The organism is Bradyrhizobium paxllaeri (assembly GCF_001693515.2).
GTDB lineage: Bacteria > Pseudomonadota > Alphaproteobacteria > Rhizobiales > Xanthobacteraceae > Bradyrhizobium > Bradyrhizobium paxllaeri.
This window is the reverse complement of record NZ_CP042968.1, coordinates 3803822-3860006: the sequence shown is the minus strand read 5'-3', so window position 1 is coordinate 3860006 and position 56185 is coordinate 3803822. Positions and strand designations below refer to the sequence as shown.

Here is a 56185-nt window from a genome sequence, read left to right as displayed (position 1 = left end):
GCCCCCGATCAACAGGCCCTGCTCTACATCACACTGGCATTCAGTCTGGTGCTGTCGTTCCTGTTGTGGCCTCGCAGCAAGAATGCGACGCTCGGTGGCGTACCATGGGAAGATCTCGCTCTGGCCGGTCTTTCGCTCGCCTGCATTGGCTACATGTTCGCGAACTACGACTACATCGTGAACCGTTTTCCCACCGCCGATTCCCTGACCCGGATGGATATGGCGGTGGGAATAACCGCTACCCTGCTGGTTCTGGAGGCGACGCGACGCACGATCGGCGCGTCGCTGCCGATCGTGGCAATCGTCTTCCTCCTCTACGGCTTCGCCGGCCCCTGGCTGTACGGCTGGCTTTACCACAGAGGCCTCAGTCTCGAGCTCACCATCGACCAGACCTTTTTCACCACCGAGGGCATTTTCGGGGTGCCGATGACGGTGGCCGCGACCTACGTCATTCTTTTCATCATCTTCGGCACGTTCCTCGAAAAATCGGGAGCGGGCCAGTTCTTCATGAACTTCGCAAACGCGATCGCCGGCGGCGCGCGCGGCGGTCCCGGCAAGGTCTCGGTCGTCTCCTCCAGCCTGTTCGGTACGATCTCCGGCTCCGCCGTCGCCAATGTCATGGTCGACGGCTGGCTGACCATTCCAATGATGAAGAAGACCGGCTTCAAGCCGGAGGCGGCGGCGGCCATCGAGGCGGTGGCCTCCACAGGCGGACAGATCATGCCGCCGATCATGGGCGCGGCGGCTTTCGTCATGGCCGAGTTCCAGGGCGTGAGCTACACGCAGGTGATGATCGCTGCGACGATACCCGCGTTCTTCTACTATGGGGCGCTGTTTGCTGCGATCCACTTCAACGCCGTGCGCTCGGGGCTCAAGGGCTTGCCGCGCGAGGAACTGCCCGTCCTTGGCCATATCATGCTGCGCCAGGGGCATTTGTTCCTGCCGGTCATCGTGCTTCTGGCGCTGCTTCTGTTCGGCTTCACGCCGACCTATGGCGCGATCATCGCCACGTTCGCGCTGGTCGCGATCTCCTGGATTCGTCCTTCAACCGGATTGGGTTGGCGCGCGTGCCTTGAGGGCCTGCGCGACGGGGCCGTGCAGACCGTGCCGGTAGCGATGGCCTGTGCATCTGCCGGCATCGTGATTGGCATCGTGCTGCAAACAGGGCTCGCGCTGCGGTTCACGGCCTTTCTCATCGACTTCACCTACGGCTCCCTGCTGCCTGCGCTGCTCATCACGATGATCGCCGGCGTCGTTCTCGGCATGGGCATGCCGACCACTCCCGCCTACATCATGCAAGCGGCACTGCTCGTACCCGCGATCATGAAGCTTGGCGTGGAGCCCATGGCGGCGCACATGTTCGCGTTCTACTTCTCGTGCCTGTCGGCAGTGACGCCCCCGGTGGCATTGGCCGTGTATGCTGCCGCCTCCATCGGCGGGGCCGGCCTGTGGGCCTCAGGCGTGCAGGCGGTGAAATTCGCTGCCGCCGGCTTCATCGTGCCGTTCTTCTTCATCTACAACCCGGCGCTGCTGTTCGAGGGCCCATGGCCCGAAATTCTTCGCGCGGTGGTGACCGGCACGATCGGCGTGATTGCGCTCGCAGCCAGTCTCGAAGGCTACTTCCTGCGCACCGCTAAGTGGTTCGAGCGGGCGCTTTTCTTCGTGGCGGCCATGCTGCTGATCGACCCAAATGCCATCACCGACGTCATCGGCTTAGGCCTGCTCGCCATCGGCCTGTTGGTACAGAAGGTGTGGACGATGCGAGCAAGGATAGCGCCGGAAACCAGCACATGACCCGCACACAATTCGCTGCGCTGACCGTTATCGCCGCAGCTCTCCTCCTTGGCACGGTAGTATTCGGTGTTTTGCGGATATATGCCTAGGGCCAAATCGGCCGCCCTCGCCACACACGATGCCCTATGCACGGAGCAGGAACCGGTTCTGACATCATTGGGCCAGGTACCCTTGATCGGCTGCGCCTCCTGATCTAAAAGGCCGGGCATCACGGCCCCGGTGGGGCCGTGATCGTTTGATTGGGGGCGATACGAACTGGTATTTTGATACCTGATCGCCCCTTGGATCCCTAACTAGTTGGTAAAGGCGGCATTTTTTGCTGACCTCTATCTAACCGCTCGAAAGGAGCGGGACAGCTGATGATCACGATTGTCCTCATTGGTCTTGCGGCCGGCTGCGCGTCGGCGCTGATGTTCGCCTCGATCATCTCGGGCGCGCTGATCTCATTGCTGCTGTTCTATCTGGCGCCGCTGCCGCTGATGGTGGTGGCGCTCGGATGGGGTCCGCTTGCGGCGACGATCGGCGGCATCGCCGCGGCGGCAGGCCTCGGCGCGATTTTCGGCCTGGCCTATTGCATCGCCTTTGCGATCACCGTGGCCGTGCCGGCCTGGTGGCTCGGCCATCTCGCTTTGCTGGGACGGCCGCTGCCTGCCGCCGCCGAAGATGGTTCGGCGCCCGCTGCGGTTCAGCTCGAATGGTATCCGGTCGGCCGTATCCTGCTCTGGATCGCCGGCTTTGCCGCGCTGACCACGATCGCGGCCATGCTGACGCTTGGTGGCGACGCCCAGGCCATCCAGGGCGTGCTGCGCCGGGGTCTGATGCGAATTCTCGCGCCGCGAGGGTCCACGCCGTCGGCGGATATCGAGCGCTGGGTAACCGCTCTCGCCATCATCGCTCCCGCCGCCGCAACGATCGTCGCCATGATGACGCTGACGCTCAATCTCTGGCTTGCCGGAAAAGTCACGGCGACCTCGGGCCGGCTGCAGCGGCCGTGGCCTGACCTGAAGAGCGCGGAATTGCCGCCGATGACGCTGGTGGCGCTGTCGGTCGCGCTGGCTTTTTGTTTCATCGGCGGGCTCGCCGCGATGTTCGCACAGATCGCGACCACCGCACTGATGATGGCCTATGGCCTCACCGGCTTTGCCGTGCTGCACACGCTGACGCTGGCGCTCAAAAGCCGCGTCTTCTGGCTCTGCAGTGCCTACGCGATTGTTATCGTATTCGGCTGGCCCGTTCTCGCGATGATCGCGCTCGGGCTTGCCGACGCCATCTTCGGACTTCGCCAGCGCTATCTGCGCGGCAAACCTCCACCCCTGCCCGCATCCTGAAACTGCAACATCCACCTAATCGAATACGAACATCAAAGGAGAACGAAAATGGAAGTCATCCTGCTGGAACGCGTCGCCAAGCTCGGTCAGATGGGCGAAGTCGTCAAAGTACGCGACGGCTACGCCCGCAACTTTCTGCTCAAGCGCGGCAAGGCGCTGCGCGCCACCGCCGACAACCGCGCCAAGTTCGACGGCATGAAGGCCGAGCTCGAGGCCAACAACCTCAAGGCCAAGGGCGAAGCAACCAAGGTCGCGGAGAAGATCGACGGCCGCAACGTGGTCGTGCTGCGTCAAGCCTCCGAGACCGGCCAATTGTTCGGCTCGGTGAGCGTGCGCGACATTATCGCCTCGTTCGAAGCCGACGGCGTCACCATCAGCCGCAGTCAGGTTCTGCTCGACGCCCCGATCAAGACCATCGGCAAGCATGAGATCGCCATCGCCGTGCATCCGGAAGTCGAAGTCAATGTCAGCGTCACCGTGGCGCGCAGCGCCGACGAAGCCGAGCGCATCAACCGCGGCGAGGACATCTCGACCCGTCAGGAAGACCAGGACGCCGCCGCCGAGGCGCTTGCCGCCGCCGGCGAGTTCTTCGATCCGGAAGCCCAGCACGACGACGAGGCGCCGGCGCCGGCTTCGACCGAGAAGTAACGCGCGTATCTGTCTCTATGACGACTTCAAGCCCGGCCTCATCAGGCCGGGCTTGGGATTCTGGCGGTAGCCCTCTCGTCCAGCATCGCTATCGAGGCGAGCGCGGTCGCGGTGTGCTTCTCGATACCATCGGTTACGCAGAACACGTCGGCCGCAACCACGGCCACCTGACGTCCGGGCTTGATCACGCGTGCGCGGCAGATCAAGCGCTCGCCTGTCGCCGGCGACAGCAGGTTCAGCTTGTATTCGGCCGTCAGCGCCGATTGGCCGCGCGATGCCGCTGCCGCAATCGTGGTGGCGTTGTCGACGAGAAAGGCTGTCACGCCGCCGTGGAACAGGCCGTTCTGCTGCAGCAGCTCCGGCCGACGGTCGACCTCGAGCGTACACGTGCCGCGGGTCAGCTCGGACAGTTCGGCCCCGATATGGCTCATAAAACCCTGACGGCCGACATTGTCGCGGATCCGGGTCGCGATCGGGGCGAAGTCGGGATCGTTGTTCGCATTCATCTGGCTTCTCCCGGTTGTTGGACCCTCTCGGGCGCGACCACCGCGCGGATGGCGCAGGCGATCAGCATTTCGGCCTGCTCTCTCGGATCGGCGCGGTCACGGCCCGACAGCCATGCGCGGCAAAATATCTGCGCCGGTCCGATGATCTGGCTGAAGAACACCGACGACGTCATCGGCAATAATTCGCCGCGCTCGACCAGCGGTGCGCGCCATCGCTCGACGGCTTCCACCAGACGCAAATTCTGTACGCGCTGCGCGCCGCGGATCTCCTCGGTCCACTCGCTGCGGGAAATCTCGAACAGATACCGCGCTTCGCGCCTGGCGCTGACGACCCATTCGAGATGCGCTCGGATCAGGCGCACCACGCCTTCCCGCGCGCCACAGCGCTCATCGACTGCGGCAATGACGGCTGCGTGGTAGCGGGCGAGAATTTCCAGAAAGAGCGTGCCGGCCAGCTCCTTCTTCGAGCCGAAGAAGTGGAAAAAGCTGCCGTTGGACGCCCGGGCGCGGGCTCTGATGGCAGCCACGGTGGCGCCCTCGAAGCCGTCACGGTCGAACACCGCCAATCCCGCTTCCAGCAGATCCTCGCGTGCCGTGCTCATCGCCGTCGATCCCAACTAGGTCAACACTCTAGAGTGTTACTCTAGCGACGGTCAAGCGACGTGACCGACCGCCATTCGGCATTTGGAATTTTTATCGTGAGATGGGCGGCATAGGCGGGCCGGCAGGCTCGACCGGCGGTGCGGCGGGGGCCGCAGCGGTCGCCGGCGGAGGGGCCGCGGGCTCTGGCGTGGCCGCGGGCGTGCTTGTGGCCGGATCGGGCGCGGTGACTGCCGATGCTGGCGGCGCAGGTGTAATCGGAGGCACCGGATCGGGCCGCAGCGGATTCGGCTCGCTGCCGACGCTCTCCTTGGGAGCATCGACCTTGGCGGTGTCGGATTTGCTCTCCCGTGCCGATCCTTCCGGCTCGCCTACGGGCTTCGCCGCCTCGCTGACCGGCTTGTCGCCTTCGCTCTTGATCGCGTCAGTCTTGCCGGGATCGGTGGCGGCGGTTTCGGCCTTGGCGGCGTCCCTGGACGCATCCTCCTTTGCGGCGTCGCCCTGGATCGCCTGCTCGGCTTTCGGCGGCTCCTCAACCGGAGGCCTGCCGCGCCGGCCCTGCTTCTGCTTGCCGCCGGATTTGCTGTCGGTTGCCGCCCGTACCGGGGCCTCGCCATCTGCAGGTTTGGCCGCCTCGGGCGGCGTTTGTGGCCGCGCGGCCCGCTTGGCGTCGCGGCCGGGACGCGCGCCCTCGCCTTGCGGTGCGGTTCCGTCGGCCTCCGGCCGGGAAGTCTCCTGGGCCGGCGGCTGCCGGCGGCCGAAGCTGAATCGGTCGGGCTGATCGGTCCTGCCGTCCTGCTTGGCGTCCTTCTGCCTAGCGTCCTTCTTTGCCTGATCCTTGCTCTGGTACCGAGGGTCGGCAGCGCCGTTGGATATCAGGTAGGAGGACAGCACCGAGGCCATGTTGGTGCCGGTCGTATAATGCTGGCGCAGAAAGCCCGGCAACGACGAAGCCGACACGTTCTTCAAGAGGCCACGTGGGCTCTTGTGGCAGGCATTGCAGGTGCTCGAGAAGATCTGGCCCGGACTCTTGCCGGCGTCGAGATTTTCCGCCTGCGCCACGCCTGCCGTGAAGCAGCCGATCAGGAGCATCACCGTCGCTGAACTGAGCGCTCGGCTCAACATTCCCTGCTTCTCCAGAGGTAGAATCACCCTTGCGACGCACCACGTCGCCAGCGGCGGGGTCACCTTTTAGACGATTATGACGCGAATGGAAGCGCGCTCATTGCGCATCTTCGTGAGTGTGGCATTTGGGAATATCCGCTTTGACTCCAACACACTAGCGCCATGGCATCATCATACTTATCATAATCTTGATCCACCTTTGGAACTAATGTTCCCACGGTGCGTCGGTTTAACGGGCGTTGGCTCCATTGGTGTATCGATGGACCGGTTGTTGCGTTATTTTCTGGGCCAGTTCATTCGTCGCGGCACGATGGCGTTTACGTCCGCGAGTGGGGCCAGATTTACCTGCGGGGACGGAACCGGCCGTCCGGTATCGGCGCGCTTCCTGAGCGAGCGAACACAACGCCGGATCCTGCTCAATCCCGAACTGGCGCTGGGCGAAGCCTATATGGACGGCACGTTCGTGGTCGAGAACGGCTCGATCGCGGACGCGCTGGAGATCCTGCTCGGCCAGCCGGAAATGCTGCCGCGCTGGGCCAGGCTGCAGTGGTGGCTGCGCTATTTCGGCAGGCACATCAGACAATTCAATTGGCGCGGCCGGGCGAAAAACAACGTCGCCCATCACTACGATCTCGACGGCCGGCTCTATTCCCTCTTCCTGGATGCCGACAGGCAATATAGTTGCGCCTATTTCGAAACGCCGGATACCACGCTCGACGATGCCCAACTCGCCAAGAAGCGTCACCTTGCCGCCAAGCTTCTGATCGGACGCGGCAATCGCGTGCTCGACATCGGCTCGGGCTGGGGCGGTCTTGGCCTCTATCTCGCCGAGATGACCGGCGCCGATGTCACCGGCATCACGCTATCGTCGGAGCAGCTGCAGGCCTCGAATGCCAGCGCCGCCGAGAGGAACCTGATGGGGTCGGCGAGATTCCTGCTGAGCGACTACCGCGACATTGCCGGTCCGTTCGACCGGATCGTGTCGGTCGGCATGTTCGAGCATGTCGGCATCGATTTCTATGAAACCTTTTTCCGGCGCTGCGCCGAACTTCTCAGCGACGACGGCGTCATGGTGCTGCATTCGATCGGCCGGTCGACAGGACCCGATGTCTCGAGCCCGTGGATTACGAAATACATCTTCCCCGGCGGCTATATCCCCGCCCTTTCCGAAGTCATCCCCGCGATCGAGAAGGCGGGCCTTCTGGTCTGCGACATGGAAATCCTTCGGCTTCACTACGCCGAAACGCTAAAGGCCTGGCGCGACCGCTTCATGGCGCGGCGTGAAGAGGCGGTACGTCTTTACGACGAGCGGTTTGCCCGCATGTGGGAATTCTATCTGGCGGCTTCCGAGATGTCGTTCCGGAAGCAGAACCTGATGAATTTCCAGATCCAGCTGACCAAGCGCCAGGGGATCGTGCCGATCACCCGAGATTACATGACCCGGGAAGAAGCGAGGTTGCGCGGGATAGAACGCAGAAGGAGGCCGCGCCTGCGGTTGGCGGGCGAATAGGCCGCCGCGAATGCTGGCGTCAGTTCCGCAGGCTGTAAGCCGAAACGTAAGGCGTGCGAGGAAGAGCCGGACGGGCGAGCTGGGCTCGCAGCGCAGCAAGCAACTGGCCGTCGCAGGGCTCGGCACGGCGTTCCGGGCGCGAAATCTCTTCCATGGTGTCGATCAGCATCGACAGCCACGCGCGCTGGGCGCTTGCCGATCGCCATCCCTGGAGTTGCTGACCCATCGCCTGTCCCTTTGGTTCGTTACAACTGGCAACTCGAAAATCGCCGGCACGTTCCCGATTTCGTAACCAATCCATTCTGCCGCGAAGAAAATCACATCCGATGTGATCTACTTCACAGAGTCCCTTGGCGGTCCGTCGTACATCTGGCGCCATGAGCCAGCAGTCCTACCCAGCTCCGTTCGAGTCCGACATCCGGATCGACTACGCCTTGATCGCAATCGGCGTGGTCGCCGCCCTGTTCGCGTTCCTCTACCTGATGCTGGTTTGATCAACGCTTAAGGTCGCGGCTCAAAAAAGTCGCCTGCGTCGGAATATGTCGGTCCAGGTGACGACAAGGTTCAGGCTCTCCTAAGATTTTATCTGGCATTTTCGCGGAAGCCGCTCCGCCTGCGCCCGATTTCGGCCGAAACCCCGTCAAGCTTCGCACCGACCACACGTCGGATTCATCCACATTTTTGAAGAACGGTGCATAGCGGCGAGCTTTTGCTTCCGCTTTGCCCAGGACGGGCGCTTTATCGCGGCCCCTCTTGCGGAAACGCTGGCAACGCCGGAAACCAACTGCATAACCTGACGCCATGGCTCCGACTGATTCGAACGTTCTCAAGCTTGCTCCCGACGCGGGAACTCCCGCCTTCCGGAGCGCGCCGCACAATATCGAGGCGGAACAGAGCCTGCTGGGCGCCATCCTGGTCAATAACGACGCGTTCTACCGGGTTTCCGACTTTCTGGAATCGAAGCACTTCTTCGAGCCGATCCACCAGGCCATTTTCGAGACCGCCGGCAGCCTGATCAGGATGGGCAAGGTCGCGACGCCCGTGACGTTGAAAACCTTCCTGCCGGCCGACACCGATATCGGCGGCATGACGGTTGGCCAATACCTCGCGCGGCTGGCGGCGGAAGCCACCACGATCATCAACGCGCAGGATTACGGCCGCACGGTCTACGACATGTCGCTACGCCGCGACCTGATCCGGATCGGCGAGGACATGGTCAATGTCGCCTTCGACGCGCCGGTGGATTTTGCCCCGCGTGCGCAGATCGAGGACGCCGAGCGCCAACTCTACGAACTCGCTGAATCCGGCCGCTATGACGGCGGCTTCCAGCGCTTTGCGCAGGCGCTGACCACTGCCGTCGACATGGCGGCCAAGGCCTTCCAGCGCGACGGAAGCCTGTCGGGCGTTGCCACCGGCCTGCGCGACCTCGACACCAAGATGGGCGGCCTGCAGGCGTCCGACTTGATCATCCTCGCGGGCCGCCCCGGCATGGGCAAGACGTCGCTCGCCACCAACATCGCCTACAACATCGCCAGGGCGCATCGATCCGAAGTTCAGGCCGACGGCACGATGAAGACCGTCAATGGCGGCATCGTCGGCTTCTTCTCCTGCGAAATGTCCGGCGAGCAGCTCGCCACCCGTATTCTGGCCGAACAGACGAGCATTTCCTCCAGCATGATCCGCCGCGGCGGCATCAGCGAGGCCGACTTCGAGAAGATCCGCGATTACTCGATCGAATTGCAGTCACTGCCGCTCTATGTCGACGAAACCGGCGGCCTTTCGATTTCCGCACTGACCGCACGGGCGCGGCGGCTGAAACGGCAGAAGGGCCTCGACCTCATCGTGATCGACTACATCCAGCTGCTGCAGGGCTCGGGCAAGCGCTCGGACAACCGCGTGCAGGAAGTGACTGAAATCACCACCGGCCTGAAGGCACTTGCCAAGGAGCTCAACGTTCCCATCATCGCGCTGTCGCAGCTTTCGCGTCAGGTCGAAAACCGCGACGACAAGCGCCCGCAACTGGCCGACCTGCGTGAATCCGGTTCGATCGAGCAGGACGCCGACGTCGTGATCTTTGTGTATCGTGAGGAATATTACCTCCAGAACAAGGAGCCGCGCATCGGTACCCCCGAATACGAGAAGTGGCAGCTCGACATGTCGCTGGTGCACGGCAAGGCCGAAATCATCATCGCCAAGCAGCGCCATGGCCCGACCGGAACGGTGGACGTGCAGTTCGAGGGCCAGTTCACCCGGTTCAGCGATCTTGCGCATGACAGCAGTCTGCCCGATCGCAGCTATGAGCACTGAGTGCAGCAGTTGAACCGCAGCGTTCCGCCGCGTAAAACTGTGGCATGAACGTCGCTCCTGATCCCAAATCCATCCCGCAGGGCACCCTGCTCTCGCCCGAGGCGGGCCAAGCCGCGGCGCCCGCGACCGCAACCGGCGTGCTGACGGTCGATCTCGACGCCATCGTTGCCAACTGGCGCAAGCTCGAGAAGACGGCGGTACCGGCCGAATGCGCCGGTGTCGTCAAGGCGGACGGCTATGGCTGCGGCGCCGAGCAGGTGGCGCGCGCCCTCTCCAACGCCGGCTGCAAGACGTTTTTCGTCGCTACCCTCGATGAGGCCCGCGCGGTCCGCGCCGCGGTGCCGACCACGGCTGCGATCTATGTGCTTGGCGGCTTCTTCCAGAACACCGGCGACGCCTACGCCAAGATCGACTGCAAGCCGGTGATCGGCGACCTCAACGAGCTCGCCGAATGGGACGTGTTCTGCCGCCGCTCCGGCTGGTCGGGCGGCTCCGCTATCCATATCGATACCGGCATGAACCGGCTTGGCATGACCGTGACCGAGGCGCAGGGCATCGTCCCGCGCATCAATGCCGGGGACCACGGCATCACGCTCGTGATGAGCCACCTCGCCTCGGCGGAACTGCTCAACAATCCCGCCAATGCTAGGCAGCTCACGGCCTTCCGCGAGATCGCGAGCCTGTTCTCGGGCGTCCCGGCGTCGCTGGCGAATTCGTCCGGCATCTTTCTCGGCGCCCAGTTCCAGTTCGACATCGTGCGGCCGGGCTGTGCCCTCTACGGCATCAATCCGACACCGGAAGCCGACAACCCGATGCAGCCAGTCGTCGAGTTGAAGGCGCGCATCGTGCAGATTCGCAACATCGAGCGCGGGGATACCGTCGGCTATGGCGGCACCTGGACGGCGCGGCGTCCGACCCGAATAGCGATCGTCGCCGCGGGCTATGCCGACGGCTATTTCCGTGCTGCCAGCTCCAATGACGGCACCCGTGGCGCCGAGGTGGTGGTCGCGGGCAGGCGCTGCCCGATCGCGGGGCGGATTTCGATGGACCTGACGGCGGTCGACATCACCGATCTCGACAGGAACGCGGTGCGGCGCGGCCATATGGTGACGTTGATCGGCGAAGGCATCACGGTCGACGAACTCGCCCATCACTTCGGCACCATCGGCTACGAAGTGCTGACCAGCCTCGGCAGGCGTTACGCGCGAATCTACAAGGGCGGCAATGCCACTGGAGAGCCCCCGGCTCCGCCTCCAGCGGAGCCGGCTGCCGCATCCACCTAGTTATTGTTCTCTGTGTTGCTTCGCGGCGTGGTTGCCCTGTCCTACTGTTTCTTCCGGCTAGCCAACACTTGCCTGCAAGCATCGCTGAGTTGGTGCTGCTGCTTGTTCAGGCATGCGACGACACGGCCCCCACCGGGCGGCGTACCGGCGCAATATTTGTCATAGTCCGTCTTGCAGGCGCCGCGCGGGTCGGTGGTTTGAGCAACTGCAGATCCGGAGCATCCGATGGCGAGCACGAGAATGGCGAAGCGTAGTTTCGACATGGAGTCTCCAGGTGTCAGACGAAGCACAGTGATGCCAGCTAGCTCTACATGAAGATCGCGACCTTCAACATTAATAATGTCAACCGCCGCTTGCCGAACCTGTTGCGCTGGCTGCGCGCAGCAAAACCCGACGTCGTCGCCTTGCAGGAACTGAAATCGACCGATGCCGAGTTCCCGATTCAAGCGATCGAGAAGGCTGGCTATGGCGCGGTGTGGCGCGGACAGAAGACCTGGAACGGCGTTGCCATCCTGGCGCGCAACGCCGAGCCGGTACTGACGCGCACCGCCGTGCCCGGCGATCGCGACGATGACGAGGCCCGCTACATCGAGGCCGCAATTGGCGGCATCCTCGTCACCAGCATCTATCTGCCGAACGGCAATCCGCAGCCTGGACCCAAGTTCGACTACAAGCTCGACTGGTTCAAACGGCTGCGGTCGCATGCCGCAAAACTGCTCAAGCAGGATATCCCCGTGGTGCTGGCCGGCGACTACAATGTCGCGCCGACCGCATCAGATATCTATCCGACAAAGTCATGGGACAAGGACGCACTGATCCAGCCCAAGAGCCGTGCGGCGTTCAAGGCGCTGGTGGACCAGGGCTGGACGGACGCGATCCGGACCCTGCACCCGTCGAAACCGATGTTCACGTTCTGGGACTACAAGCGCAACCGCTGGCCGCGCGACGCCGGACTGCGGCTCGATCATCTGCTGCTCAGCCCCGCCATCGCGCCGCGCCTGATCAAAGCCGGCGTCGATCGCAAGATGCGCGGCGAGGAAGGCGCCAGCGACCACGCGCCGGCCTGGATCGTGCTCGGATAGAGCCGCGGCATCCGCCTAGGGCGCGACGGGCCGTTTGTTCGCACAAGCAGGCCGGACTTGTTATGCTTTCCGCAAGCTTCGAAAAAGAATCAAAAAAGAGACGGGGGAACGCGCGTGGAAATCTCGAGAACGATCGCAGCAATAGCCGCGCTTTTTTGTGTGCTCGTAAACGTTGGCGCAGCCGCCGACGACGATTACCCGTCCCGGCCGATCACGCTGACACATGGGTTTGGCGCCGGCGGCAATGCGGATGCGATCGCCCGTATCGTCGCCGACGGCCTTTCCCGGCGGCTCGGCAAACCCGTCATCGTCGAAGCCCGCCCGGGCGCCGGCGGCAACATTGCATCCGACCGCGCCGCCAAAGCCGCACCGGACGGCTATACGCTCATCATGCTGACGGGCGGCCACGCGGTCTCGGCGGCGATGTACAAGACGCTGCCGTTCGAGCCGGTCGAGGATTTCCAGATGATCTCGACGGTGGTGTTCTTTCCCTTCGTCGTCGCCGTCAAATCAAGCCACCGGTTTCAGACGCTTGCCGATCTGATTGCGGAGGCGAAAGCGAAACCGGACACGCTGACCTACAGCTCGGTCGGTGTCGGATCGACCCAGCATCTGGTCGGCGAATTGCTGTCGTCGATGGCCGGCATCAAGATGATCCACGTGCCCTACAAGGGCGGCGGCGGTCCCATCAACGATCTCCTCGGCGGCCAGATCGACATCCTGATCGACACGCTGACGATCACGGCCCCGCAACTCACTGCTGGAACGATACGAGGCCTCGGCGTGACCAGCGAAAAGCCGTGGTTTTCCATTCCCGCCGTGCCGCCGATCGCCGCAACCGTGCCGGACTATGCGGTCCGGTCCTGGCTCGGCATCGCTACAGCCAGGAACGTGCCTCAACCCGTCGTCGAGAAACTCAATCGCGAATTGCGCGCCGTGCTCGATATGCCTGACATCAGGGACAAGCTCCAGGCGATGGGCAACGAGGTCCGCAGCGGTTCGCCGGACGACATGCGCAGCATGGTCGCATCGGAGATATCCCGCTGGAAGCGGGTGATCGATAGCGCGGCGATTCCGAGACAATGATCCGCGCGCAGCAGATCAGCCCTTGCGCGTGTGGCCCCACGCCGCGTCCCAGTCTTCGCCCGCGGCATCGATGACGCGGCCGTCGGCCTCGAAGAATTTGTTCGGCACCTGGAAGATCGCGAGCATCAGCCCGCCTTGCGGGCACCAGGCGACGTGGCGGCTGCCCTCCTCGCGCCAGATGAATTCGCCGGCCTTGCATTCGATGCCCTGCGCCGGACCTTCCTTGTCGACGAGCGAACCCTCGAGCACGTAGGTCTGCTCGATGTTGACGTGTTCATGGTCGGGCAACACCGCGCCCGGCGCGAACCGCATCAGCGCCGTCATCAGGCCGGTCTTGCGATCGAACAGCAGCGTCTTGGCTTCGCAACCGGGAAAGCGGGTCTTCTGCCATTCCATGCTGTCGGGGCGGACCAGATGGGAATGCGTGTCTGCGGTCTGCGCGCCCTTCGGCGTCACGGCGTCCATGGCGATCCTCCGTTTGCTTGTTTTGACGCGATCCTAGCAGCTTTGCCTTTCGCCGCCAGCCGGCAGGTGTGCGCTGCGGCGACGCTGTCTTGCTCACACCCGCCACCGGTTATAGGATCGCCATATCCTGCCGCTCGCGCGGATCAAGGCTGAACATGGCAGCGCTGCAACAATCGCTCATCTGCAAGGGTTGCTGGGAGCAGATGCATGTGCCGGTGCCGCTTCGCGGCGTAGCCTCGGCGCCTTTTCGTGCGTTCGGCATTCGTCCGAGCCGGATGAATCCCAATACCTGCACCATCTGCGAGCTGATGTTCACGAAGGTGATGCGGGCCCGCAAGATCACCATCGACGCGACCATCATGTTTGCCGACCTGCGCGGCTACACCAGCCTGTCGCAGTCGCAATCGGCTGATGCGGTTTCCGGACTGCTCGACGCATTCTACGATGAATGCGCCAACGCGATCTGGGAGCACGAGGGACTGCTCAACAAGACCATCGGCGACGCCGTGATGGCGGTCTTCAATTTTCCCTTGAAGCGGCAGGAGCATGCCAGAAACGCCGTGCTCGCCGCGCGCGACATCCAGGCCAACTGGCGCGATCGGCGCGAGAGCCTTGTCCGGGCGCACGACCTCTCTTCCAGCGATCTCGGGATCGGCATCGGCATCCATACGGGCGAACTCAGCTTCGGCGAGTTCGGTCGCTCGCATCGCGACCTGACGGCGATCGGCACCGTCGTCAACACCGCCTCCCGGGCCCAGTCGGTTGCCGAAGCCGACCAGATCCTGGTGACCAAGGCGGTGTTTGACCGCGCCCAACCAGATTTGAAGAACAGTCATTCGAAGGCATTCCAGCTCAAGGGGTTCAACGCGCCGGTTGAGCTCTACGCTGCCTAGCGCAACCGGTGCGAGGCCGCTCTCACCAAAGATTTTTGCCATCAATCACCGTCACCGTTACCGCGTCGAGATCGAAATCATCGAACAGGTGCGAATTGACGGCGACCTTGGGATTGTCGAAGTCCGGCTTGCCGCTCGGCGATTCCGAATAGGTGCCGCAGCCGCAACTGGCGCAGAAATGATGTTTGACGGTGCGGCTGCCCCACAATAGGTCGCAACATTTTCCGGCGGCGATGTCAGGCGGAACTGGGCCGGGGTGTAGTAGGCCCACAACGCGCCGCGCTTGGAACACAGCGAGCAGGTGCAGCGTGTCACCTCCACCGGCGGCTCGTTCACCTCGAATTGTGTCTGGCCGCAATGGCAGCTTCCCTTGATCGGCACGATCGGCTCCTTTCCCTGTATCGCCTAGACGTCGTAACCTGATCCTGCTGCCACCATGGTGTCAGCAGCAGAGAAACGTGAAAGACAGCAACTTTGGGCTTCCTTTTTGTCCTTATTGTCGGGCTCATCGCCGGCACCATCTCGGGCATCGTCGGCACCGGCTCGTCGATCATGCTGATGCCGGTACTGGTCTATCAATACGGGCCCAAGGAAGCGGTGCCGATCATGGCGGTGGCGGCCGTGATGGCGAATTTCTCGCGCATCCTCGCCTGGTGGCGCGAGGTCGACTGGCGCGCCTGTCTTGCCTACTCGGTCACGGGGATTCCGGCCGCCGCGCTTGGCGCGCGAACGCTACTCGTGCTGCCCTCGCACGCCGTCGATATCACGATCGGCGTGTTTCTCATCGCGATGGTGCCGGTGCGGCACTGGCTCGCCCGGCACCAGCTTAAAGCACGCCTCTGGCACCTTGCGGTCGGTGGCGCCATCATCGGCTATCTCACCGGCATCGTGGCATCGACCGGCCCGCTCAGCGTGCCGCTGTTTCTGTTCTACGGGTTGACCAAGGGCGCCTTCCTCGCCACCGAAGCCGCAAGCTCGCTCGGCCTCTACTTAAGCAAGTCGGTCACGTTCGAACGTTTCGGCGCGCTGACGCCAGATATTGCGCTGAAAGGTCTGATCGCCGGCTCCTCGCTCATGTTTGGCGCCTTCATCGCCAAGCGCTTCGTGCTGCATCTTCAGCCCGACGTCTTCAGGTTGTTGATGGACGGCATCATGCTGGCCGCCGGTCTCACGCTGCTGTGGACCGCATTTTCGTAAAGATTCGGCGCTGACAGCCTGAACCATTCGCCAGCAATGGCCGACCAAGTGACGCGTGTCACATCCATTCGGCAAGGCCGAACGCTGGAACGGCGGGCTGCCGACAACGATGGTGCCGGGCTCGGCCGTGCCGTTCGTGTCGGTGAAATAGAGATCGACCATGCGGACAGCCCTCACAATCGCGCTCGCGAGCATTCTTGCCGTGCTCGCGGCGCAAACATCCTCGCGCGCCGCGCAGACATTTGATGGGCTGTGGGCCACAAGCCGGAAAGATTGCCGCGACAAGGATGGGCCTGACAGCAAGACGTTCATCGACCTCGAGAACGTGATCAAAGGCAAGCCGGCGCCGCTCGTCGATCAATATGAAAATCATTGCCGGGTCGACCGCAAGGCGCCAGCCGGCGACGGATTGGTGCTGTCGACGACCTGTTTCGAATTCTGGGACGACTACAACAAGGGCGCGAACGGTCGGAAAGTGACGATCAGGCTGTCACCCGGTCCAAACGACACGCTCAAAATCGACGGCAAGCCCTATCTGCTTTGCAAGCGCAAGAGCGACCTCCCCAAGAACCGGTAATCATTGGGATTCGCCGATCCCGTCCGGATCCATGCCGCGCGGGCAACTGATGTTCAAATTTGCTCGACGGCCTGACTACCGCAACGTTTATCGGATATGACGCCGTGGATCGGTGGCCGCGCCTTCTCAGACGTGCCACTCTGATCGACGAGACCGTGCAAGTTGCACGGCTCGATTCTCGACGGGGAGAATGCGTCTTGAGCGTGATGGTGGAAACGGCTGATGCCCCCTATCCGGGCGACCAGCGAACCGGACGAAACGAAGCCCGGCAAGACACCCTGAAATTCGCGGAAGCCGCCCTTACCGACAGCAAGCGCGAGGGCCTGCTGCTTGCCGTCCGCGCCCGTTGGGTCGCGCTGGCGGTCACGGCCCTGACCTTGCCGATCATCAACCCGAACTGGGACGTGATCTACTACGTCGTGATGCTGGGCTTCTTTGCCCTGATCGGGTGGGCTCAGCTCAAGGTCGGCAAGGTCGGCCGTTCGCCGCTCGAGGTTTTCCTGATCATCTGCGACCTCGCGCTGCTGACCTTCCTCACCGTCGTCCCCAATCCGTGGAGCGACCTTAACTGGCCGATCGGAATGCAATTCCGGTTCGACAGTTTCATCTATTTCTTCATCTTCCTTTCGACCGCCACCCTCGCCTATTCGTGGCGGACCGTCGTCGCGATGGGCGGGTGGACCGCTGCCCTGTGGGCTCTTGCCGTCGGCTGGGCCTACCTGCAGCCGGAAAGCCATGCCGCGCTGTCGGCACGCGTCAAGGAAGCCATTGGCGCCGATATTCGCATGTTCGAGATTCTCGATCCCTCCTCGATCGGCTTCGGCGCCCGGTTCCAGCAAGTCACCGTATTCATCATCGTGGCCGCAATCCTGGCGCTGGCGGTACGCCGTTCGAATGCGCTCCTGATCAGCCACGCCGGGCTCGAACGTGAGCGCGCCAACCTCGCGCGTTATTTCTCTCCCAACGTCGTCAACGAACTGTCCGGCAATGACGAGCCGCTCACGCGGGTTCGCACCCAGGACGTCGCAGTGCTGTTTGCCGATATCGTGGGCTTCACCGCCTACGCCGATGGGCGAGACCCGAACGACGTCATCGAGACGCTGCGGCAATTCCATGAACGGATGGAAAGAGAAGTATTCCAGCACGGCGGAACGCTCGACAAGTACCTCGGCGACGGCCTGATGGCGACGTTCGGCACGCCATTTGCCGGCGATTCCGACGCACTGAACGCGTTGCGTTGCGCGAGGGGCATGATCGCCTCGATCGCCGAGTTGAACAGAGAACGGCAGAATCGCAACGAGCCGCCGATCCAGGTCAGCGTCGGATTGCACTACGGACAGGTCGTGCTGGGCGATATCGGCCTCAACCGGCTCGAATTCGCCGTGATCGGCACCACCGTGAATGCAGCGAGCCGCCTCGAGGCGCTGACCCGCGAATTCGGCTGCGCCATCGTCGTCAGCGACGCGCTGATCCAGCAGGCCCGCACCGAAACCAACCCGTCGAGCGCCGACTTCGCGTTGCTGGTCGAGCAGCCGGCGCAGAGCATTCGTGGACTTGAGCAGCCGGTTGGCATCTGGACGTGTGCGGGCGCCGCTTCCTGATGTTCCCCACGCGTGCGATGGATGTATCGGCACTCATCACGCCACACGGCGTCTTTCCGTGCTAAGTAGTGCCGCCCGTTCCACCGAGTCTGCTATTCCCCATCATGGCCAAATCCACCCTCTCCTTTGTCTGCCAGAACTGCGGCGCGGCGTATAATCGCTGGCAGGGCAAGTGCGAGTCCTGCGGCGAGTGGAACACGCTGGCCGAAGAGGACACGTCTGGTAGCGTGCCGGTGTCGATCCGTTCGAAGCGCAGGGGCCGGACGTTTGCGCTGGAATCGCTGACCGGCAAGAGCAACGACGCCCCTCGCCTGTCCTCCGGCATGACGGAGCTCGATCGCGTCACCGGCGGCGGCTTTGTCCGCGGCTCCGTCCTTCTGGTCGGCGGCGACCCCGGCATCGGCAAGTCGACGCTGCTGACGCAGGCCACCAGCATGCTGGCGCGCGCCGGGCATCGTGCAGTCTACATATCGGGTGAAGAGGCCGTGGCGCAGGTGCGGCTGCGCGCGGAGCGGCTGGGGCTGGCGGATGCGCCGGTGCAGCTGGCCGCCGAGACCTCGGTCGAGGATATCGTCTCGACCCTGTCGGAAGGCGCGGTGCCGCGCCTGATCGTGATCGATTCCATCCAGACCATGTGGACCGATACGGTGGAATCGGCGCCGGGAACGGTGACACAGGTCCGCGCCTCGGCGCAGGCGCTCATTCGATTCGCCAAGAAATCCGGTGCGGCGATCATCCTGGTCGGGCACGTCACCAAGGACGGCCAGATCGCAGGCCCCCGCGTGGTCGAGCACATGGTCGACGCAGTGTTGTCGTTCGAGGGCGAAGGCTCGCAACATTTCCGCATTTTGCGCGCGATGAAGAATCGTTTCGGGCCGACTGACGAGATCGGGGTGTTCGAGATGACAGGCTTGGGCCTGCGCGAGGTCTCCAACCCCTCCGAATTGTTCCTTTCTGAACGCGATCTGGGCAGTCCGGGCACGGCGGTTTTTGCCGGAATCGAAGGCACCCGCCCCGTTCTGGTGGAATTACAAGCCTTGGTGGCGCCGACCACGCTGGGCACGCCCCGGCGGGCCGTGGTGGGCTGGGACCCGAGCCGGCTGTCGATGGTGCTGGCGGTGCTGGAGGCCCATTGCGGGGTCAAATTGTCCGGCTACGACGTCTATCTGAACGTGGCGGGCGGCCTGCGGATCCAGGAGCCTGCGGCCGACCTCGCGGCGGCAGCCGCCCTGGTGTCGTCGTTGGTAAACGCGCCGTTACCGACGGATGCGGTCTATTTCGGCGAGATTTCGCTCTCCGGCGCGGTCCGGCCGGTGGCGCAAACCTCGGCGCGTCTGAAAGAGGCCGCCAAACTGGGATTTGGACGCGCCGTTCTGCCCGAATCGGCCCGCGGCGAGATCGGCAGCGACGGCGGCCTGGCGCTAAACAGCGTCGGCGGACTGACCAGCCTGGTTGCCGAAATCGCGGCGCGCGGCACGCCGAGAGGCAACCGGGACGCCAGTCGCGAGGGTGTGACGGAGAAAAATGCCACACCGTCGCGATTCCGTCGTGAAAACAGCTAAAGCGGCGTGACGCGCCCCGCCCTCGCCGCTATACAACGCGCGCGAAAGGCGGACCGGGATGGCACGATATCCGGCCTTGCGGGATGCGCCGTCTGCCCCTCTCTTGGGGGAGTTCTGACCCGCCGATTCGCTGCTTTGAGAACTGACGAGCGGACCTGACCAGCCGATGCCCGTAACGATACTCGATCTCGTCCTGCTCGGAGTGATGCTGATTTCGGGGCTGCTCGCCATGGTGCGCGGCTTCATGCGCGAAATCCTGTCGATCGCGGCCTGGGGCGCGGCGGCGCTGGTGACACTCTATGCGTTCACGAAGCTGATGCCATCCGCCAGGGCCTATTTTGGCAGCGAAACGATCGCGGCCGTGGTGGTGGTGGCGGGCACTTTCATCGGCACCCTGATCGTGGTCTCCGTGATCACGGTGCGAATCTCCGACATGATCCTGGATTCCCGGATCGGCGCGCTGGATCGCACGCTCGGCTTCCTGTTCGGCCTCGGCCGCGGCCTCCTGATCGTGGTAGTCGCTTTCCTGTTCTTTAGCTGGCTGGTCCCGGACAAGCAGCGGCCGGACTGGATCACCGGTGCGAAGTCCCGGGTGGTGCTGCAGGGAACCGGGGATTGGTTAATGTCGCTCTTGCCTGACGACCCCGAGAACACCATCTTAAAACGATTCAAGAAGAATAAACCGGAAGACGACCAAACTGACGCCGACCAGGCAGCCCCTGCGTCTGGCGATGGCTACAGTAAACCTGCCCGCGACAGCCTTAAAAAGCTGATCGAGAAACCCGCGGGCCGCTAATTCTGGCCAAGATAGAGAGGCGATGGACGCGATGCAAAACCCTTCCGATCCCGCCGGCCAACTCGATCTGAATCCCGGTATCGAGTTGCAGGACGATCTCGAAGGCGACACGCTACGCGAGGAATGCGGCGTGTTCGGCATTTTCGGCCACCCTGAGGCTGCCGCCATCACGGCACTCGGACTACACGCTCTCCAGCATCGCGGCCAGGAAGCCGCCGGCATCGTCTCATTCGACGGCAGCCGCTTCCATTCCGAACGTCGGCTCGGTCTCGTCGGCGACACCTTCTCCCGCCGTGAGGTGATCGAGCGCCTGCCCGGCATTATGGCCGTCGGCCATGTCCGCTATTCCACGACCGGCGGCACCATCCTGCGCAACGTCCAGCCGCTGTTTGCCGAGCTCAGCGCCGGCGGCTTCGCGGTCGGCCACAACGGCAACCTCACCAACGGCCTGACGCTGCGCCGCGAGCTGGTGAAGGGCGGCGCCATGATGCAGTCGACCACGGACACCGAGGTCATCCTGCATCTGGTCGCGCAATCCAAGCGCAGCCGTTTCATCGACCGCTTCATCGAGTCGCTGCGCGCGATCGAAGGCGCTTACGCGCTGGTCGCGCTGACGAACAAGAAGCTGATCGGTGCGCGCGATCCGCTCGGCATTCGGCCGCTGGTGCTGGGCGATCTCGACGGCCGTCCGATCCTGACCTCGGAAACCTGTGCGCTCGACATGATCGGCGCCAAATATGTCCGCGACGTCGAGCCCGGCGAGATCATCGTGTTCGACGAGACCGGCGCGCACAGCCACAAGCCGTTCCCGCCGAAGCCGCCGCGGCCCTGCATCTTCGAATACATCTATTTCGCGCGGCCGGATTCCATCGTCGGCGGCCGTTCGGTCTACGACGTCCGAAAAGCCTTCGGCGCGCAGCTCGCGCGCGAAAGCCATCCCGATGTCGACGTCGTGGTGCCGGTGCCGGATTCCGGCGTGCCCGCAGCCGTCGGCTACAGCCAGTTTTCCGGCGTGCCGTTCGAACTCGGCATCATCCGCAACCACTATGTCGGCCGCACCTTCATCCAGCCGACCCAGAGCGTTCGCGAACTCGGCGTGCGCATGAAGCATTCGGCCAACCGCGCCGCGATCGAAGGCAAGCGCATCATCCTGATCGACGATTCGCTGGTGCGCGGCACCACGTCCAAGAAGATCGTCCGCATGATGCGCGACGCGGGCGCCCGCGAGGTGCATTTCCGGCTCGCTTCGCCCCCGATCCTCTATCCCGATTATTACGGCATCGACCTGCCGGACCGCGGCGGCCTGCTCGCCGCGACCCACTCGCTGGAGGAAATGCGCGAGATCATCGGCGCGGATTCACTGGCGTTCCTGTCGATCGACGGCATGTATCGCGCCATGGGCGAACCGGGCCGCGATCCCGCCAATCCGAAATTCTCGGACCACTGCTTCACCGGCACCTACCCGACCCACCTCACCGACCAGACCCAGGTCGAGCCGCAGCCCCGGCAATTGTCGCTGCTGGCGGAAGCGAGCTGACGCGAAGCGTCATTCCGGGGCGATGCGAAGCATCGAACCCGGAATCTCGAGATAATAAAACTCCAGTTTCTAAGCTCCAGATTCCGGGTCTGGCCCTTCGGGCCATCCCGGAATGACGATGCTTTTCTTGCCCTCGGGCTTGTCCCGGCCATCCACGTCTGTAATACCCCGCCGCAAAGACGTGGATGCTCGGAACAAGTCCAGGCATGACGAAAGTGGCACATCATGACCAAACCCCTCGCCTCCCGCATCGCGCTCGTCACGGGTGCCTCACGCGGCATTGGCTATGCGACGGCCCGCGCGCTCGCCCGTGCCGGCGCGCACATCGTTGCCATCGCACGCACGCAAGGCGGCCTTGAGGAACTCGACGACGAGATCCGCAAGGACGGTGGCAGCGCCACGCTGGTGCCGCTCAACCTCACCGACTTCGACGGCATCGCGCGGCTCGGCGCAGCGCTGCATGAGCGTCACGGCAAGCTCGACATTCTCATCGGCAACGCCGGTATCGCCGGTCCGTCCTCGCCGCTCGGGCATATCGAGCTGAAGCCGTGGAACGACGTCATCGCAGTGAACGTCACCGCGAACTTCCAGCTCATCCGCTGCATGGATCCGCTGCTCAGAGTCTCGGACGCCGGCCGCGCCGTGTTCGTCACTTCGGGCGCCGCCAGCAAGGCCAACGCATACCAGGGCCCCTACGCCGCCTCGAAGGCCGCACTGGATACGCTGGTGCGCTCCTGGGCCAACGAGACCGTGAGCACAAAACTGCGCGTCAACCTGTTCAGCCCCGGCCCGATCCGCACCCGCATGCGCGCCAGCATCTTTCCCGGCGAAGATCCGATGACATTGGACACGCCGGAACAGGCCGCGGAATTCATCGTGCCGATGTGCGCGCCGGAGTGGAGCGAGACGGGCAAGCTCTACGACTACAAGACGCGGACACTGATGAGCTTCCGCGCGCCGGAGTAAGCTTTCGCAAGCTCCTCGCCGTCATTGCGAGCTCCGCTCGCAACGACGGCGTTCAACCGTTGACACCCATTCCTCCCCACGATTGACTGCCATCCCAAGCGGGATAACCCGCCAAGAAAAACCATCGGGAGGCACTCATGACGCCGACGCGTAATCGCGCCCGCCAAAATCTCTCCAGAGCTATTTCCGCCTGCTTCACCGCCGCAATGCTGATTGCAGCGCCCGCACCGTCGCACGCCGGCGATATCCCGACCTTTGCGGTCGATGCGTCCTGGCCAAAACCGCTGCCGAACAACTGGATCCTGGGCCAGGTCGGCGGCATCACCGTCGATGCGCAGGGTCATATCTGGGTCATTCATCGTCCGCGTTCGCTGACCGACGACGAAAAGGGCGCGGCGCTGACCCCGCCCCGCTCAAAGTGCTGCGTCTCGGCGCCGCCGGTGCTGGAGTTCGACGCCGACGGCAATCTCTTGCGCTCCTGGGGCGGCCCCGGCGAAGGCTATGAATGGGTCGGCCGCGAGCATGGCATCGAAGTGGACGAGAAAGGTTTCGTGTGGGTTGGCGGCAATGCCGACAACGACAATGCGATCCTGAAATTCACATCCGACGGCAAGTTCGTGATGCAGATCGGTAAGATCGCGCCGAGCAAGGGCAGCGCCGATACCACGCAACTCGGCAAGCCCGCGGAGACCGCGGTCGACAAGGACGCCAACGAAATCTTCGTCGCCGACGGTTACGGCAATCGCCGCGTCATCGTGTTCGACGCCACGTCAGGCGCCTACAAGCGGCACTGGGGCGCCTACGGCAAACCACCGAGCGACGAGAAACAGCCGCCCTACGATCCCAACGGACCGGCCCCGCAGCAATTCGCCAACCCCGTGCATTGCGTGAAACTCGCCAACGATGGGTTGCTCTACGTCTGCGACCGCATGAACAACCGTATTCAGGTTTTCAGGAAAGATGGAACCTTCGTTAAGGAATGGTTTTACGAAAAGAACACGCGCGGCAACGGTGCCGTGTGGGATATCGCGATCTGGCCCGACCCGAAGCAGACCTATCTGCTGAGCGCCGACGGCGAGAACAATGAAGTCCGGGTGCTCAAACGGGACGATGGTACCGTAGTCGGCAGTTTTGGCCGCAGCGGCCGCAATGCCGGGCAGTTCCACTGGGTTCACGCCATGGCCGTGGATGCCAAGGGCAATGTCTATACAGCCGAGGTCGATACCGGGAAGCGGATCCAGAAATTCAAACTGACCTCGGACGCGCTACGATAGGTGCATTGCCCGCGCTTTCGAGAAAGACTATCGCAAACTGCTGGCAGGTTCCGAAAAGAGAGCCGGCGAACAACCATTTCAGGAGGAATATACAATGACAACCAGAATTGCGCGGCGCTTGGCCGCCTCCGTGGCGCTTGCCGCCCTTACCCTCGCGACGCCAGCACTGGCCCAGGACAAGACCGTAAAGATCGGCGTGCTCAACGACATGTCGAGCCTCTATGCCGACATCGGCGGCCCCAATTCGGTGGCTGCGGTCAAGATGGCGGTCGAGGATTCCGGTCTCACCAAGAAGGGCTGGAAGATCGACGTCGTCAGCGGCGACCATCAGAACAAGCCCGATATCGGCGTCAACATCGCGCGGCAATGGATCGACGCCGACAAGGTGGACGCGGTCGCGGATACGCCGAACTCGGGCGTTGCACTCGCCGTGAGCAATCTGGTGAAGGAAAAGAACTCGGTGCTGCTCAACTCGGGCGCAGCCACCGCCGACCTCACAGGCAAGGCCTGCAATCCCAACACCATCTCCTTCACCTATGACACCTACATGCTCGCCAACGGCACCGGCAAGGCGCTGACCAAGGCCGGCGGCGACACCTGGTTCTTCCTCACCGCCGACTACGCCTTCGGCCATGCGCTGGAGCGCGACACCGGCAATGTCGTCACCCAGACCGGCGGCAAGGTGTTGGGCGCCGTCAGGCATCCGCTCAACACCTCGGACTTCTCCTCCTTCCTGCTGCAGGCGCAGTCCTCGAAGGCCAAGGTCATCGGCCTTGCCAATGCCGGCGGCGACACCACCAACTCGATCAAGCAGGCAGCCGAATTCGGCATCGTCCAGGGCGGTCAGAAACTCGCCGCGCTGCTGCTCTTCATCAACGACGTGCATGCGCTCGGCCTGAAGACCGCGCAGGGCCTGACGTTCACCGAATCGTTCTACTGGGATCTCAACGACAACACCCGCGAATGGTCGAAGCGCTTCCAGAAGCTCTCGCCGAAGGGCTCGATGCCCTCGATGACCGTCGCCGGCCTCTATGCGGGGATCCTGCATTACCTGAAGGCGATGGAAGCGCTCGGCGGCAACCCGCATGACGGCGCCAAGGTTGTCGCCAAGATGAAGGAACTGCCGACCGACGATCCGCTGTTCGGCAAGGGTCCGCTGCGCGCCGACGGCCGCCGTCTCATTCCGGCCTATCTGTTCGAGGTGAAGAAGCCGGAAGAGTCGAAGGGACCGTGGGACTACTACAAGCTGGTCGCCACCATCGCGCCGGAGGATGCCGCCAAGCCGCTCGAAGCCAGCGATTGCCCGCTGGTGAAGAAGTGACGACGTAGTCGTCATTCCGGGATGGCGCGACAGCGCCAGACCCGGAATCTCGAGATTCCGGGTTCGCGCTTCGCGCGCCCCGGAATGACCGGATGTTATCGAAAGCGAATTGCCGTAGGGTGGGCAAAGGCGCGCAAGCGCCGTGCCCACCATCTCTCCGGTTCAACATCGCAAATGGTGGGCACGCTTCGCTTTGCCCACCCTACGATTCCCCTACTTTTTCAGCGTCCGCCACGCGATCACCAGCGCCAGCCCAAGTAACGCCGCCGCCAGCAGAAACGGCGCGCCGGGCATTTTCACCGACGCCTGATCGCTGATGAAATAGGCAAACGTCAGCGTGAACAGAAACGGCCCCACCATCTGCGCGATGCTGTTGACGCTGTTGGTCGCGCCCTGCAACTGCCCCTGCTGATCCGGTGCAACGAGCTGCGTGGTCAGCGCCTGGATCGCCGCACCCGCTACGCCCCACAGCGCCATCACGGGAATGCCGACCCAGAACAGCGGTCCGGTCGGCGCCGCGCCATAGATGAAGAACCCCAGTCCGCCGCTGGCAAGTCCGAGCAGCAGCGCCCTGCGCTCACCGAGGCGCGACACGATCGGCCCGACGCCCGCACCCTGCACCACCATGGCGCACACGCCAACCAACGCCAGCGTGAGACCGACCGTCGTCGTATCCCAGCCATAGCGGTAAGTCGCATAGAGCACGAAGGTGGACGGCAGCACCACATGCGCGACCTGGCCAAAGAAGTTTGCCAGCGACAGGCCTGCAAGAATTCGGTTCGAACGCAATAGATGCAGAGCGCCGATCGGGCTGGCGCTCTTCCAGTGAAACGGGGCGCGCCGTTCCGGCGGCAGCGACTCCGGCAGGATCAGCCAGCCATAGAGCGCGTTCGCAAAGCTCAAACCCGCCGCGATCCAGAACGGCAGGCGCGGATCCATGCCCCCGAGCAGGCCGCCGATGGCGGGGCCGAGAATGAAGCCGGCGCCGAAGGCCGCGCCGATCTTGCCGAACACCGCCGCGCGCCGCTCCGGCGGCGTCACGTCGGCGATGTAGGCAAAGGCCGTGGAGATGCTCGCCGAGGTGATGCCCGATATCACCCGGCCGATGAACAGCCACACAAGCGTCGGCGCCAGCGCCATCAGCACGTAATCCAGCGCCAGGCCGAAATTCGACAGCAGCACCACCGGCCGCCGGCCGAACCGATCCGAAAGCACGCCGAGGATCGGCGAGAACAGGAACTGCATCAACGCCCAGGCAGTACCGAACAGCCCGAAGATCCGCGCCGCGGTTGCCGTGTCGTTGTCGACGAAACTTTCCACGAGCTTGGGCAGGATCGGCAGGATCAGGCCGAGCGCGAGCATGTCGAGCAGGATGGTGACGAAGATGAAGGCCGCCGCGCCACTGCGTACCGGCGGTTTCTCGTCGGCAACAGCGGTGGACACCTGCTCGCTCATGACGGCCGCTTGCGCTTGTGGGCGAACGGATTGGCCTTCTCGCGCAGCGTGATCCGGATCGGCGTGCCCGGCAGATCAAAGGCCTCGCGCAGGCTGTTGGTGAGATAACGCAAGTAGGATTGCGGCACGGCATCCGCGCGCGAGCAGAACAGCACGAAACTTGGCGGGCGTCCCTTGGTCTGGGTGATGTAGTTCAGCTTCAGCCGGCGGCCCGACACCGCCGGCGGCGGGTTGGCGTCGACCGCCTGTTCGAACCAGCGATTGAGCGCGGCCGTCGGCACGCGCTTGTTCCACACCGCATACGCGTCCTGGATCGCGGTCATCAGGCGATCGATGCCCTCGCCCATCAGGCCGGATACCGCGACGATCGGCGCACCCTTGACCTGCGGCAGCCAGTGATCGGCATCGCTGCGCAGCGCCTGGATAAGATGAGGCTTGCGCTCCATCAGATCCCACTTGTTGACCGCGAGCACGATCGCCCGCCCCTCGCGCTCGATCAGGTCGGCAATGCGCAGATCCTGTTCTTCGAACCGGTTCTGCGCATCCATCATCATGACGACGACTTCGGCAAAGCGCACCGCGCGCAGCGCGTCCGCCACCGACAATTTTTCCAGCTTCTCCTCGATCCGCGAGCGCCGCCTGAGCCCTGCGGTATCGAACACACGGAAATCGCGGCCCTGCCAGGTGATCTCCACCGAAATCGAATCGCGCGTGGTGCCGGCCTCGGCGCTGGTCAGCAGCCGCTCCTCGCCGAGCAGATGGTTGATCAGCGTGGATTTGCCGGCATTGGGGCGGCCGACGATGGCGACGCGGATCGGACGCTGGGCGAGATCCTCATCCGAGATGATGTCATCGTCGTCGAACTCTTCGGCCTCCTCGGCTGGCTCCGGCATCAGCGCAGCGAGCGCGTCGTAGAGATCGCTCATGCCCTCGCCATGCTCGGCCGAAATCTGGATGGGATCGCCGAGCCCGAGCGCGTAGGATTCCATCGCGCCGAGTTCGCCGTGCTTGCCCTCGCTCTTGTTGGCAACGAGCACCACCGGCTTGTTGGCACGACGGGCAAAATCGGCAAAGGCGCGATCGTTCGGCGTCAGTCCGGCGCGGGCGTCGATCACGAACATCAGCGCATCGGCGACTCCGATCGCGGTTTCGGTCTGCTCCTGCATCCGCGCGGTCAGCGAGCCCCTGGCGCCCTCGTCGAGGCCGGCGGTGTCGATCACGGTGAATTCGAGGTCGCCGAGACGCGCATTGCCCTCGCGGCGGTCACGGGTGACGCCGGGCTCGTCATCCACCAGCGCAAGCTTCTGCCCGACGAGCCGGTTGAACAGCGTCGACTTACCCACATTGGGTCGGCCAATGATGGCGATCGTGAAGGACATAAATGATCCAAACGCCCCTTTTTTGGAGGGCGTGTCAATCGAACGAAAACAAGAAATCAGCGCGTGAAACTGCCGCTCGGCATCGGGGCCGGGAATGCCGATTGTTGGGATTGTGCCGGCGCGGCCGATTGATCGGGCGGCGGCGCGGTGGTGCGCTTGCGCACGATCTTGGCCGGCTTGGGCGCCGGCGGCGCGGCGGCGGTGCTGTCCTCTTCGGGCGCAGCGTCCGGGTCCGCGGCGGCGGGCGCGGCAGCCTGCTTGCCCTTGGATTTGGCGCCACGCTTGGATTTCGGTTCTTCCGCCGGCGGAGGGGCAGCGGCCGCCTGCGCGTTCGGGTCATCCTGCTGGCGGGCGCCCCGGTAGAGATCCTTTGGCACGCCCTGCTCGAGGCCCGGCACGCCGTCGGGGAACACCGGCTTGCGGTCGCCAGGCAGCTTTTTCTTGGTATCGAGGAAGTCGAGCAGATCGCTTGGGTCGAAATTGGCCGTACTGCCGCAGCCTGCCAGCGCGCCTGAAAGCGCGATGAGGACGACCGTTGCGATCAAACGTTGCGGGCGGCGCATATCAACTTTCCAACTCGTTTTGCTGGTATCAGCTCTTGGCGACCGGCGGCAGCAGGGCCTGCAGCGCTTCGGCACGCGAGCGCAGGCTCGGCGGCGTCTCGCCGTCGTTCGCGATCATGTCCAGCCATTGCCGCGTCGCCGCGGTATCGTTGGCACGCCAGGCCGACAGCGCCAGCAGTTCGCGCGCGGTATGGCGGAAGGTAGCGCCCGGCGCAGCAGCGGCTTCGAGGCGCTCTTTCATGTTGGGATAGGTGGCGGTTTCCAGCAGCAGCTGGGCGGCGCGAATCCGCGCCAGATCCTGCTCTGCCACGCCGACGCTACGGTCGGCGGCGATCTCGTCGAACAACTTCGCCGCGGCCGGCCGATCGCGTTCGGCGACTTCCGCAGCCATCCGCAGCCGTGCCAGCACGCGATATCCGAATGGCGCCTTCGCAGCCAGATCGGCAAAGGCTGCTTCAGCCTCTGCATGCTTGTTGGCTTCCGAAAGCTCGACCGCTCTGTCGAACGCAGCACCCGCCTCAGCCGCCTTCTTGGCCTCAAGATATTGGTAGCCGCGCCAGCCGCCCACGGCAGCGATGATCAAAATCAGGCCGGCAATGATCAGAATCGAATATTTGTCCCACAGCTTTTTGAGCTGTTCGCGACGGACTTCCTCGTCGACTTCGTCAAATAATTCAGACACTTAAAGGTATCCCATCCCCGAGGAACCGCGACTTGGGCGGCCGTATCGCGCGCCCGATCCCCGCATGGCCGGGGCGTAGCCTATCGATATGGCGGTGGCAAGGCAAAGCAAGGCGGATCAAAGCGTTAACAGCGCTACCCGGGGCACCTCCGAAACCGTCCGCCAATGTTGACTTCGTGGTTCAAAGCTTGGCGTAATCCCGGCCGCTGCAACGCTCGACTCTACCCGATTTTTCAGGTGTTTCATGTCTCGCTATGTGCTGGTTTCGATGACGCTTGCCATGGGAATGGTATCCGTGGCCACCGCGTCACCGGCCGATGACGTCAAACCCAAGGCGCTCAAGACGCCCGAGACGGCGTTCTCGGGCAAGTTGCGCCCTGACATTTTGGGCATGTCGACCGAATCGAACGCCGAATCGGCACGCGCCGTTTTTGATTCCCTGTTCAAGGGCCGAACCGACACCAAGACCGATATCCAGCAGCAGAAATTCGGCGATGGCGGCGCGGGCTATGTCACCGCGTTGAATTTCAGCCTCCCCGCCGGTCCGAAGCAGAACGGCGAAATGCTCTCGGCCAGCTTCTCCTCGCCCGCGAGCGCCAACCGCGCCTATTTCGTCGCGCGCAATCTGACCTTCGCGCAGGACCAGCAGCCGTCGAAGGCCGACATGATCAAGGAGATCATGGGCAAATACGGCGTGCCCACCATCGTGGGCGATCAGCACCTGTACTACATCTACCGCAAGGGCTCGATCGTGTCGGTCGGCGGCAAGTACAAGGAAGCGACTGCGCTGGAAGCGATCGACAAGCCGCTCGACCCGAGGGCCGCCGTCAAGCTCAACGGCGACACCGTCCGCGGCAGTTGCGTGGCGGTCGTGAAGCGCGCGCAGACCAAAGCCAGGGATCCGAGCGCCATGCTCGCCGAGGCCAAGGGCGCGAATTGCGACGGCGTATTGAGCGTGCAGCTCGTTCCGGGCACGCCGGCCGACCGTGTCGGCATCGCGCAATTCACCTTGCTGGACGTCAAGCAACTCATCAGCGCGGCCGCGATCGACAGCGCGGCGCTTACCGGCGGGCCGAGCGAAGGCTCGCTTCCCAAAGGCAGCGCGCCGAAGCTCTAGCCGTTGACGTGCACCGACGTGCGGTAATTAGGCACGACACTGCGCTTTAATCGTCGCCGCGCAATAGGAACCTTTCCGCTGCGCTGCTATTGAACGTCCGTTAGATGGAGATCGGACAATGCGCGGATTTCCGCCGATTGTGCCGTATGGCGCCGATCAGACGATTTATCTGGTCGTGGAAAGTCCGGGGCAGCAAGGCGTCGCTCGACAAACCGAGTGCGCTGACATCGAGACGGTCATTACCGACCTCCTGTCGGGACAGTTCAACGACCCGATCGAGGTCGTCGCCTTCAACACGCTGGAGCACTGGACCGACGATCTTTCCAGGGACGTCGCGAGAGAAATCCGCTGTCGATGCGACATCGATGGGCGTGATGTGCCCGACTACCTCGAGGAATTCGTCGACAAAACTTCGGCTTGATCGGCTCGTTGCTCAGACCGCTGTGAAGGCCTCGCGGAGCTGGCGTTTCATCACCTTCCCATTGGCGTTGCGCGGCAACGCGTCCGTGCGCAGATCGATGGTTTCCGGCACCTTGTAGTCGGACAGCCGCTCGGCACACCAGGCGCGCAGCACCTCCGCCCCAATCGTATTGCTGATCACCACGACGGCGTGCACGCGCTCGCCCAGTACCGGGCACGGCTTGGCGATGATCGCGCTTTCCACCACATCGGGATGGCCTGCCAGTACCGACTCCACCTCCGCCGAATAGATCTTCAAGCCCCCGCGGTTGATCATGTCCTTCTGCCGATCGAACACGCGAACGAAGTTCTCTTCATCGATCGAACCGAGATCGCCGGAATGCCAGAAGCCGGCGGTAAAACTCTCCGTCGTCGCCTTCGGATTATTCCAGTAGCCCTTGATGACCGAGCCGCCGTGAATCCAGATTTCGCCGATCGCGCCGCGCGGCAGCTCGCGGCCCTCGGCGTCGACGGCGATGATGGTGGCGCCCGGGCACGGCAGCCCGACGCTGTCGATGTGGCTCACGACGAATGCGCCGGGCATCATGGTCGAGGGCGAGGTCGTCTCGGTCGCGCCATAGCAATTGGCGAGTTGCAGGCCGGGGATTTTCGCCGCGAGCTTCTCGATGGTGGCGATCGGCATCGGCGCGCCACCAAAGCCGCCGATCCGCCAGCTCGACAGGTCGTAGCTGTCGAAATCCGGCTGCAGCAGGCAGAGATTGTACATCGCCGGCACCATCACGGTGTAGCTAACGCGCTCGCGCGCCGCCATCTTCAGATATTCCGCCGCCTTGAACTCCGGCATGATGATCAGCGCGCCGGCAGCGCGCACCATGGTCATGATGTTGGCGACCACACCGGTGACATGGCCGAGTGGTACGGCGGCGATCGAGCGGTCCGACGCCGTCAGCTTCAAGCACGACACGAACACCATCGACGAATGAATGATGGTGCAATGGGCGAGCATCGCGCCCTTTGGCCGGCCCGTGGTGCCCGAGGTGTAGAGGATCATGGCGGTGTCCTCTTCACCGACCTCGACCGGCGCTGCAGGCGAATGATTGGCCAGTTCGGAAAAGCGCGAGAGCCGCGGATCGTCGTCGACGGCGATCCGGTGCGTCACGTCGGGAATATCGGCCGCATCAGGCACGCGGTCGGCCAGCGCGGCCTCGTGGATCAGGAGCTTTGCCCCGCAATCGGTGAGCACGTAGGCGATTTCGGGTTTTTGCTGACGGGTCGAAAGCAGCACCGTCACCAGCCCGGCGTGGGCTGCCCCCAGCATCGTCAGCACGAATTCCGTTCTGTTGCCGAGCAGCACCGCGATGCGATCGCCGCGCTGAAGGCCGAGGTTTTGCAACCCGGCTGCGATTTGCGCCGATCGCCGCGCGACTTCGCGCCATGTCATTCGCGTGGCGCCGCAGACCAGCGCCTCGCCATCGCCGTTTCGCGCAACGGCTTCGGCGACCATCGCCGGAATACTCCTGGGCCGTTCGCAAAAGACCGGGACGATACGATCGCCGAAGCGCGGTTCGAGCCGCATCGCGGGAATGGAGTGCTGCGACCAGTCCATGGCGCGCCCTGTCAACTCTTCTTCATCTCGTAGACGTGTTCAGGTCCGGGGAACGCCCGCGAGCGCACGTCGTCGGCATAGCCCTTGATCGCGGCTTCGATCGCAGGACCGAGCTCGCCGTAGCGGCGAACAAATTTCGGCGTCCGCGGCGAAAGACCGAGCATGTCCTCGAGCACCAGCACCTGCCCGTCGCAGGCTGCACTGGCGCCGATACCGATGGTGGGAATGGCAATGGTCTCCGTGATCTTTCGCGCCAGCGGCTCGGCGACCGCCTCGACCACGACCGAGAACGCCCCGGCATCGGAAATCGCCTTGGCGTCGTTCAGGATCGGATCCCAGCTGCCCGCGTCGCGGCCCTGTGCGCGAAACGAGCCGAGCGTGTTGATCGACTGCGGCGTCAAGCCGATGTGGCCCATGACCGGCACGCCACGCTCGGAGAGAAACGCCACCGTTTCCGCCATCCGCACGCCGCCCTCGAGCTTGACCGCGCCGCAATGGGTCTCCTTCAATATTCGCACCGCGGAATGAAACGCCTGCTCCTTCGAGGCTTCATAGGAGCCGAACGGCATATCCACCACGACCAAAGCGTGCCTCGATCCCCGCATCACCGCGCGTCCCTGCAGGATCATCATGTCGAGCGTCACCGGCACGGTGGTCTCGAGACCGTGCATGACATTGCCGAGGGAATCGCCGACCAGGATGACGTCGCAATGGCGATCCACCAGCGCGGCGGTGTGCGCGTGATACGACGTCAGCATCACGATCGGCTCGCCGTTCTTGCGCGCGCGGATATCCGGCGCCGTTTTGCGCTTGATGGCAGATTGAACGGACATGTCAGGCTCCAACCACGGGGACGCCGATCACGACCGGGTGGAACGCGAATGCGAGCGCCAGATAGGCGACGACGCCGACCGCGATCGCGATCAGGTCGTTGCCGGGACCTCCGACGGGAATCGGCGGCGCGCCGGCGTCGGAACGGGATTTCAGTGAAATGCGGTCATAGACCGCCCAGGCGAGAAACGAGCCGAACAGGATGATCGAGCCGAGATCGCCATTGGCGAGCAGATGCGCCGCCGCCCACAGCTTGATGCCGGTCAACATCGGATGTTTCAGCGTCGTATAGATCCGGCCGCGGATGTAGGACGCCACCACCAGGATAATCGCCGGCAGCATCAGCGCCACCGTGATGTGCTTGAGCGCCACCGGCGGGCTCCAGACATCGATCCAGCCCGTCGCACGATATTTGGCAAAGCCCCAGATGATCAGCGCCAGGCCGACGAAGGAGGCCAGCGCATAGCCGATCTTGTAGCCGCCCTCGCCCGTCGCGGCGATGACCTGCGCGCGCGCCTTGCGCTGGATGGTGAGGGTATGGACACCGAAGAACAGGATCAGGCCCAGGATCATCACCAGCAGTCCCATGATGTCCCTCCGTAGCGAGGCTGGTTTTCCGGATTATCCCGCGTATCATTTTAATGGCCCGAACTGCAACGTGCCAGATGCACATGGTACGACGTCATTCCGGGATGGTCCGAAGGACCAGACCCGGAATCTCGAGATTCTCAGGTGCGCAAGTGCGCACCATAGTTCGATGCTTCGCATCGCCCCGGAATGACGTACTCGACTCACGGCTTCTCCGCCTGCTTGCCCAGATCGCGGTTGTCGACGTAGCGGATCGCGATCGGCCGCCCCGCCAGCGCGCCGCCAAGCCCGCTGGTGAGCTTCAGCGGCGTGCAGGCCGCAAGCGAGGCGTTGATCGCTTTCAGATAGGTGGAACGGGTATCCGCCGACACGCCTGCCGTGGCATAGGTCATGCGAGGCGCGGCGATGATCTCGCCCGAGCGCTTGAAGCTGAAGCGAACCGACATCTGCATACCCGCGCGCGCAACGTCGGACGGCGGCGGCGACCAGCAGGATCGCAACGCCGCGAACAGGTCGCCGATCGTATCGAGATCATGGTCCGGCTTCCGGTACTTCGCGGCTTGATCCTGCGGTGGCGCGGATTCGATCGTGAGTTGCAGGTCCTGCCCGTATGGATAGTCGATCTCGGGAATGCATGGACCATCGTTGAACACGCTGCAGAACGACGGCGTGCACGGCCGGCCGTCAAGCACGCTGCAGGGCGCATGCGAAAACGGCGTGGCGTCGATCTGGCGCCGCGACTGGGCGTCGGCGGCGCCCAGTCCGGCGAACAGGCCGATCAGGCAGACGATGGCGAACCGAAACATGCGCGGAGTCCTGGGGCGACCCGACTAAACTGATGCACGTCCTGGCGGCTATCAAGGCGGGCCGTGTTCACATCCTCGCGTTCATGGCGGACAGTTCCGCGGCCAACCTCACCGGCGTACTGGGTCCCCCGCTTTCGCGGAGGACGACAGCGGGGGTTGGCGCGAACGCGAGCCCCGCCTTACGCTTTCTTCTTCACGTCCTTGACGTTGGAGAAGTTGATCCCTTCGGCGCGTTCGCGGGTATAGCCGAGATAGAACTCGTTCTTGGCCATGAACACCGGGTCGCCGTCGACATCGTCGGCGATGCCGGAATTGTTGGCGGCGACGAAGGCCTCGAGCTTCTTGCGGTCGTCGGAGGAAATCCAGCGGGCGAGCTGGAATTCCGAGACCTCGAATTCGACCGGCAGCGAATATTCAGCGTCCAGCCGCGCTTTCAGCACATCAAGCTGCAGCGGACCGACGACGCCGACCAGCGCCGGCGCGCCGTCACGCGGGCGGAACACCTGCACGACGCCCTCTTCCGACATCTGCTGCAGCGCTTCTTTCAGCTTCTTCGCCTTCATCGCATCCGTGAGGCGCACGCGGCGGACGATCTCCGGCGCAAAGCTGGGGACGCCGACGAAGGTGATGTCCTCACCTTCCGTCAGCGTATCACCGATTCGCAAGGTGCCGTGGTTGGGAATACCGACGACATCGCCGGCAAAGGCTTCGTCCGCCACCGAACGGTCCTGGGCGAAGAAGAACTGCGGCGACGACAGCGACATGTTCTTGCCGGTGCGCACCAGCTTTGCCTTCATGCCGCGGCTGAGCTTGCCGGAACACAGCCGCGCAAAGGCGATGCGGTCGCGGTGGTTCGGATCCATGTTGGCCTGGATCTTGAACACGAAGGCGCTCATACGCGGCTCGGCGGCCTCGACCTTTCGAACGTTGGAGTCCTGCGCGCGGGGCGCGGGCGCGAACTTGCCGAGACCTTCCAGGAGATCGCCGACGCCGAAATTGCGCAGCGCGCTGCCGAAATAGACCGGCGTGAGATGGCCCTCGCGAAATGCCTCGAGCTCGAACGGCTTGCAGGCTTCCGACACCAGCGCGAGCTCGTCCTTGATCTCGGCAACGTCGAGATTGGCGTTGCGGCCGGCGAGATCGGCGATATCGATCTGCTCGGTCGCGCCGGTCTTGGCGCCGCCGCCTTCGAGCAGCCGCACGCCGCCATTGACGACGTCGTAGGTGCCGAGGAAGTCGCGGCCGCGGCCGACCGGCCAGGTCATCGGCGTGGTATCGAGCGCCAGCGTCTTCTCGATCTCGTCGAGGAGCTCGAAAGTATCGCGGCTCTCGCGGTCCATCTTGTTGATGAAGGTGATGATCGGGATGTCGCGCAGCCGGCACACCTCGAACAGCTTTCGCGTCCGCGCCTCGATGCCCTTGGCGGCGTCGATCACCATGACGGCGGAATCGACGGCCGTGAGCGTGCGGTAGGTGTCCTCGGAGAAGTCTTCGTGGCCCGGCGTGTCCAAGAGGTTGAAGACGAGATCCTGGAACTCGAACGTCATGACCGAGGTCACGACCGAGATGCCGCGCTCGCGCTCGATCTTCATCCAGTCCGAGCGGGTGTTGCGCCGCTCGCCCTTGGCCTTGACCTGCCCCGCCAGGTTGATGGCGCCGCCGAACAGCAGGAGCTTTTCGGTCAGCGTGGTCTTGCCGGCGTCCGGGTGGGAGATGATCGCAAAGGTGCGGCGCCGCGCCACTTCATCTGAGAGCGGCGTGCGGAGCGGCGATTCGGCGGCGGCAGCAATGTCGGACATGAGGCTCGAGCGTTTGGCAGGGAAAGGGGGGCTAATCAAGCCTCATTTGGTGGTTGCAGGGGTCGCTCTCCAGTCCCATATCGGCTTGGGAAGGACGACCTTCCAACTCACAGCTCATCCGCGGGGACGACCCTGCCTGATCAGGAGGGTTGTCATGGCCTGGATCGTGTTGTTCGTCGCCGGCCTCATGGAAATAGGCTGGGCGATCGGCCTCAAATATACCGAAGGTTTCACCCGGCTCATTCCATCGGTCCTGACGCTCGCTTGCATGGCCGGCAGCATCCTGCTGCTCGGTCTTGCCCTGAAAGTGCTGCCGATTGGAACCGCCTACGCGATCTGGACCGGAATCGGCGCGGTCGGAACGGCAATCCTGGGCATCTTCCTGTTCGGCGAGCCCGCGACCGCCGCCCGCCTCGCCTGCATCGGGCTGATTGTGGCCGGCATCATCGGGCTCAAGCTTGTCACCGGATCAGCGTAGCAGCAGCACCGCCCAATAGGTCAGCGCAGCCACGCTTGCGGATGCCGGGATGGTGATCACCCAGGCGTAGACGATCGAACTTGCCACATTCCAGCGCACCGCCGAGACCCGCCGCGCCGCGCCGACGCCGACGATGGAGCCGGTGATGGTATGGGTCGTGGAAACGGGAACTCCGAGAAAGGTCGCCATGAAGAGGGTCGCAGCGCCGCCGGTTTCCGCGCAAAAGCCCTGCATCGGCGTCAGCTTGGTGATCCGCAGCCCCATGGTGCGGACGATCCGCCAGCCCCCCATCAGCGTGCCGAGCCCCATGGCTGCCTGGCAGGAGATCACGACCCAGAACGGGACGGAGAAATCCGTCCCGAGGTGCCCCTGCGAATATAACAGCACCGCGATGATACCCATGGTTTTTTGCGCGTCGTTGCCGCCATGGCCGAGCGAATAGAGCGAGGCCGAGACGAATTGCAGGATGCGGAAGGCGCGGTCGACCGCAAACGGCGTCGAGCGCACCGACAGCCAGGACACGATCGCGACCAGCATCAGTGCCAGCAGGAACCCGACCAACGGCGACAGCACGATCGCCAGCAGCGCCTTGGACAGGCCGCTCCAGACTGCCGCGGAAATGCCTGCCTTGGCGACGCCGGCGCCGACCAGTCCGCCGATCAGCGCGTGCGAACTCGACGACGGAATACCGAGCGCCCAGGTGATCAGGTTCCAGACGATGGCGCCGACCAGCGCCGCGAAGATGACGGTGGCATCCACGACGCTGGCGTCGATGATGCCGGTGCCGATGGTATTGGCAACGTGCAATCCGAACACCAGGAAAGCGATGAAATTGAAAAAAGCGGCCCACATCACCGCATATTGCGGGCGCAGCACGCGGGTCGATACAATTGTTGCGATCGAATTGGCGGCGTCGTGCAATCCATTGAGGAAATCGAACAGCAGCGCGACCGCGATCAGGAAGATCAGAATTGGAAGACCAAGGGTGGCGTCCACTGAATTGGCCCTGCCCTATACCTGTTCGATCACGATCGAATTGATCTCGTTGGCGACGTCATCGAAGCGGTCGGACACTTTTTCGAGGTGCTTGTAGATCTCGGCACCGACCACGAAGTCCATCGAATTGCCGTCGCGGTGCTTGAGAAACAGCTCCTTCAACCCGATGTCGTGGAGATCGTCGATACGGCCCTCCAGCTTTCCGATTTCCTCGGTGATGGAGGTCAGCATCGCGACGTTGTTGCCGATCGACTGCATCAGGGGAAGCGCGCGGCTGACGAGGTTGGCGCATTCGACCAGCAGCGTAGCTATTTCGCGCATCGGGGGTTCGAACGTCCGGACTTCGAACAGCACCACCGCCTTCGCGGTCTGCTGCATCTGGTCGATGGCGTCGTCCATTGCGGTGATCAGGTTCTTGATGTCGCCGCGGTCGAACGGGGTAATGAAGGTGCGCCGAACCGCGGTCAGTACCTCGCGGGTGATGCCGTCGGCATCGTTTTCGAACTGGTTGACGCGCTGGCAGAATACCGGCGTCTCCTCGCCGCCGCGCAGCATGTCCTGCAACGCCAGCGCGCCCTGCACTACCGTCTGGGCATGTCGGGCAAACAGGTCAAAAAACCGCTCCTCCTTGGGCAAAAAGGCACGAAACCAGCGCAGCATGGGTATTGTCCGTCGTTCAGAACGGCCGCGGGGAGCGGCCCGTCACGAAGCTGTCATAGACCATTCGCAGGGAAAACGCGCCACGGCGGGACCCGGGAACCGGGTCATCCACCGCTTTGTGAAGCCGAAAACGGCGCCAAAACCGGCCGTTTTACAGGGATCGGCGGAAAAAATGAGCGATTTCGCCGATGATACCCCGGCGGAACGTCAGCACGCAGGCCACGAAGATGACCCCCTGGATCACCGTCACCCACTGGCCGAACCCGGCCAGATATTGCTGCATGGCGATGATCACGAAGGCGCCGACGACCGGGCCGAAGATGGTTCCGAGGCCGCCGACCAGCGTCATCAGCACGATTTCACCCGACATCGTCCAGTGCACGTCGGTGAGCGAGGCGTTCTGCGCCACGAACACCTTCAGCGAGCCGGCAAAGCCCGCAAGCGTACCGGACAGAATGAAGGCGAGCAGCTTGTACTGGTCGGTCTTATAGCCCAGCGAAATCGCCCGCTGCTCGTTCTCGCGGATCGCCTTCAAGACCTCGCCGAACGGCGAGTTGATGGTGCGGAAGATCAGCAGGAAGCCGGCAAGGAAGCCCGCCAATACGACGTAATAAAGCACCGTCGGCTGCGAAAGATTGAATACTCCGAACAGATAGCCTTGCGGAATGCCCTGGATGCCGTCCTCACCATGGGTGAACGGCGCCTGCAGATAGATGAAATACAGGAGCTGCGAGAGCGCCAGCGTGATCATCGAAAAATAGATGCCCTGCCGGCGAATCGAGATGAAGCCGGTGACGACGGAGAGCGCCGCAGCGCCGGCGACGCCGACCAGAATTCCGACCTCCGGCGTTACACCCCAGACCTTGAGCGCATGCGCCGAGCAGTAGCCTGCAGTGCCCAGGAACATGGCGTGGCCGAACGACAACAGGCCGCCATAGCCGATCAAGAGGTTGAAGGCGCAGGCAAGCAGCGCAAAACACAGCGCTTGCATCACGAAGAACGGATAGATGCCCGTCAGGGGTACGAGTCCCAGCAGCACCGCCATCAAGGCGAACACGATCATCTCGTCGCGTATCGCGCGCGGGGTTACCGGCAGTGTGTCGTCAGTCAATGCGCTCATGTCAGGCCGCCCGTCCCGTCAGTCCCGTTGGCTTCACCAGCAACACCAGCACCATCAGGACGAACACCACGGTGTTGGAAGCCTCGGGATAAAAATACTTCGTAAGCCCCTCGATCACGCCGAGCGCGAAGCCGGTGATGATCGATCCCATGATCGATCCCATGCCGCCGATCACCACCACCGCGAACACGACGATGATCAGGTCCGCGCCCATCAGCGGGCGGACCTGATTGATCGGCGCCGACAGCACGCCGGCGAGCGCGGCAAGCCCGACGCCGAGGCCGTAGGTCAGCGTGATCATGCGCGGCACATTGATGCCGAAGGCGCGGACCAGGGTCGGATTTTCGGTCGCGGCGCGCAGGTAAGCGCCGAGCCGCGTCTTCTCGATCAGGAACCAGGTCGCCAAGCAGACCACCAGCGAGAAGATCACCACCCAGCCGCGGTAGACCGGCAGGAACATGAAGCCGAGATTGATGCCACCCTGCAGGCCGCGCCTGCAGATTGCGTCCTGCGGGGCGTTCGGCGAGCAATCGCCGATCTGCGGATAGTCCGGGATGGCGTAAGGCAGACCCGACGAGCCGAAATAGTTCTGGAACACGCCCTGCACGATCAGCGCGATGCCGAAGGTCAGCAACAGGCCGTAGAGATGATCGAGCCCGGTCAGCCATTGCAGCATGGTCCGTTCCAGGATCATGCCGAAAATGCCGACGGCGATCGGCGCGATGATCAGCGCCCACCAGTATCCCATTCCCGTGAGATGCAGCAGAAAATACGCCGTGAACGCGCCCATCATGTAGAGCGCGCCGTGGGCGAAGTTGATGATGTTGAGCATGCCGAAGATCACGGCCAGCCCGAGACTGAGCAGCGCGTAGAACGATCCGTTGATCAGTCCCACCAGGAGCTGGGCGTAGAGAGCTTGCATCGGTTTGGCACTCGATCTCGTTGTTAAGCGAAAAGTGGCCCGCCGCCGCGATGCCGACGGGCCGTTGTTGTTACTTCTTCACCAGCGGACAGGCGCTTTCCGAAAGCGGCCGGAAGGCCTGTTCGCCCGGGGTGGTGCCGATCAGCTTGTAATAGTCCCACGGCCCCTTGGATTCCGCAGGCTTCTTGACCTCGAACAGATAGGCCGGGTGAATCTTGCGGCCGTCAGCGCGGATCGTGCCCTTGCCGAACAGCGCGTCATCCGTCGGCAATTCCTTCATCTTGGCAACGACCTTCGTGCCGTCATGCGGATTGCCGCCCATCGCATCGAGCGTCTTGAAATAGTGGATCAGGCCCGAATAGACGCCGGCCTGCACCATTGAAGGCATCGCCTTGTTCTTCATGCGCTCCGAGAAGCGCTTCGAAAACGCGCGGGTGCCGTCGTTCAGATCCCAGTAGAAGGTTTCCGTGAAGTTCAGGCCCTGCGCCACCTTGAGACCAAGCGAATGCACGTCGGTGATGAACAGCAGCAGACCGGCAAGCTTCTGGCCACCGGCAACGATGCCGAATTCCGCTGCCTGCTTGATCGTGTTCGTGGTATCGCCGCCGGCATTGGCCATGCCGATGATCTTGGCCTTGGACGCCTGCGCCTGCAGCAGGAAGGACGAGAAGTCCGACGAATTCAGCGGATGCTTGACGCCGCCGATGACCTTGCCGCCCGACTTCACGACGACCGCCGTGGTATCGCGCTCCAGCGCGTGACCGAACGCATAATCCGCGGTCAGGAAGTACCAGGTGTCGCCGCCGGCCTTCACCAGCGCCTGGCCGGTGGAGTTGGCGAGCATGTAGGTGTCGTAGACCCAGTGGATCGTGTTCGGCGAGCACTGGGCATTGGTCAGATCCGACGTCGCCGCGCCGGTATTGATCATGATGGCGTTCTTTTCCTTCACCAGATTGTTGACCGCCAGCGCAACGCCGGAGTTCAGCACATCCATGAAGATGTCGACCTTCTCGACGTCGATCCATTGCCGCGCGATGGTGGTGGCGATGTCGGGCTTGTTCTGGTGGTCGGCGGAGACGACGTCGATCTTCCAACCCTTGGCCGCGAGGCCGGAATCTTCCATCGCCATCTGGGCGGCGAGCGTCGAGCCCGCGCCGCCGAGGTCGGAGTAAAGTCCGGAATTGTCGGTAAGCACGCCGATCTTGACGGTCTTGTCCTGCGCCATGGCGCCACTGCCCGCGGCAAGCGCAAGCGCGGTGCCGAGGAAGAGAGCTGAAATCCGATGTTTCATAGTATCTCCATAAATCCAGAGTGCAGTCACAGTACCGATTAAACGCCGAGATAGGTGTGGAGCTTGTCCATATTGGCCGACAGCTCCGAATTGGCAAAACCGTCGATGACCTTGCCATGTTCGACAATGTAGTAGCGGTCGGCCACCGTGGAGGCGAAGCGGAAATTCTGCTCGACCAGCAGGATGGTGAAGCCTTCCGATTTCAGCCGCGCGATGGTGTGGCCGATCTGCTGGATGATGACGGGCGCGAGACCTTCGGTCGGCTCGTCCAGCATCAGGAAGCGCGCGCCGGTGCGCAGGATTCGGGCGATCGCCAGCATCTGCTGCTCGCCACCCGAAAGCTTGGTGCCCTGGCTGTTGAGGCGCTCCTTCAGGTTCGGAAACAATTCGAAGATCTGGTCGAGCGACAGTCCCCCGCTGCGCACGACGGGCGGCAGCAGCAGGTTTTCGCGCACGTCAAGGCTTGCGAAAATGCCCCGCTCCTCGGGACAGAATGCGATGCCCTGTCGCGCGATCCTGTCGGACGAGGCGCGCGTGATGTCCTGACCGTTGAAACGGATCGAACCGGTACGCTTGCCGATAATTCCCATTACCGACTTCAGCGTCGTGGTCTTGCCGGCGCCGTTGCGGCCGAGCAGCGTGACCACTTCGCCGGCCTTCACATTGAAGTTGATGCCGTGAAGGATGTGAGATTCGCCGTACCAGGCCTGCAGGTCGGAGACGGAAAGCACCTCGGCGCCTGCCGGCTTGGCGGCGGCTTCGGCCATTTTCAAATCAGGCATGACCGGCTCCCAGATAGGCTTCCTTGACCCGCTCGTCCCTTGAGAGCTCGGCGTAATTGCCTTGCGCCAGCACCTGTCCGCGCGTCAGCACCGTGATGATGTCGGACAAATTCGCCACCACGGAGAGATTGTGTTCGACCATCAGGATGGTGTGCCTTGCCGAGATGCGCTTGATCAGCGCGGCGATCTTGTCGATGTCTTCGTGGCCCATGCCGGCCATCGGCTCGTCGAGCAGCATCATTTCCGGATCGAGCGCCAGCGTCGTCGCGATCTCGAGCGCACGCTTGCGTCCATAGGGCATCTCGACCGCCGGCGTATTGGCGAACTCGCTCAAGCCGACGTCGTTCAGGAGCTCGATCGCCCGGCCGTTGAAGCGATCCAGCACGCTCTTGGACCGCCAGAAATCGAACGAAGATCCATGCTGGCGCTGGAGCGCGACGCGGACATTCTCCAGCGCCGTCAGATGCGGGAACACGGCTGAAATCTGGAACGACCGCACCAGCCCGAGGCGAGCCACGTCGGCGGGCGCCATCGCGGTGATGTCCTGTCCCTTGTACAGGATCTGGCCTGCCGACGGCTTCAAGAACTTGGTCAGCAGGTTGAAGCACGTCGTCTTGCCGGCGCCATTCGGCCCGATCAGCGCATGAATGCTGCCGCGGCGCACCTTGAGGGCCACATCGCGAACGGCGAAGAAACCCGCGAATTCCTTGGTCAATCCGTGGGTTTCGAGAATAAACTCATCAGCCAAACAAATTCCCCCATGCACCGTCTCTGCGAGGTCGCTCGCGCGCGGCCATTTTTTCCCTGTTCGGGCGGGCACTCCTGGACGTCCTTGGAAAACGTACCGAGCCCGCCGCCTCCGGGCGGAATATGCCGTCAACGCGATGGATTAGGCAAGGTGGAAAGCTGTCACGTGGAAAAGCCCGGAGGCCTGGTTCCGGATGCGCCATAAGTCGAATGCGCCGCCCGCCGAGCTCGGCCCGCCGCGCCACCGGCGTTCAAGCGTAATCTTCGTCCCGGCAAGCCATCATTAACGGTGTTCTGCTGCAATCAGCCGCTTTCACAGAATATTTCCGCCGCAATTGCATTATCCCGCGATTTAGACAGCAAGGAATTGCCGCCTTGGAATTTGAGAGCGCCCAACCGTCTGTCGTCAAATCGATCAAACAGCGCGACCTGCTCAACACCTGGCTGCGACTATACGCCCGCAACCAGTCGATCCCGCGGATGTCTGAATACCAGCCCGCGCGCATCGAGGACGAACTTCCGGACTTGGTATTCTATACCGTAGATGCCCAGGTACAGCCGCCGCGCCTGACCATCCAGAGCGACGGCACGCGGATGTCGACGGCCTATGGAAATACCGGCAAGGGGCGCTATCTCGACGAGTATCTCGGCGCAAGGCTCGCTCCGATCGTGATGCCGGTTTATTATAAATGCATCGCCCGCCGCCTTCCGGCCTACACCATCGCTGACATGAACGATATCTACGGGCGTGTCGTCGCCTATGAGCGGCTGCTGCTGCCATTCGCCGACAAGGATAACGTCACCCATATCATTGCTTCGCTGAAGACCATCAGCGAAGACGGTGGCTTCGAGATCAAGAACCTCATTCGCGGAAATGACAAGCTGCCGGTGCCGACGCTGCGCACCATCATCGACCGCGATCTCTTTCATCGCGCGCCCGGCCGTATTCCGTCCGGCGACGTGCTCGAATTCGATTAGGCCTTCCGTCCGCGCGACTTCGCCGCCACTTCCTTGGCGTAGATATCCGGCTTGAACCCGACCAGCAATTTGCCGCCGAGATCAAGCACCGGACGCTTGATCATCGAAGGCTGCGCCAGCATCAGCGCCAGCGCCTTGCGCTCGTTCAGGCCTTCCTTGTCGCTCTCCGGCAGCTTCTTGAACGTCGTGCCGGCGCGGTTGAGCAGCGTTTCCCAGCCGATGTCGTCGGACCATTGCTTGAGCTTGTCCTTGGCGATGCCGGCAAGCTTGTAGTCGTGAAAGTCGTAAGCCACGCCCTGATCGTCGAGCCAGGCGCGCGCCTTCTTCATGGTGTCGCAGTTCTTGATGCCGTAGATGGTGATGGGCATTTTCGCATTCCGGAATGGCGGTTATTGGTCCGTTGGACCGATTAGAGGTGAGCAGATCGGCGAATCTATCATAGACTGACGCATCTCTGCCGGGACCCGCCGATGGAATTCACCATATTGTTTCTGGCCGCGGCCATCGTGATGCTGGTCGCCTGGTGCGGTCAGCGCCCGCTGGCGCTGGGCCTGTTCGCAGCTGTCCTTGTAGCGTGCGTTGCCACCTATCTCCACCACGCGACCGACACGCTGAAACTGTCGTTCTGAGGACGCATGACCCAGACGCGCGCCATCACGCTGAATGCACTCAGCCTCTATGCCGTGGCGCTGGTGCTGGCGGCGGCCTTCGCGGCGCAGTTCATCCTGAATGAGCTGCCCTGCCCGCTCTGCCTGCTGCAGCGAATCCTGTTCGCGGCGCTCGCCGTCGGCCCGATCCTCAATATCCGTTTCGGCCCCCGCCCCAGCCACTATGCGATGTCGCTGCTGGCGGCGGTCGCGGGTGCCGTTGCATCGACCCGGCAAGTGCTGCTCCACATCCTGCCCGGCGACGCCGGCTATGGCTCGGCATTGCTGGGCTACCACTATTACACCTGGGCGCTGATCGGCTTCATTGCCGCGATCATCCTGATCGCCGTCGTCATGCTGTTCGACCGTCAGTTCGAAGACGATGGCGCCGCGCTGCCGCCCACCGGCGGTCCGTTCGCCCAGATCGCGGTGTGGCTCGTGATCGCGCTGACGGCCGCGAACGTGGTAACGACGCTGCTCGAATGCGGCTTCGGCCCCTGCGCCGACAACCCCGTCATTTACGAACTGCTCAAGTAGGCCGTTTCGGTATCTCGAGCCCGCGCTGCACCGCCGGACGGGCGAGCCCGCGCTCCAGCCATGCCGGCACCTGCTTCAGCGTATCGAACGCGACGAGATCGCGCGCCCCGTAGAATCCGATCAGGTTGCGCACCCAGCCCAGCATGGAAATATCGGCGATGGTGTATTCGTCGTCCATGATCCATTGCCGACCGGCAAGTCGCGTCTCCACCACATCGAGCAGGCGTTTCGATTCGGTCACGTAGCGTTCGAGCGGCCGCTTGTCCTCATATTCCTTGCCGGCGAATTTGTGGAAGAAGCCGACCTGCCCGAACATCGGCCCGATGCCGCCCATCTGGAAGTGCAACCACTGAATGGCCTGGTATCGCCGCGCCGGATCATCAGGCAGCAGCTTGCCGGTCTTGTCAGCAAGATATTGCAGGATCGCCCCGGACTCGAATAACGGCAACGGCTTGCCGCCAGGCCCGTTGGGATCGAGGATCGCCGGGATCTTGCCGTTTGGATTCAGCGACAAAAATTCCGGCGTCTTCTGGTCGTCCTTGCCGAAATCGACCAGATGCACCTCATAGGGCAAGCCGATCTCCTCGAGCATGATCGAGACCTTGACGCCATTCGGTGTCGGCAACGAGTAGAGCTGAAGACGATCGGGGTGTTTGGCGGGCCAGCGTTTGGTGATTGGGAAAAGGGAGAGATCGGGCATCAACTGGCTCTTTTGCTTGGTTTCCGGTGCGGGGTTAATGTACGGCTGATGCCGCATATAACAAGGCCCGCGCCGATCCATGACCGACCACCCACCACCAAAGCTTGGCCTGACCGACGCGGAGCTCGCGGTTCATCCGACCGTCTTCGCAAGCGACGCGCTGAAGGATCAGGTCGTCATCGTGACGGGCGGTGCCGGCGGCATTGGCCGCGCGATCGCCTGGCTGTTCGCGCGGCTCGGCGCGCATGTCGCCGTGGTGGGGCGCGACGGCGGCAAGCTCGATGCGCTGGTGGCCCAACTGGCGGACCGCAGCCTCAAGGCCTCCGCGCATGTCGCTGACATCAGGCAGCCCGATGCGGTCAGCGCTCTCTTCGACACGATCTGGGCTGCGCAGGGCCGCGTCGATAGCCTGGTCAACAGCGCCGGCGGACAATTTCCGCAAGCTGCGATCGATTTTTCCGTGAAAGGCTGGAACGCCGTCATCAACACCAATCTGAACGGCACCTGGTACATGATGCAGGCCGCCGCGCAGCGCTGGCGCGATCACAAGCATCCCGGCAGCATCGTCAACATCGTGGTGGTGACGACGCATGGCCTCTACGGCATCGCGCACACCATTGCGGCGCGCAGCGGCGTGATCGGATTGTCGCGCGCCGTCGCGGTCGAATGGGCGCCGCTGAACATTCGGGTCAACTGCGTGGCGCCCGGCGCAATCGAGACCGAGGGCTGGAGTGTCTACGCGCCGGAGGCCCGCGCCGCCTACCCGCGCTCGAATCCGATGATGCGGGTCGGCTCACCCTGGGAAGTCGCCGAAGCCACCGCCTTCCTCGCGGGACCTTCGGCCAAATTCGTCACCGGTGAAACGCTCACGGTCGATGGCGGCGGCCAGCTCTGGGGCGAAACCTGGACCACCGGAAAGCCGGCCTATTTCGGCGGCGACGAATAACGCGCCGAAAGCCGATTTCCCATGACACGCTATCGCCTCGCCATCTTCGACTTTGACGGCACGCTTGCCGACTCGCTTCCATGGTTTCGAGCGTCGTTTCACGACATGGTCGCGCGCTTCAACCTCACGCCCGTTCCCGACGAGGAAATGGAGGGATTGCGCGGCCTGACCGCCCGCGAACTCATGGCGCGGCTTAACGTATCCACGTGGCAACTGCCGGCCATCGTCAACGACATGCGAAAGCGCAAACTGGCCGCGGCGAGCGAAATATCGCTGTTCAATGGCGTCCCGGCCTTGCTGACCGACCTGCAGCGCGTCGGGATCAAAACTGCCATCGTCAGCTCCGATAGCGAAGCATCCGTCCGGCAGGGGCTCGGTCCCGCCACGAGCCTGATCACCCGCTTCGATTGCGGCGCCGCGCTGTTCGGCAAGCACTGGAAATTCCGGCGTGTCGCGCGCAAGCTCGGCGTGAAACCTTCGGAGACTATCTGCATCGGCGACGAGATCCGCGACATCGAAGCCGCGAAGGCAGCCGGGATGGATTCGGGGGCGGTGGCCTGGGGGTATGCGCTGCCAATTGCGCTGCAGGCCGCAGGGCCGACGCATCTGTTCAATTCGATCGAGGAGATGATGCAGCGGCTCACTATAAAGAAATAACACTTCGCGAATGTCCGCTTGATAACTCCGCCTGTTACCTGTCACACCCACAAAGGCCATCGTACGAGGTGTTCGTGGCCGTTCAAGCTGCGGATGAGTACGAACTCGCTAACCGTCCAGCCAATCGGTTCGACTGGATACTCATCTGCGCCACGCGCGTCATACAGCAGCGTGACATGTGGCGTAAAATTCGTATTGGCCAGCCTCCTCAACCCTCTTCGTGTCATCGCGGCGCCGATCGTTTGACGAAACGACTGCAAATGGCGCAATCCATTCTCTCCGATCAGGACGAACGGACGATTGCCCGGTCGCCCCCGAAAGCTTGCCGTGCGATCGAAAGAGACCTCGAACGGCTGGGTTCGCACATCCATGGCCGCCTCCCAAGCGGCGCAAAACTGACCTTCAGGCAACCCGCTGAGAGCGAACAGCGAAATGTGCAGCCGCCCGGGCGCAATGAGCTTGCCGTCAAACTGATGCGCTCGCTTGAGCACGCAAGCCAATTGGTGAATCCGCTCTGCCGTCCCCGCGTCGGGAACGGCCGCGAGGAATAAGCGGGCACTACTACGGCTTGTAAACTTGTCCATCATCGACTAGAACAGATCATGAACGAAGCCGGCGCGCAATCGAAATTTCTGTATTGTAAAATACACTACATCCGGGTACGAAATCTTTGTTGGAGGTTCCAAAATGCCACGCGTCATAAAGCGAAAAGAGCACCCGCTATCGATGCGGCTGCCCGAAACTGACATAGCCATCATCGATCGTGCGGCAGCCTTGCGCGGCCGTTCGCGTACGGATTTCGTACGTGATGCAGCAGTGCGAGCGGCGGAGGATGTTCTGATGGAAACGGCACCCATCCGGATGAGCCCGGCCGGCTTCAAGGCCTTTGTCGAGGTTCTTTCGAAGCCCGCGCGCCCGGTGCCCGAAATGGTCGAACTATTTCAACGGGCCGCTCCGTGGGAATCCAGGAACCCAAAAGCCGAGAAGTGACGGGTGGCCATTTCCGAGCCGGAACCATTGACGGCTGTTCATGACGTTTCCGAGTTTTCCTGCGGGAAGCCGTCGCTGGACCGATGGCTGAAAACGCGGGCGCTGTCCAATCAAGGGAAGGGCTTTACGGCCGTCATGGTCGTTCATGAGGCCAACCGTGTCCTTGGATACTACGGCCTCGCGCCTACGGCGATTCTTCCCGCAACGTTGCCGCGATCGATTCGTACAGGCCAGCCGCCAGATCCAGTTCCTTGCCTGTTGTTGGGGCAGCTTGCCGCAGATCAGAACCATAGCGGAATGGGAATTGGCACAGGACTGCTTAAGCATGCGCTGCAACGCTGTGTAACTGCAGCCAGCCTGATTGGCGGCCGCGCGCTCATCGTCAATGCCGTCGATATCGAGGCGGCGGCTTTTTGGAGGCGACGCGGCTTTATTCCTTCGAAAGATGATCCGCTGATCCTCCTCAGGTCTATCACCGATATTGCTGCATCGATCATGTCGCGCGACTGAATGCAGATGTCGCAAACGCATAGCCCATACTTACAACACACACCCGTAATGCGCCGACGATACGAGCCGGATGTATTTGTCGTGCACCGAGCCGGGTCGCACCTGCGCCACCGATGCCGGCGCGCGCCAGTCGGCCATGCGGCGGGCGATCTCTTCCGCCGGCACCTCGAGACTAAGGGTACGTGCGCCTGGATCGATCACGATGGTGTCGCCATCGCGCACCGCCGCAATCGGGCCGCCGCGCGCGGCTTCCGGCGAGATGTGACCGATCAGGATGCCATGCGAGACGCCGGAGAAGCGACCGTCGGTGATCAGGGCGACGTCCTCGCCGAGGCCCCGCCCCTGCAACTGGATGGTCAGCATCACCATCTCGGGCATGCCGGGTCCGCCGACCGGACCGACATTGCGCACCACGATCACGTTGCCAGCGACAATCTCGCCGGCACGGATCGCGGCCATCGTATCGGCTTCGGACTCGAATACGCGGGCGGTGCCGCGAAACTGCCCCTTCTCAAGCGTCTTGCCCGAGAGTTTGAGCAGGCAGCTCTCCGGCGCCAGATTGCCCTTGAGAACGCTGATGTGATTGTTGGCCGGCGCGACCGGTTTCGACACCGGGGAAACGATCTCCTGCGGCGGCAGCTGCTCCAATGTCGGAACATCGGCGAGATTTTCTGCCAACGTCTTGCCCGTCACCGTCATGACATCGCCATGCAGGAAGCCGGCGCGCAGCAATTCCTTCATCACGACCGGCACGCCGCCGATTGCATGCAGGCTGCCCATCGCGAATGGACCGTGCGGCTGCAGATTGGCCAATAGCGGGACGCGCTCGCCAACTGCCTGGATGCGTTCGATCGTGATCGGCACCTGGGCCTCACGCGCAACCGCCAGCAGATGCAGATACATGTTGGTCGAACCGCCCATCGCATAGATGGTCGTGATGGCATTTTCGAACGCACGCTCGGTCATGATGTCGCGCGGCCGGATGCCGGCCTGCATCAGCCTATAGAGCGCATCGACGGAGGCGCGCGCCTGGGCGCGGACATCGGCGTGGATGTCGCTGCCGGCGTTGTAATCGGCAGGATGCGAGGCACCGCGCGGCAGCATCATGCCGATCGATTCCGCAATCGTGCTCATGGTGTTGGCCGTGAACATCGCGCCGCAGGTGCCGCTGCCGGGCATCACATTGCGCTCGACTTCCAATAGCTCCTCGCCGGAGAGGCGCCCGGACTCGTTGGCGGCGCGGGCCTCGGCGTAATCCATGATGGTCAGATTGTTGCCCTTGCCCGCCCACGCCCCGAACGACACGCGGCCGGGCGTGCTGGTGCCGGGATAGAGCACGAGCCCGAAGGCATTGGTGCGCGCCAGCGGCATCAGCGCGGCAGCCCCGGTCTTGTCGCAGCCGGAGATCACGATCATGGCGTCGCCATGATGGGCATAATGGCCGATCTCGAAACAGTCGGCGACGACGTCGCGCGACGCGAGGCTGTAGCCCGCCGTCGGCGTGCCCTGCGTCAACGCGTCAGACACCGCCGGCGCCCCGACGACCAATCCCTGCCCGCCGCGCTCGGCCAGGATTTCCACCAGGAAATCCGCGATCGTGCGAACGCGGTTGTTGCAGCGATGGGCATTGGTCCAAGCGCTGGCGATGGTCACCACCGCGCTGGTCTCCGCGGCGCGATCCGGATCGAAACCGGCGGCGCGCAGTTCGACCCGCGACCGCTTCCAATAGGTGCTGCTGTCCTGCGTCGTCATGAGGTGCTCCAGGTCTTCTGATTGGATCGCCGATGCCAGCGTTCCGCCTGTTTGGGAGTGAGGTTAGGCCGTCTTGCCGTCGTCGAAGCTGACGATCACGGCGGCGTTGGCTATCAGAATGGGGTCGTTACCGCTCTCGGACGGAATTTCCAACCCACCAGCGACCGCTGTCACTTTCACGGTGCCGTACGGCAGCTCTTTTGCCACGGCCGCGGTATCAACCCCCTCCGGATTCGGCACGGCGATCGTGACGTCGACGAACATGTCATTGGCGGTCTTGCCCAGCATGCGGAAGAAGCCGAGGCTGGAATGGCGGATGGCGTCCGAGACGGCGCGCTTGGCGGCCTTGGTGGCGTCGCGCCCGTGAACGTCGACGCCCATGCCCATCTCGGTGATACAGCGCACGCGTGCCATCAGGTTTCCTTCGATCGTTTGAGTTAAGAGATATCAGCCGTCCGCAATTCGCGCGAGCGGCCAGCGAGGCGCCGGCCCATCGATACTACGACGACTGGCGCGAAGAAGTGAAGCTGGCAGCATGGAAGCGCAGGTTTTCGCACGACAGCTGATCGACAGATGTAACGCCCATCAGCTTCATGCCGCGTTCGATCTCGATCCGCATCTGCTCGAGCGCGCGTTCCACGCCCGCCTGCCCGGCAGCAGCCAACGGAAAGAGATAGTAGCGGCCAAGGCCTACTGCCTTGGCTCCCAGCGATAGTGCCTTGAGCACGTGGGTGCCGCGCTGCACGCCGCCGTCCATGATGACATCGATCCTGTCGCCCACCGCATCGACAATCTCGGCCAGTTGGTCAAAGGCGCTGCGCGAACCGTCAAGCTGCCGACCGCCGTGATTGGAAAGCACGATCCCCGTGCAGCCGATCTCCACCGCGCGTCTGGCGTCTGCTGCCGACATCACGCCCTTGAGGCAGAACTGCCCACCCCAGTGCTGCACCATCTCGGCCACGTCATCCCAATTCATCGCGGGATCGAGCATCTCGGTGAAGTAGCGGCTGATGGACATGGTACCGCTCCCCATGTCGACATGGGTGTCCAACTGCGGCAGCTTGAAGCTTTCATGCGTGAAATAGTTGATCGCCCAGGCCGGCTTGATCGCGAACTGCGCCATGCCGGCCAGAGTGAGCTTGAACGGGATGGCGAAGCCGGTGCGCTTGTCGCGCTCCCGGTTGCCGCCGGTGATGCTGTCGACGGTCAGCATCATGACCTCCACGCCGGCCTGCTTGGCGCGATTCATCATCTCGCGGTTCAAGCCGCGATCCCTGTGGAAATAGAACTGATAGACCTGCGGAGCGCCGCTGATCCTGCGCGCTTCTTCGAGGCTCACGGTGCCGAGCGAGGAAACGCCGAACATGGTGCCGTATTTGCCGGCGGCCGCCGCCACCGCGCGCTCGCCTTGCGGATGGAACAACCGCTGCAGCGCCGTCGGCGAGCAATAGACCGGCATGGCCAGCTGCTGCCCCATGATCGTGACCGACATGTCCACATCGCTGACGCCGCGCAGCACGTTCGGCACCAGGTCGCAATCTTCGAAGGCTCGCGTATTGCGGCGATACGTGACTTCGTCGTCGGCGGCACCGTCGATATAGTTGAAAATCGGTCCGGGAAGGCGCTGCTTGGCCATTCGGCGAAAATCGTGGAAGTTGTGGCAGTTTTTCAAACGCATCTCATTTCTCGGTTGGTAATGCAAAGCACGCGTGCCGTGGAGCGCTCTGTTGTCGTTCTGGATGGAGTCGCAATCCTGCGCTCTGCTTATCATATAGTCAGGGCATCTTGCTCCCGCGCCCGGTGATGAGGGGCAGGAAGTTGCGGATAGCGAGACATCGGCGTCGATCGCGCGAGCCACCGCCGGTGGCCAATCGCCAAGCCCCCTAACCCGCTTCAACAGCGGGCAGGCCGAGCGCGGACTGCAGTCGCCCGCTGCCTCGCCGGTAGAGCATCCCATGCTGAGCGGGCGCTAGGAGATCGGCATGAGGTACGAAGTCAGCGATGACTTTGTTGAATGGAATCGCGCCGCAGTCGGGAACGAGGCAATCGCGTTTTCCCTTCGGACAACGGCTGAACGAACAGAGCCGGCCAAGATACCTGTCGCTCACCGGTTCGAACAGAAAGACATCCAGTTGGTGGCCGACAATGCTGATGCCGAGACCCGATTCATATGCCTTGCTCAAGGCTCGACCGGCCGCCCGGCGGATTTCCCCGAGGCGGTGTTGCCGATCGATCCAGAGCGCCAGATCGAGATCGCCGCATTCATGCCAGACTTCGATGCGCTCGCGACGAAACTCCCTGAACCGCGGAATCTCCTTCCACAGCGGCTTGGCGACCGAGCCTATCACGGCGATCGCCTCGACCTCTGGAAACGCCATCCACGCCTCCGTGACGACATCTGCCGCCACGCGAAACTGACGCTGGCGCTCCAGAAGATAGCGGTCCTGTTCCTCGATTTCGGAGCGCCGCATTTTCTTACCCCAGAAGCTTCATGAAATTGCGGATCCGATCAAGCAGTCCTGCTCCGCAAGCCATCGGCGATCGTAGAGAGGGCATCGGCAAGTTGCCGCGCAGTCTCGCCGGTCGGCAGCGGCATTTTGAGGCTCGGCATGCCGGTGGCGGAATCGCGCTCGACCCATGGGTGTGCCGGTGCGTGGGGATCGCCGGCAGCCGCCATGGCGGTAATGAACTGCGCACCGATCTGCACCAGCGCCTGCCACGGATCCGGACCGACGCCGTGTGGCGGCACTCCCGCCCCCATCCGCGCCACCGCGATTTCGCCAGCACCACCGCCTGCATCCACACTCCCGGCATGGACGGATTCGGTGGCCACGGCGATATTCGCAACCTCCTCGGCCGGTGTCACCGCCTCGCCCTCGCCCATGTTCCCCGTGACGTTTTCCACCTCCTTCATGAAGCGGTTGAGACGCGAACCGCCAAGCGAAATCTCGCTGCTGCCGCCATCGAGAATTCCTGCCGACAGGGAGCGCTTGAACGCCAGTACCGAGAGCATGCCCTCCTCGATAGTGCCCTTTGCCACGAAATTGACGACCAGCACCGGCCGCACCTGGCCGAGGCGATGAATGCGCGCGATGCGTTGTTCGAGAACCGCCGGGTTCCAGGGCAGGTCCATGTTCACCAAGGTCGATGCGTGCTGCAGGTTGAGACCTGTCGAGCCAGCATCGGTGGACAGGAACACACGGCAGTTGGGATCGTCGCGAAACCGCTCCACCAACGCCGGCCGCTTTTCCGACGGCACGCCGCCGTGGAAACTCACATAGCCCAGCCCCCTCGCTTCGAGACGACGAATGACGATGTCGTGGGTCCGCGTCCACTGCGAAAACACCACCGCCTTGGCTTCCGGATCGACGAACAACTCGTCGAACAGCGCCGCCAATTCGTCAGCCTTGACGCCGTGGTCAGTTTCCTGGTCCAGCAGATACGTGCTGTTGCACGACATGCGCATGTTCTGCAAAGCAATCATCAGCCGCCGCTGATCCGTGTCCGACAGAAATCCGCTCCTGCGCCAGCGCCGGACGATTTTCGCGACCTCGTCGGCATTTTCCCGGTGATAGGTCGTTTGCATCTCGGTCATCGGGACCAGCAGGTTCTGGTCGGTCCGGCTCGGCAGTTGCCGAAGCACCTCGGATTTGCGCCGGCGGATCATGACCGGCGCCAGCGTCTGGCCGATCTTCTCCAGCCCGGTATAGCCGGTAACGCGCCCGGCTTCGTCCTTGACCTGATGCTCGTGCAAGAGCTTCCAGGTCGGCCCCAGCCGGTGCTGGTCGACGAACTGCACGATGGAAATCAGCTCTTCCAGCTTGTTTTCCAGCGGCGTGCCCGTGAGCACGATCGCGTGCGTGCTGTCGATGCGCTTAAGGGCGCGTGCGGCGATGGTATTCCAGTTTTTCACCCGCTGGGCTTCGTCGACGATGACGAGTTCGGGCGCCCATGCGGCGATCAAATCGAAATCCGGCTGGAGCTTTTCGTAGTTCGTGATCTTGCAGAAATCATCGAGCGCGTAGTCCTTCTGCCGCTGCGCCCGGCCGCCACCGATGACACGCGCGGCATTTTTTCCCTTCCGTCCCGTGAAGCGCGCGATCTCGCTTTGCCATTGGTATTTCAGTGAAGTCGGGCAGATCACCAACACTTTGGACACGCCGAAATGCCGCGCCAGTATTTCCATCGCGGCAATGGCCTGGATGGTCTTGCCAAGCCCCATGTCATCGCCAATCAGCGCCCGTCCGGCGCGCACCGCGAACAGCGCGCCCTCCGCTTGATAGGCATAGAGCGGCACCTTCAACAGCGCCCGCAGTTTGGGGGCCGCGGCGCCGCGCGGAAACAACTGCGTGAGCTTTGCGGCTCGCCGGTCCGCGTCGCGCCGTCCAGCAACGAAATCGAGCGCATCGTCATAGGCGCGCAGTTCGTGACCGGACTTCGACACCGTGGCCATGAATGGCTCCAACTCGTCGAGCCGGCCGTCCGGCAACATCCCATCGCGGTCGGCGTCGAACAATCCGGCGGCAGCCTTGCGCACCGACGGCGGACAATCGGTTCCGGCGCGGAAATGCACGCTGCGCTTGCCATCGCTGCGCAAATACAACTCGGAGAACGCCGGCTGGTATCCGCGCGCAAACGCCGTTTTGGCGCCGCGCCTTTTCTGCAGTCTGGCGAGCGTAAATTCGAGGTGCTTGCAAGTACCCAACTCGCTGGTGGAATAATCGGGGCAGGAACAGAAATTGCCGCCTGGCCCGAGACCCCGGATCGC

General features: G+C 63.2%; 58 protein-coding genes and 1 pseudogene (2 of these 59 cut by a window edge). 28 read left to right on the top strand and 31 right to left on the bottom strand.

Going from position 1 to position 56185, the window contains the following annotated elements; all coding sequences use genetic code 11:
• The 3 genes from LMTR21_RS18375 to rplI all read left to right on the top strand — a co-directional run.
• On the top strand, positions 1–1794 hold the 3' portion of the coding sequence (locus LMTR21_RS18375) for a TRAP transporter permease (protein ID WP_065755079.1). The gene continues 93 nt to the left of window position 1, outside the view; the window shows 1794 of its 1887 coding nt (coding positions 94–1887); its start codon lies off the left edge, out of view; its stop codon occupies positions 1792–1794.
• A 359-nt stretch (positions 1795–2153) separates the two neighbouring features.
• Entirely contained in the window at positions 2154–3122 is a 969-nt protein-coding gene (locus LMTR21_RS18370; RefSeq protein ID WP_065755080.1) for a hypothetical protein, read from the top strand.
• A gap of 48 nt (positions 3123–3170) precedes the next feature.
• Positions 3171–3770: a 50S ribosomal protein L9 gene (gene rplI, locus LMTR21_RS18365; RefSeq protein ID WP_065755081.1), complete on the top strand. Its 600-nt coding sequence runs from the start codon at positions 3171–3173 to the stop codon at positions 3768–3770.
• Positions 3771–3811: 41 nt separating this feature from the next.
• On the opposite strand, the gene LMTR21_RS18360 is transcribed toward rplI, so the two are convergent.
• From LMTR21_RS18360 to LMTR21_RS18350, 3 genes are all read right to left on the bottom strand, one after another.
• Complete coding sequence (locus tag LMTR21_RS18360) at positions 3812–4276, bottom strand: PaaI family thioesterase (protein ID WP_065755082.1); 465 nt, start codon at positions 4274–4276, stop codon at positions 3812–3814.
• Positions 4273–4878 carry a TetR/AcrR family transcriptional regulator gene (locus LMTR21_RS18355; protein WP_065755083.1) on the bottom strand — a complete coding sequence of 202 codons (606 nt, stop codon included), beginning with the start codon at positions 4876–4878 and terminating at the stop codon, positions 4273–4275. The genes LMTR21_RS18360 and LMTR21_RS18355 overlap by 4 nt, the downstream gene beginning before the upstream one ends.
• Before the next feature lie 91 nt (positions 4879–4969).
• Complete coding sequence (locus LMTR21_RS18350; protein ID WP_065755084.1) at positions 4970–6001, bottom strand: hypothetical protein; 1032 nt, start codon at positions 5999–6001, stop codon at positions 4970–4972.
• Positions 6002–6260: 259 nt separating this feature from the next.
• Here LMTR21_RS18350 and LMTR21_RS18345 point away from each other — a divergent pair, with 259 nt between their 5' ends.
• Complete coding sequence (locus LMTR21_RS18345; RefSeq protein WP_065755085.1) at positions 6261–7511, top strand: cyclopropane fatty acid synthase; 1251 nt, start codon at positions 6261–6263, stop codon at positions 7509–7511.
• A 19-nt stretch (positions 7512–7530) separates the two neighbouring features.
• On the opposite strand, the gene LMTR21_RS18340 is transcribed toward LMTR21_RS18345, so the two are convergent.
• On the bottom strand, positions 7531–7737 hold the full coding sequence (locus LMTR21_RS18340) for a hypothetical protein (protein WP_065755086.1): 207 nt from the start codon (positions 7735–7737) through the stop codon (positions 7531–7533).
• Positions 7738–8312: 575 nt separating this feature from the next.
• Here LMTR21_RS18340 and LMTR21_RS18335 point away from each other — a divergent pair.
• Positions 8313–9818 carry a replicative DNA helicase gene (locus tag LMTR21_RS18335; RefSeq protein WP_065755087.1) on the top strand — a complete coding sequence of 502 codons (1506 nt, stop codon included), beginning with the start codon at positions 8313–8315 and terminating at the stop codon, positions 9816–9818.
• Between the two features lie 44 nt (positions 9819–9862).
• Positions 9863–11101 (top strand): alanine racemase, encoded by a 1239-nt coding sequence (gene alr / locus LMTR21_RS18330; RefSeq protein ID WP_065755088.1) that lies wholly within the window; start codon positions 9863–9865, stop codon positions 11099–11101.
• Between the two features lie 41 nt (positions 11102–11142).
• Here the strand turns inward: alr and LMTR21_RS18325 are convergent, their stop codons facing one another.
• Positions 11143–11364, bottom strand: a complete 222-nt coding sequence (locus LMTR21_RS18325) for a cysteine rich repeat-containing protein (RefSeq protein ID WP_084030841.1) — start codon at positions 11362–11364, stop codon at positions 11143–11145.
• A gap of 48 nt (positions 11365–11412) precedes the next feature.
• On the opposite strand from LMTR21_RS18325, the gene LMTR21_RS18320 reads away from it, so the two are divergent.
• Positions 11413–12183, top strand: a complete 771-nt coding sequence (locus tag LMTR21_RS18320; RefSeq protein ID WP_065755089.1) for an exodeoxyribonuclease III — start codon at positions 11413–11415, stop codon at positions 12181–12183.
• A 159-nt stretch (positions 12184–12342) separates the two neighbouring features.
• Complete coding sequence (locus tag LMTR21_RS18315) at positions 12343–13269, top strand: tripartite tricarboxylate transporter substrate binding protein (RefSeq protein WP_187399369.1); 927 nt, start codon at positions 12343–12345, stop codon at positions 13267–13269.
• A 15-nt stretch (positions 13270–13284) separates the two neighbouring features.
• Here LMTR21_RS18315 and LMTR21_RS18310 read toward each other — a convergent pair whose 3' ends face one another.
• A complete protein-coding gene (locus LMTR21_RS18310; protein ID WP_057840695.1) occupies positions 13285–13734 on the bottom strand; it encodes a cupin domain-containing protein in 450 nt (149 codons plus the stop codon).
• 164 nt (positions 13735–13898) lie between these two features.
• Between LMTR21_RS18310 and LMTR21_RS18305 the strand changes: the two genes are divergently transcribed.
• A complete protein-coding gene (locus tag LMTR21_RS18305; RefSeq protein ID WP_065755305.1) occupies positions 13899–14627 on the top strand; it encodes an adenylate/guanylate cyclase domain-containing protein in 729 nt (242 codons plus the stop codon).
• A 22-nt stretch (positions 14628–14649) separates the two neighbouring features.
• Here LMTR21_RS18305 and LMTR21_RS18300 read toward each other — a convergent pair.
• Positions 14650–15008, bottom strand: a pseudogene (locus LMTR21_RS18300) (GFA family protein).
• Positions 15009–15101: 93 nt separating this feature from the next.
• Here LMTR21_RS18300 and LMTR21_RS18295 point away from each other — a divergent pair.
• From LMTR21_RS18295 to LMTR21_RS18255, 9 genes are all read left to right on the top strand, one after another.
• Entirely contained in the window at positions 15102–15824 is a 723-nt protein-coding gene (locus LMTR21_RS18295; protein WP_065755091.1) for a sulfite exporter TauE/SafE family protein, read from the top strand.
• 160 nt (positions 15825–15984) lie between these two features.
• Positions 15985–16401 (top strand): hypothetical protein, encoded by a 417-nt coding sequence (locus tag LMTR21_RS18290; protein ID WP_065755092.1) that lies wholly within the window; start codon positions 15985–15987, stop codon positions 16399–16401.
• A gap of 206 nt (positions 16402–16607) precedes the next feature.
• On the top strand, positions 16608–18002 hold the full coding sequence (locus tag LMTR21_RS18285; RefSeq protein WP_065755093.1) for an adenylate/guanylate cyclase domain-containing protein: 1395 nt from the start codon (positions 16608–16610) through the stop codon (positions 18000–18002).
• Between the two features lie 104 nt (positions 18003–18106).
• A complete protein-coding gene (gene radA, locus LMTR21_RS18280; protein ID WP_065755094.1) occupies positions 18107–19564 on the top strand; it encodes a DNA repair protein RadA in 1458 nt (485 codons plus the stop codon).
• A 166-nt stretch (positions 19565–19730) separates the two neighbouring features.
• Positions 19731–20360, top strand: coding sequence for a CvpA family protein (locus LMTR21_RS18275; RefSeq protein ID WP_065755095.1), 630 nt, complete (start codon positions 19731–19733; stop codon positions 20358–20360).
• Positions 20361–20391: 31 nt separating this feature from the next.
• The gene (gene purF, locus LMTR21_RS18270) at positions 20392–21897 is read left to right on the top strand and encodes an amidophosphoribosyltransferase (RefSeq protein WP_065755306.1); all 1506 of its coding nucleotides are present in this window, start codon (positions 20392–20394) and stop codon (positions 21895–21897) included.
• Positions 21898–22122: 225 nt separating this feature from the next.
• Entirely contained in the window at positions 22123–22863 is a 741-nt protein-coding gene (locus tag LMTR21_RS18265) for an SDR family NAD(P)-dependent oxidoreductase (RefSeq protein WP_065755096.1), read from the top strand.
• A gap of 137 nt (positions 22864–23000) precedes the next feature.
• Positions 23001–24137, top strand: coding sequence for an NHL repeat-containing protein (locus LMTR21_RS18260; RefSeq protein ID WP_065755097.1), 1137 nt, complete (start codon positions 23001–23003; stop codon positions 24135–24137).
• A gap of 94 nt (positions 24138–24231) precedes the next feature.
• Positions 24232–25458, top strand: coding sequence for an ABC transporter substrate-binding protein (locus LMTR21_RS18255; RefSeq protein ID WP_065755098.1), 1227 nt, complete (start codon positions 24232–24234; stop codon positions 25456–25458).
• A 213-nt stretch (positions 25459–25671) separates the two neighbouring features.
• Here LMTR21_RS18255 and LMTR21_RS18250 read toward each other — a convergent pair whose 3' ends face one another.
• From LMTR21_RS18250 to LMTR21_RS18235, 4 genes are read right to left on the bottom strand one after another with little or no spacing between them, the layout of a single operon-like run.
• Positions 25672–26913, bottom strand: a complete 1242-nt coding sequence (locus tag LMTR21_RS18250; protein ID WP_084030843.1) for a TCR/Tet family MFS transporter — start codon at positions 26911–26913, stop codon at positions 25672–25674.
• Complete coding sequence (gene der, locus LMTR21_RS18245) at positions 26910–28292, bottom strand: ribosome biogenesis GTPase Der (protein WP_065755099.1); 1383 nt, start codon at positions 28290–28292, stop codon at positions 26910–26912. The genes LMTR21_RS18250 and der overlap by 4 nt, the downstream gene beginning before the upstream one ends.
• A 56-nt stretch (positions 28293–28348) precedes the next feature.
• Positions 28349–28855: a hypothetical protein gene (locus LMTR21_RS18240; protein WP_065755100.1), complete on the bottom strand. Its 507-nt coding sequence runs from the start codon at positions 28853–28855 to the stop codon at positions 28349–28351.
• A 28-nt stretch (positions 28856–28883) separates the two neighbouring features.
• Positions 28884–29537, bottom strand: a complete 654-nt coding sequence (locus LMTR21_RS18235; RefSeq protein WP_065755101.1) for a tetratricopeptide repeat protein — start codon at positions 29535–29537, stop codon at positions 28884–28886.
• A gap of 244 nt (positions 29538–29781) precedes the next feature.
• Between LMTR21_RS18235 and LMTR21_RS18230 the strand changes: the two genes are divergently transcribed.
• Both LMTR21_RS18230 and LMTR21_RS18225 read left to right on the top strand, forming a co-directional pair.
• On the top strand, positions 29782–30654 hold the full coding sequence (locus LMTR21_RS18230) for a hypothetical protein (protein ID WP_065755102.1): 873 nt from the start codon (positions 29782–29784) through the stop codon (positions 30652–30654).
• 118 nt (positions 30655–30772) lie between these two features.
• On the top strand, positions 30773–31075 hold the full coding sequence (locus LMTR21_RS18225; protein WP_065755103.1) for a hypothetical protein: 303 nt from the start codon (positions 30773–30775) through the stop codon (positions 31073–31075).
• 12 nt (positions 31076–31087) lie between these two features.
• On the opposite strand, the gene LMTR21_RS18220 is transcribed toward LMTR21_RS18225, so the two are convergent.
• The 5 genes from LMTR21_RS18220 to LMTR21_RS18200 form a co-directional block, all read right to left on the bottom strand.
• A complete protein-coding gene (locus LMTR21_RS18220; protein ID WP_065755104.1) occupies positions 31088–32680 on the bottom strand; it encodes a class I adenylate-forming enzyme family protein in 1593 nt (530 codons plus the stop codon).
• Positions 32681–32691: 11 nt separating this feature from the next.
• Positions 32692–33513 carry a 3-methyl-2-oxobutanoate hydroxymethyltransferase gene (gene panB, locus LMTR21_RS18215; RefSeq protein ID WP_065755105.1) on the bottom strand — a complete coding sequence of 274 codons (822 nt, stop codon included), beginning with the start codon at positions 33511–33513 and terminating at the stop codon, positions 32692–32694.
• Between the two features lies 1 nt (position 33514).
• The gene (locus LMTR21_RS18210; protein ID WP_065755106.1) at positions 33515–34099 is read right to left on the bottom strand and encodes an NnrU family protein; all 585 of its coding nucleotides are present in this window, start codon (positions 34097–34099) and stop codon (positions 33515–33517) included.
• Positions 34100–34302: 203 nt separating this feature from the next.
• Positions 34303–34905: a hypothetical protein gene (locus LMTR21_RS18205; protein WP_065755107.1), complete on the bottom strand. Its 603-nt coding sequence runs from the start codon at positions 34903–34905 to the stop codon at positions 34303–34305.
• Positions 34906–35084: 179 nt separating this feature from the next.
• On the bottom strand, positions 35085–36704 hold the full coding sequence (locus LMTR21_RS18200; RefSeq protein WP_065755108.1) for a peptide chain release factor 3: 1620 nt from the start codon (positions 36702–36704) through the stop codon (positions 35085–35087).
• 154 nt (positions 36705–36858) lie between these two features.
• On the opposite strand from LMTR21_RS18200, the gene sugE reads away from it, so the two are divergent.
• On the top strand, positions 36859–37182 hold the full coding sequence (sugE, locus tag LMTR21_RS18195) for a quaternary ammonium compound efflux SMR transporter SugE (RefSeq protein WP_065755109.1): 324 nt from the start codon (positions 36859–36861) through the stop codon (positions 37180–37182).
• On the opposite strand, the gene LMTR21_RS18190 is transcribed toward sugE, so the two are convergent.
• The 7 genes from LMTR21_RS18190 to LMTR21_RS18160 all read right to left on the bottom strand — a co-directional run bounded on the left by LMTR21_RS18190 (position 37174) and on the right by LMTR21_RS18160 (position 43701).
• Positions 37174–38178, bottom strand: coding sequence for an inorganic phosphate transporter (locus LMTR21_RS18190; RefSeq protein WP_065755110.1), 1005 nt, complete (start codon positions 38176–38178; stop codon positions 37174–37176). The genes sugE and LMTR21_RS18190 overlap by 9 nt on opposite strands.
• Positions 38179–38193: 15 nt before the next feature.
• Positions 38194–38838, bottom strand: coding sequence for a DUF47 domain-containing protein (locus LMTR21_RS18185; RefSeq protein ID WP_065755111.1), 645 nt, complete (start codon positions 38836–38838; stop codon positions 38194–38196).
• A 151-nt stretch (positions 38839–38989) separates the two neighbouring features.
• Positions 38990–39958: a branched-chain amino acid ABC transporter permease gene (locus tag LMTR21_RS18180; RefSeq protein ID WP_065755112.1), complete on the bottom strand. Its 969-nt coding sequence runs from the start codon at positions 39956–39958 to the stop codon at positions 38990–38992.
• A 1-nt stretch (position 39959) separates the two neighbouring features.
• Positions 39960–40880 (bottom strand): branched-chain amino acid ABC transporter permease, encoded by a 921-nt coding sequence (locus LMTR21_RS18175; RefSeq protein WP_065755113.1) that lies wholly within the window; start codon positions 40878–40880, stop codon positions 39960–39962.
• Between the two features lie 70 nt (positions 40881–40950).
• Positions 40951–42171 carry an ABC transporter substrate-binding protein gene (locus LMTR21_RS18170; RefSeq protein ID WP_065755114.1) on the bottom strand — a complete coding sequence of 407 codons (1221 nt, stop codon included), beginning with the start codon at positions 42169–42171 and terminating at the stop codon, positions 40951–40953.
• Positions 42172–42209: 38 nt separating this feature from the next.
• The gene (locus tag LMTR21_RS18165) at positions 42210–42938 is read right to left on the bottom strand and encodes an ABC transporter ATP-binding protein (protein WP_430642584.1); all 729 of its coding nucleotides are present in this window, start codon (positions 42936–42938) and stop codon (positions 42210–42212) included.
• A gap of 7 nt (positions 42939–42945) precedes the next feature.
• The gene (locus tag LMTR21_RS18160; protein ID WP_065755116.1) at positions 42946–43701 is read right to left on the bottom strand and encodes an ABC transporter ATP-binding protein; all 756 of its coding nucleotides are present in this window, start codon (positions 43699–43701) and stop codon (positions 42946–42948) included.
• Positions 43702–44075: 374 nt separating this feature from the next.
• On the opposite strand from LMTR21_RS18160, the gene LMTR21_RS18155 reads away from it, so the two are divergent.
• Positions 44076–44678: a PAS domain-containing protein gene (locus LMTR21_RS18155; RefSeq protein ID WP_065755117.1), complete on the top strand. Its 603-nt coding sequence runs from the start codon at positions 44076–44078 to the stop codon at positions 44676–44678.
• Here LMTR21_RS18155 and LMTR21_RS18150 read toward each other — a convergent pair.
• Positions 44675–45046, bottom strand: coding sequence for an ArsC family reductase (locus LMTR21_RS18150; protein WP_065755118.1), 372 nt, complete (start codon positions 45044–45046; stop codon positions 44675–44677). The two genes, LMTR21_RS18155 and LMTR21_RS18150, sit on opposite strands and share 4 nt — an antisense overlap.
• Positions 45047–45148: 102 nt before the next feature.
• Here LMTR21_RS18150 and LMTR21_RS40060 point away from each other — a divergent pair, with 102 nt between their 5' ends.
• Together LMTR21_RS40060 and LMTR21_RS18145 are read left to right on the top strand one after the other, a co-directional pair.
• Positions 45149–45307, top strand: a complete 159-nt coding sequence (locus tag LMTR21_RS40060; protein WP_187399368.1) for a DUF5993 family protein — start codon at positions 45149–45151, stop codon at positions 45305–45307.
• A 6-nt stretch (positions 45308–45313) separates the two neighbouring features.
• Positions 45314–45862: a disulfide bond formation protein B gene (locus LMTR21_RS18145; protein WP_065755119.1), complete on the top strand. Its 549-nt coding sequence runs from the start codon at positions 45314–45316 to the stop codon at positions 45860–45862.
• On the opposite strand, the gene LMTR21_RS18140 is transcribed toward LMTR21_RS18145, so the two are convergent.
• Entirely contained in the window at positions 45855–46562 is a 708-nt protein-coding gene (locus LMTR21_RS18140; protein ID WP_065755120.1) for a glutathione S-transferase family protein, read from the bottom strand. The genes LMTR21_RS18145 and LMTR21_RS18140 overlap by 8 nt on opposite strands.
• 79 nt (positions 46563–46641) lie before the next feature.
• Between LMTR21_RS18140 and LMTR21_RS18135 the strand changes: the two genes are divergently transcribed.
• Together LMTR21_RS18135 and LMTR21_RS18130 are read left to right on the top strand one after the other, a co-directional pair.
• Complete coding sequence (locus LMTR21_RS18135) at positions 46642–47508, top strand: SDR family oxidoreductase (protein WP_065755121.1); 867 nt, start codon at positions 46642–46644, stop codon at positions 47506–47508.
• Between the two features lie 21 nt (positions 47509–47529).
• The gene (locus tag LMTR21_RS18130; protein WP_065755122.1) at positions 47530–48165 is read left to right on the top strand and encodes an HAD hydrolase-like protein; all 636 of its coding nucleotides are present in this window, start codon (positions 47530–47532) and stop codon (positions 48163–48165) included.
• A gap of 41 nt (positions 48166–48206) precedes the next feature.
• On the opposite strand, the gene LMTR21_RS18125 is transcribed toward LMTR21_RS18130, so the two are convergent.
• Positions 48207–48752, bottom strand: a complete 546-nt coding sequence (locus tag LMTR21_RS18125; protein ID WP_065755123.1) for a 2'-5' RNA ligase family protein — start codon at positions 48750–48752, stop codon at positions 48207–48209.
• A gap of 100 nt (positions 48753–48852) precedes the next feature.
• On the opposite strand from LMTR21_RS18125, the gene LMTR21_RS18120 reads away from it, so the two are divergent.
• Positions 48853–49155, top strand: coding sequence for a type II toxin-antitoxin system TacA family antitoxin (locus LMTR21_RS18120; protein ID WP_065755124.1), 303 nt, complete (start codon positions 48853–48855; stop codon positions 49153–49155).
• 3 nt (positions 49156–49158) lie between these two features.
• A complete protein-coding gene (locus LMTR21_RS18115) occupies positions 49159–49665 on the top strand; it encodes a GNAT family N-acetyltransferase (RefSeq protein ID WP_065755125.1) in 507 nt (168 codons plus the stop codon).
• Positions 49666–49695: 30 nt separating this feature from the next.
• Here the strand turns inward: LMTR21_RS18115 and ilvD are convergent, their stop codons facing one another.
• The 5 genes from ilvD to LMTR21_RS18090 form a co-directional block, all read right to left on the bottom strand.
• A complete protein-coding gene (gene ilvD / locus LMTR21_RS18110) occupies positions 49696–51417 on the bottom strand; it encodes a dihydroxy-acid dehydratase (RefSeq protein WP_065755126.1) in 1722 nt (573 codons plus the stop codon).
• A 63-nt stretch (positions 51418–51480) separates the two neighbouring features.
• On the bottom strand, positions 51481–51831 hold the full coding sequence (locus LMTR21_RS18105; protein ID WP_065755127.1) for a Lin0512 family protein: 351 nt from the start codon (positions 51829–51831) through the stop codon (positions 51481–51483).
• 85 nt (positions 51832–51916) lie between these two features.
• Positions 51917–53095 (bottom strand): alpha-hydroxy acid oxidase, encoded by a 1179-nt coding sequence (locus LMTR21_RS18100; protein ID WP_065755128.1) that lies wholly within the window; start codon positions 53093–53095, stop codon positions 51917–51919.
• A 205-nt stretch (positions 53096–53300) separates the two neighbouring features.
• Positions 53301–53888, bottom strand: coding sequence for a hypothetical protein (locus tag LMTR21_RS41585; protein WP_065755129.1), 588 nt, complete (start codon positions 53886–53888; stop codon positions 53301–53303).
• Between the two features lie 38 nt (positions 53889–53926).
• A protein-coding gene (locus LMTR21_RS18090) for an SNF2-related protein (RefSeq protein ID WP_065755130.1) crosses the window boundary here: on the bottom strand, positions 53927–56185 show its 3' portion. It continues 225 nt past the right edge of the window; 2259 of the gene's 2484 nt are visible here — the last part of the coding sequence; its start codon lies beyond the right edge, outside the window; its stop codon occupies positions 53927–53929.

Coding starts and splice junctions, on each gene's coding strand:
- LMTR21_RS18370 (WP_065755080.1), top strand. CDS start 2,154: ATGATCACGATTGTCCTCATTGGTCTTGCGGCCGGCTGCGCGTCGGCG.
- rplI (WP_065755081.1), top strand. CDS start 3,171: ATGGAAGTCATCCTGCTGGAACGCGTCGCCAAGCTCGGTCAGATGGGC.
- LMTR21_RS18360 (WP_065755082.1), bottom strand. CDS start 4,276: ATGAATGCGAACAACGATCCCGACTTCGCCCCGATCGCGACCCGGATC.
- LMTR21_RS18355 (WP_065755083.1), bottom strand. CDS start 4,878: ATGAGCACGGCACGCGAGGATCTGCTGGAAGCGGGATTGGCGGTGTTC.
- LMTR21_RS18350 (WP_065755084.1), bottom strand. CDS start 6,001: ATGTTGAGCCGAGCGCTCAGTTCAGCGACGGTGATGCTCCTGATCGGC.
- LMTR21_RS18345 (WP_065755085.1), top strand. CDS start 6,261: ATGGACCGGTTGTTGCGTTATTTTCTGGGCCAGTTCATTCGTCGCGGC.
- LMTR21_RS18340 (WP_065755086.1), bottom strand. CDS start 7,737: ATGGGTCAGCAACTCCAGGGATGGCGATCGGCAAGCGCCCAGCGCGCG.
- LMTR21_RS18335 (WP_065755087.1), top strand. CDS start 8,313: ATGGCTCCGACTGATTCGAACGTTCTCAAGCTTGCTCCCGACGCGGGA.
- alr (WP_065755088.1), top strand. CDS start 9,863: ATGAACGTCGCTCCTGATCCCAAATCCATCCCGCAGGGCACCCTGCTC.
- LMTR21_RS18325 (WP_084030841.1), bottom strand. CDS start 11,364: ATGTCGAAACTACGCTTCGCCATTCTCGTGCTCGCCATCGGATGCTCC.
- LMTR21_RS18320 (WP_065755089.1), top strand. CDS start 11,413: ATGAAGATCGCGACCTTCAACATTAATAATGTCAACCGCCGCTTGCCG.
- LMTR21_RS18310 (WP_057840695.1), bottom strand. CDS start 13,734: ATGGACGCCGTGACGCCGAAGGGCGCGCAGACCGCAGACACGCATTCC.
- LMTR21_RS18290 (WP_065755092.1), top strand. CDS start 15,985: ATGCGGACAGCCCTCACAATCGCGCTCGCGAGCATTCTTGCCGTGCTC.
- LMTR21_RS18285 (WP_065755093.1), top strand. CDS start 16,608: ATGGTGGAAACGGCTGATGCCCCCTATCCGGGCGACCAGCGAACCGGA.
- radA (WP_065755094.1), top strand. CDS start 18,107: ATGGCCAAATCCACCCTCTCCTTTGTCTGCCAGAACTGCGGCGCGGCG.
- LMTR21_RS18275 (WP_065755095.1), top strand. CDS start 19,731: ATGCCCGTAACGATACTCGATCTCGTCCTGCTCGGAGTGATGCTGATT.
- purF (WP_065755306.1), top strand. CDS start 20,392: ATGCAAAACCCTTCCGATCCCGCCGGCCAACTCGATCTGAATCCCGGT.
- LMTR21_RS18265 (WP_065755096.1), top strand. CDS start 22,123: ATGACCAAACCCCTCGCCTCCCGCATCGCGCTCGTCACGGGTGCCTCA.
- LMTR21_RS18260 (WP_065755097.1), top strand. CDS start 23,001: ATGACGCCGACGCGTAATCGCGCCCGCCAAAATCTCTCCAGAGCTATT.
- LMTR21_RS18255 (WP_065755098.1), top strand. CDS start 24,232: ATGACAACCAGAATTGCGCGGCGCTTGGCCGCCTCCGTGGCGCTTGCC.
- LMTR21_RS18250 (WP_084030843.1), bottom strand. CDS start 26,913: ATGAGCGAGCAGGTGTCCACCGCTGTTGCCGACGAGAAACCGCCGGTA.
- der (WP_065755099.1), bottom strand. CDS start 28,292: ATGTCCTTCACGATCGCCATCATTGGCCGACCCAATGTGGGTAAGTCG.
- LMTR21_RS18240 (WP_065755100.1), bottom strand. CDS start 28,855: ATGCGCCGCCCGCAACGTTTGATCGCAACGGTCGTCCTCATCGCGCTT.
- LMTR21_RS18230 (WP_065755102.1), top strand. CDS start 29,782: ATGTCTCGCTATGTGCTGGTTTCGATGACGCTTGCCATGGGAATGGTA.
- LMTR21_RS18225 (WP_065755103.1), top strand. CDS start 30,773: ATGCGCGGATTTCCGCCGATTGTGCCGTATGGCGCCGATCAGACGATT.
- LMTR21_RS18220 (WP_065755104.1), bottom strand. CDS start 32,680: ATGGACTGGTCGCAGCACTCCATTCCCGCGATGCGGCTCGAACCGCGC.
- panB (WP_065755105.1), bottom strand. CDS start 33,513: ATGTCCGTTCAATCTGCCATCAAGCGCAAAACGGCGCCGGATATCCGC.
- LMTR21_RS18210 (WP_065755106.1), bottom strand. CDS start 34,099: ATGGGACTGCTGGTGATGATCCTGGGCCTGATCCTGTTCTTCGGTGTC.
- LMTR21_RS18205 (WP_065755107.1), bottom strand. CDS start 34,905: ATGTTTCGGTTCGCCATCGTCTGCCTGATCGGCCTGTTCGCCGGACTG.
- LMTR21_RS18200 (WP_065755108.1), bottom strand. CDS start 36,704: ATGTCCGACATTGCTGCCGCCGCCGAATCGCCGCTCCGCACGCCGCTC.
- sugE (WP_065755109.1), top strand. CDS start 36,859: ATGGCCTGGATCGTGTTGTTCGTCGCCGGCCTCATGGAAATAGGCTGG.
- LMTR21_RS18185 (WP_065755111.1), bottom strand. CDS start 38,838: ATGCTGCGCTGGTTTCGTGCCTTTTTGCCCAAGGAGGAGCGGTTTTTT.
- LMTR21_RS18180 (WP_065755112.1), bottom strand. CDS start 39,958: ATGAGCGCATTGACTGACGACACACTGCCGGTAACCCCGCGCGCGATA.
- LMTR21_RS18175 (WP_065755113.1), bottom strand. CDS start 40,880: ATGCAAGCTCTCTACGCCCAGCTCCTGGTGGGACTGATCAACGGATCG.
- LMTR21_RS18170 (WP_065755114.1), bottom strand. CDS start 42,171: ATGAAACATCGGATTTCAGCTCTCTTCCTCGGCACCGCGCTTGCGCTT.
- LMTR21_RS18165 (WP_430642584.1), bottom strand. CDS start 42,938: ATGGCCGAAGCCGCCGCCAAGCCGGCAGGCGCCGAGGTGCTTTCCGTC.
- LMTR21_RS18150 (WP_065755118.1), bottom strand. CDS start 45,046: ATGCCCATCACCATCTACGGCATCAAGAACTGCGACACCATGAAGAAG.
- LMTR21_RS40060 (WP_187399368.1), top strand. CDS start 45,149: ATGGAATTCACCATATTGTTTCTGGCCGCGGCCATCGTGATGCTGGTC.
- LMTR21_RS18145 (WP_065755119.1), top strand. CDS start 45,314: ATGACCCAGACGCGCGCCATCACGCTGAATGCACTCAGCCTCTATGCC.
- LMTR21_RS18140 (WP_065755120.1), bottom strand. CDS start 46,562: ATGCCCGATCTCTCCCTTTTCCCAATCACCAAACGCTGGCCCGCCAAA.
- LMTR21_RS18135 (WP_065755121.1), top strand. CDS start 46,642: ATGACCGACCACCCACCACCAAAGCTTGGCCTGACCGACGCGGAGCTC.
- LMTR21_RS18130 (WP_065755122.1), top strand. CDS start 47,530: ATGACACGCTATCGCCTCGCCATCTTCGACTTTGACGGCACGCTTGCC.
- LMTR21_RS18125 (WP_065755123.1), bottom strand. CDS start 48,752: ATGATGGACAAGTTTACAAGCCGTAGTAGTGCCCGCTTATTCCTCGCG.
- LMTR21_RS18120 (WP_065755124.1), top strand. CDS start 48,853: ATGCCACGCGTCATAAAGCGAAAAGAGCACCCGCTATCGATGCGGCTG.
- ilvD (WP_065755126.1), bottom strand. CDS start 51,417: ATGACGACGCAGGACAGCAGCACCTATTGGAAGCGGTCGCGGGTCGAA.
- LMTR21_RS18105 (WP_065755127.1), bottom strand. CDS start 51,831: ATGGCACGCGTGCGCTGTATCACCGAGATGGGCATGGGCGTCGACGTT.
- LMTR21_RS18100 (WP_065755128.1), bottom strand. CDS start 53,095: ATGCGTTTGAAAAACTGCCACAACTTCCACGATTTTCGCCGAATGGCC.
- LMTR21_RS41585 (WP_065755129.1), bottom strand. CDS start 53,888: ATGCGGCGCTCCGAAATCGAGGAACAGGACCGCTATCTTCTGGAGCGC.